The sequence below is a fragment of the Pseudomonas sp. S3(2024) genome (assembly GCF_036861315.1).
Lineage (GTDB): Bacteria > Pseudomonadota > Gammaproteobacteria > Pseudomonadales > Pseudomonadaceae > Aquipseudomonas > Aquipseudomonas putida_A.
Genome location: NZ_JAZAQQ010000003.1, coordinates 22234 through 79522, shown reverse-complemented (window position 1 = coordinate 79522; position 57289 = coordinate 22234). Strand labels below are relative to the sequence as shown.

At 59.3% G+C, this 57289-nt stretch carries 54 protein-coding genes (2 of these 54 running past the window's edge); 19 read left to right on the top strand and 35 right to left on the bottom strand.

All coding sequences use genetic code 11. The features are described from left to right. On the top strand, nt 1 holds a 1-nt sliver of the coding sequence (locus tag VLA07_RS09580) for a hypothetical protein (RefSeq protein ID WP_442969539.1). It extends 263 nt beyond the left edge of the window; just 1 of its 264 coding nucleotides falls inside the window; the start codon falls outside the window, past its left edge; only part of the stop codon is in view: it crosses the left edge, with 1 base visible at nt 1. Further along, a protein-coding gene (locus VLA07_RS09575; protein WP_333989118.1) for a glycosyltransferase family 4 protein crosses the window boundary here: on the top strand, nt 1-1446 show its 3' portion. Its footprint begins 3 nt before the window's first position; only the last 1446 of its 1449 coding nucleotides appear in the window; its start codon lies off the left edge, out of view; its stop codon occupies nt 1444-1446. Before VLA07_RS09580 ends, VLA07_RS09575 begins: the two co-directional genes overlap by 4 nt. A 19-nt stretch (nt 1447-1465) precedes the next feature. On the opposite strand, the gene VLA07_RS09570 is transcribed toward VLA07_RS09575, so the two are convergent. The 19 genes from VLA07_RS09570 to mnmG all read right to left on the bottom strand — a co-directional run bounded on the left by VLA07_RS09570 (nt 1466) and on the right by mnmG (nt 21116). Continuing rightward, a complete protein-coding gene (locus VLA07_RS09570) occupies nt 1466-3496 on the bottom strand; it encodes a pyridoxamine 5'-phosphate oxidase family protein (RefSeq protein WP_333989117.1) in 2031 nt (676 codons plus the stop codon). Nucleotides 3497-3555: 59 nt separating this feature from the next. After that, nucleotides 3556-4182, bottom strand: a complete 627-nt coding sequence (locus VLA07_RS09565; RefSeq protein ID WP_333989116.1) for a glutathione S-transferase family protein — start codon at nt 4180-4182, stop codon at nt 3556-3558. A gap of 102 nt (nt 4183-4284) precedes the next feature. After that, nucleotides 4285-5211, bottom strand: a complete 927-nt coding sequence (locus VLA07_RS09560; RefSeq protein ID WP_333989114.1) for a LysR family transcriptional regulator — start codon at nt 5209-5211, stop codon at nt 4285-4287. A 75-nt stretch (nt 5212-5286) separates the two neighbouring features. Continuing rightward, the gene (glmS, locus tag VLA07_RS09555; protein ID WP_333989113.1) at nt 5287-7119 is read right to left on the bottom strand and encodes a glutamine--fructose-6-phosphate transaminase (isomerizing); all 1833 of its coding nucleotides are present in this window, start codon (nt 7117-7119) and stop codon (nt 5287-5289) included. A 2-nt stretch (nt 7120-7121) separates the two neighbouring features. Further along, nucleotides 7122-7901 (bottom strand): DeoR/GlpR family DNA-binding transcription regulator, encoded by a 780-nt coding sequence (locus tag VLA07_RS09550; RefSeq protein WP_177325597.1) that lies wholly within the window; start codon nt 7899-7901, stop codon nt 7122-7124. 225 nt (nt 7902-8126) lie between these two features. Beyond that, on the bottom strand, nt 8127-9494 hold the full coding sequence (gene glmU / locus VLA07_RS09545; RefSeq protein ID WP_333989112.1) for a bifunctional UDP-N-acetylglucosamine diphosphorylase/glucosamine-1-phosphate N-acetyltransferase GlmU: 1368 nt from the start codon (nt 9492-9494) through the stop codon (nt 8127-8129). A 117-nt stretch (nt 9495-9611) separates the two neighbouring features. Next, nucleotides 9612-10037: a F0F1 ATP synthase subunit epsilon gene (locus VLA07_RS09540; RefSeq protein WP_007954164.1), complete on the bottom strand. Its 426-nt coding sequence runs from the start codon at nt 10035-10037 to the stop codon at nt 9612-9614. Between the two features lie 45 nt (nt 10038-10082). After that, a complete protein-coding gene (gene atpD, locus VLA07_RS09535; protein WP_027610292.1) occupies nt 10083-11462 on the bottom strand; it encodes a F0F1 ATP synthase subunit beta in 1380 nt (459 codons plus the stop codon). Nucleotides 11463-11489: 27 nt separating this feature from the next. Next, a complete protein-coding gene (atpG, locus tag VLA07_RS09530; RefSeq protein ID WP_010565870.1) occupies nt 11490-12350 on the bottom strand; it encodes a F0F1 ATP synthase subunit gamma in 861 nt (286 codons plus the stop codon). Between the two features lie 50 nt (nt 12351-12400). Then, nucleotides 12401-13945 (bottom strand): F0F1 ATP synthase subunit alpha, encoded by a 1545-nt coding sequence (atpA, locus tag VLA07_RS09525; RefSeq protein ID WP_047596971.1) that lies wholly within the window; start codon nt 13943-13945, stop codon nt 12401-12403. 21 nt (nt 13946-13966) lie between these two features. Continuing rightward, on the bottom strand, nt 13967-14503 hold the full coding sequence (locus tag VLA07_RS09520) for a F0F1 ATP synthase subunit delta (protein ID WP_007911956.1): 537 nt from the start codon (nt 14501-14503) through the stop codon (nt 13967-13969). 12 nt (nt 14504-14515) lie between these two features. Further along, a complete protein-coding gene (locus VLA07_RS09515) occupies nt 14516-14986 on the bottom strand; it encodes a F0F1 ATP synthase subunit B (RefSeq protein WP_011336718.1) in 471 nt (156 codons plus the stop codon). Between the two features lie 59 nt (nt 14987-15045). Further along, nucleotides 15046-15303, bottom strand: coding sequence for a F0F1 ATP synthase subunit C (atpE, locus tag VLA07_RS09510; RefSeq protein WP_003097235.1), 258 nt, complete (start codon nt 15301-15303; stop codon nt 15046-15048). A gap of 133 nt (nt 15304-15436) precedes the next feature. Then, on the bottom strand, nt 15437-16306 hold the full coding sequence (gene atpB, locus VLA07_RS09505) for a F0F1 ATP synthase subunit A (protein WP_007960779.1): 870 nt from the start codon (nt 16304-16306) through the stop codon (nt 15437-15439). A 16-nt stretch (nt 16307-16322) separates the two neighbouring features. After that, nucleotides 16323-16730 (bottom strand): F0F1 ATP synthase subunit I, encoded by a 408-nt coding sequence (locus VLA07_RS09500; protein WP_003229783.1) that lies wholly within the window; start codon nt 16728-16730, stop codon nt 16323-16325. Nucleotides 16731-16878: 148 nt separating this feature from the next. Beyond that, a complete protein-coding gene (locus VLA07_RS09495) occupies nt 16879-17751 on the bottom strand; it encodes a ParB/RepB/Spo0J family partition protein (protein WP_007960777.1) in 873 nt (290 codons plus the stop codon). 9 nt (nt 17752-17760) lie between these two features. Beyond that, nucleotides 17761-18558: a ParA family protein gene (locus VLA07_RS09490; RefSeq protein WP_003229787.1), complete on the bottom strand. Its 798-nt coding sequence runs from the start codon at nt 18556-18558 to the stop codon at nt 17761-17763. A gap of 18 nt (nt 18559-18576) precedes the next feature. Then, the gene (rsmG, locus tag VLA07_RS09485) at nt 18577-19221 is read right to left on the bottom strand and encodes a 16S rRNA (guanine(527)-N(7))-methyltransferase RsmG (protein WP_003229789.1); all 645 of its coding nucleotides are present in this window, start codon (nt 19219-19221) and stop codon (nt 18577-18579) included. Further along, nucleotides 19218-21116 carry a tRNA uridine-5-carboxymethylaminomethyl(34) synthesis enzyme MnmG gene (gene mnmG / locus VLA07_RS09480; protein ID WP_247267119.1) on the bottom strand — a complete coding sequence of 633 codons (1899 nt, stop codon included), beginning with the start codon at nt 21114-21116 and terminating at the stop codon, nt 19218-19220. The genes rsmG and mnmG overlap by 4 nt, the downstream gene beginning before the upstream one ends. Before the next feature lie 568 nt (nt 21117-21684). Between mnmG and VLA07_RS09475 the strand changes: the two genes are divergently transcribed. From VLA07_RS09475 to VLA07_RS09465, 3 genes are all read left to right on the top strand, one after another. Continuing rightward, nucleotides 21685-22191 (top strand): sigma-70 family RNA polymerase sigma factor, encoded by a 507-nt coding sequence (locus VLA07_RS09475; RefSeq protein ID WP_097090232.1) that lies wholly within the window; start codon nt 21685-21687, stop codon nt 22189-22191. Beyond that, entirely contained in the window at nt 22191-23138 is a 948-nt protein-coding gene (locus VLA07_RS09470; RefSeq protein ID WP_333989107.1) for a FecR domain-containing protein, read from the top strand. The genes VLA07_RS09475 and VLA07_RS09470 overlap by 1 nt, the downstream gene beginning before the upstream one ends. 117 nt (nt 23139-23255) lie before the next feature. Beyond that, nucleotides 23256-25691 carry a TonB-dependent siderophore receptor gene (locus VLA07_RS09465; protein ID WP_333989105.1) on the top strand — a complete coding sequence of 812 codons (2436 nt, stop codon included), beginning with the start codon at nt 23256-23258 and terminating at the stop codon, nt 25689-25691. 40 nt (nt 25692-25731) lie between these two features. Here VLA07_RS09465 and mnmE read toward each other — a convergent pair whose 3' ends face one another. The 5 genes from mnmE to rpmH all read right to left on the bottom strand — a co-directional run bounded on the left by mnmE (nt 25732) and on the right by rpmH (nt 29659). Continuing rightward, entirely contained in the window at nt 25732-27102 is a 1371-nt protein-coding gene (mnmE, locus tag VLA07_RS09460) for a tRNA uridine-5-carboxymethylaminomethyl(34) synthesis GTPase MnmE (protein ID WP_247267115.1), read from the bottom strand. Nucleotides 27103-27183: 81 nt separating this feature from the next. Beyond that, the gene (gene yidC, locus VLA07_RS09455) at nt 27184-28866 is read right to left on the bottom strand and encodes a membrane protein insertase YidC (RefSeq protein ID WP_027610285.1); all 1683 of its coding nucleotides are present in this window, start codon (nt 28864-28866) and stop codon (nt 27184-27186) included. 2 nt (nt 28867-28868) lie between these two features. Continuing rightward, entirely contained in the window at nt 28869-29114 is a 246-nt protein-coding gene (gene yidD / locus VLA07_RS09450; protein WP_080761984.1) for a membrane protein insertion efficiency factor YidD, read from the bottom strand. After that, entirely contained in the window at nt 29107-29508 is a 402-nt protein-coding gene (gene rnpA, locus VLA07_RS09445; protein ID WP_011336726.1) for a ribonuclease P protein component, read from the bottom strand. Before rnpA ends, yidD begins: the two co-directional genes overlap by 8 nt. A gap of 16 nt (nt 29509-29524) precedes the next feature. Continuing rightward, a complete protein-coding gene (gene rpmH, locus VLA07_RS09440; RefSeq protein WP_003213577.1) occupies nt 29525-29659 on the bottom strand; it encodes a 50S ribosomal protein L34 in 135 nt (44 codons plus the stop codon). A 566-nt stretch (nt 29660-30225) separates the two neighbouring features. On the opposite strand from rpmH, the gene dnaA reads away from it, so the two are divergent. Genes dnaA through gyrB form a run of 4 tightly spaced genes read left to right on the top strand, consistent with a single transcriptional unit; the run spans nt 30226 to nt 36433 of the window. Further along, nucleotides 30226-31749, top strand: a complete 1524-nt coding sequence (dnaA, locus tag VLA07_RS09435) for a chromosomal replication initiator protein DnaA (protein ID WP_095139791.1) — start codon at nt 30226-30228, stop codon at nt 31747-31749. Nucleotides 31750-31788: 39 nt separating this feature from the next. Beyond that, nucleotides 31789-32892 (top strand): DNA polymerase III subunit beta, encoded by a 1104-nt coding sequence (gene dnaN, locus VLA07_RS09430; protein WP_003220202.1) that lies wholly within the window; start codon nt 31789-31791, stop codon nt 32890-32892. Nucleotides 32893-32906: 14 nt separating this feature from the next. Beyond that, nucleotides 32907-34010: a DNA replication/repair protein RecF gene (recF, locus tag VLA07_RS09425; protein WP_003220208.1), complete on the top strand. Its 1104-nt coding sequence runs from the start codon at nt 32907-32909 to the stop codon at nt 34008-34010. Nucleotides 34011-34015: 5 nt separating this feature from the next. After that, a complete protein-coding gene (gene gyrB / locus VLA07_RS09420) occupies nt 34016-36433 on the top strand; it encodes a DNA topoisomerase (ATP-hydrolyzing) subunit B (protein WP_007960764.1) in 2418 nt (805 codons plus the stop codon). A gap of 133 nt (nt 36434-36566) precedes the next feature. Here the strand turns inward: gyrB and VLA07_RS09415 are convergent, their stop codons facing one another. Then, complete coding sequence (locus VLA07_RS09415; RefSeq protein WP_134785067.1) at nt 36567-37286, bottom strand: response regulator transcription factor; 720 nt, start codon at nt 37284-37286, stop codon at nt 36567-36569. 168 nt (nt 37287-37454) lie between these two features. Between VLA07_RS09415 and VLA07_RS09410 the strand changes: the two genes are divergently transcribed. Next, entirely contained in the window at nt 37455-38987 is a 1533-nt protein-coding gene (locus tag VLA07_RS09410) for a sensor histidine kinase (protein ID WP_333989102.1), read from the top strand. 168 nt (nt 38988-39155) lie between these two features. Here VLA07_RS09410 and VLA07_RS09405 read toward each other — a convergent pair whose 3' ends face one another. The 4 genes from VLA07_RS09405 to glyQ form a co-directional block, all read right to left on the bottom strand. Beyond that, a complete protein-coding gene (locus tag VLA07_RS09405) occupies nt 39156-39935 on the bottom strand; it encodes a lysophospholipid acyltransferase family protein (RefSeq protein WP_027610279.1) in 780 nt (259 codons plus the stop codon). An 82-nt stretch (nt 39936-40017) separates the two neighbouring features. Next, on the bottom strand, nt 40018-40557 hold the full coding sequence (gene gmhB / locus VLA07_RS09400; protein ID WP_177325594.1) for a D-glycero-beta-D-manno-heptose 1,7-bisphosphate 7-phosphatase: 540 nt from the start codon (nt 40555-40557) through the stop codon (nt 40018-40020). A 4-nt stretch (nt 40558-40561) separates the two neighbouring features. Then, nucleotides 40562-42616, bottom strand: coding sequence for a glycine--tRNA ligase subunit beta (gene glyS, locus VLA07_RS09395; RefSeq protein ID WP_103367979.1), 2055 nt, complete (start codon nt 42614-42616; stop codon nt 40562-40564). Next, complete coding sequence (gene glyQ, locus VLA07_RS09390; protein ID WP_003187265.1) at nt 42613-43566, bottom strand: glycine--tRNA ligase subunit alpha; 954 nt, start codon at nt 43564-43566, stop codon at nt 42613-42615. Before glyQ ends, glyS begins: the two co-directional genes overlap by 4 nt. 81 nt (nt 43567-43647) lie before the next feature. Here glyQ and VLA07_RS09385 point away from each other — a divergent pair, with 81 nt between their 5' ends. The 3 genes from VLA07_RS09385 to VLA07_RS09375 all read left to right on the top strand — a co-directional run bounded on the left by VLA07_RS09385 (nt 43648) and on the right by VLA07_RS09375 (nt 45478). Beyond that, nucleotides 43648-44205 (top strand): DNA-3-methyladenine glycosylase I, encoded by a 558-nt coding sequence (locus VLA07_RS09385; protein ID WP_027610277.1) that lies wholly within the window; start codon nt 43648-43650, stop codon nt 44203-44205. 40 nt (nt 44206-44245) lie between these two features. Beyond that, nucleotides 44246-45133 (top strand): lysophospholipid acyltransferase, encoded by an 888-nt coding sequence (locus VLA07_RS09380; RefSeq protein WP_333989100.1) that lies wholly within the window; start codon nt 44246-44248, stop codon nt 45131-45133. 105 nt (nt 45134-45238) lie between these two features. Beyond that, nucleotides 45239-45478 (top strand): PilZ domain-containing protein, encoded by a 240-nt coding sequence (locus tag VLA07_RS09375; RefSeq protein WP_007960749.1) that lies wholly within the window; start codon nt 45239-45241, stop codon nt 45476-45478. 1 nt (nt 45479) lies between these two features. On the opposite strand, the gene VLA07_RS09370 is transcribed toward VLA07_RS09375, so the two are convergent. The 5 genes from VLA07_RS09370 to def form a co-directional block, all read right to left on the bottom strand. Continuing rightward, nucleotides 45480-45794 (bottom strand): tetratricopeptide repeat protein, encoded by a 315-nt coding sequence (locus VLA07_RS09370; protein WP_027610275.1) that lies wholly within the window; start codon nt 45792-45794, stop codon nt 45480-45482. Nucleotides 45795-45946: 152 nt separating this feature from the next. Beyond that, nucleotides 45947-47323, bottom strand: a complete 1377-nt coding sequence (gene trkA / locus VLA07_RS09365; RefSeq protein WP_333989099.1) for a Trk system potassium transporter TrkA — start codon at nt 47321-47323, stop codon at nt 45947-45949. A 22-nt stretch (nt 47324-47345) separates the two neighbouring features. After that, nucleotides 47346-48656 (bottom strand): 16S rRNA (cytosine(967)-C(5))-methyltransferase RsmB, encoded by a 1311-nt coding sequence (rsmB, locus tag VLA07_RS09360; RefSeq protein ID WP_333989097.1) that lies wholly within the window; start codon nt 48654-48656, stop codon nt 47346-47348. Beyond that, the gene (gene fmt, locus VLA07_RS09355) at nt 48653-49612 is read right to left on the bottom strand and encodes a methionyl-tRNA formyltransferase (protein WP_333989096.1); all 960 of its coding nucleotides are present in this window, start codon (nt 49610-49612) and stop codon (nt 48653-48655) included. Before fmt ends, rsmB begins: the two co-directional genes overlap by 4 nt. A 57-nt stretch (nt 49613-49669) precedes the next feature. Beyond that, on the bottom strand, nt 49670-50176 hold the full coding sequence (gene def / locus VLA07_RS09350; protein ID WP_027610272.1) for a peptide deformylase: 507 nt from the start codon (nt 50174-50176) through the stop codon (nt 49670-49672). A 159-nt stretch (nt 50177-50335) separates the two neighbouring features. On the opposite strand from def, the gene VLA07_RS09345 reads away from it, so the two are divergent. The 4 genes from VLA07_RS09345 to VLA07_RS09330 all read left to right on the top strand — a co-directional run bounded on the left by VLA07_RS09345 (nt 50336) and on the right by VLA07_RS09330 (nt 54066). Beyond that, nucleotides 50336-51361 (top strand): LysM peptidoglycan-binding domain-containing protein, encoded by a 1026-nt coding sequence (locus VLA07_RS09345; RefSeq protein ID WP_139055031.1) that lies wholly within the window; start codon nt 50336-50338, stop codon nt 51359-51361. A gap of 82 nt (nt 51362-51443) precedes the next feature. After that, complete coding sequence (gene dprA, locus VLA07_RS09340; protein ID WP_247269467.1) at nt 51444-52541, top strand: DNA-processing protein DprA; 1098 nt, start codon at nt 51444-51446, stop codon at nt 52539-52541. 55 nt (nt 52542-52596) lie between these two features. Beyond that, nucleotides 52597-53154 (top strand): L-threonylcarbamoyladenylate synthase, encoded by a 558-nt coding sequence (locus VLA07_RS09335; protein WP_007962683.1) that lies wholly within the window; start codon nt 52597-52599, stop codon nt 53152-53154. 240 nt (nt 53155-53394) lie between these two features. Then, nucleotides 53395-54066 carry a hypothetical protein gene (locus tag VLA07_RS09330; protein WP_098966436.1) on the top strand — a complete coding sequence of 224 codons (672 nt, stop codon included), beginning with the start codon at nt 53395-53397 and terminating at the stop codon, nt 54064-54066. Between the two features lie 65 nt (nt 54067-54131). Here the strand turns inward: VLA07_RS09330 and VLA07_RS09325 are convergent, their stop codons facing one another. Beyond that, nucleotides 54132-55109 (bottom strand): NADPH:quinone reductase, encoded by a 978-nt coding sequence (locus VLA07_RS09325; RefSeq protein WP_095139775.1) that lies wholly within the window; start codon nt 55107-55109, stop codon nt 54132-54134. A 163-nt stretch (nt 55110-55272) separates the two neighbouring features. On the opposite strand from VLA07_RS09325, the gene hemF reads away from it, so the two are divergent. Further along, on the top strand, nt 55273-56187 hold the full coding sequence (gene hemF, locus VLA07_RS09320; RefSeq protein ID WP_333989095.1) for an oxygen-dependent coproporphyrinogen oxidase: 915 nt from the start codon (nt 55273-55275) through the stop codon (nt 56185-56187). Between the two features lie 9 nt (nt 56188-56196). Beyond that, entirely contained in the window at nt 56197-57018 is an 822-nt protein-coding gene (aroE, locus tag VLA07_RS09315; protein WP_333989094.1) for a shikimate dehydrogenase, read from the top strand. Nucleotides 57019-57289 lie beyond the last annotated feature (271 nt).

The following is a 57289-nucleotide window of genomic DNA, read 5'->3' as shown; positions in this document are numbered from 1 at the left end:
ACCCGATTAATGGTGGAATGTACCCATGTATTCAACCACCCGAAACTCAATTCGGGGATTCAGCGGGTGGTGCGAAACGTCATCAATCAGTTGCCTCCGAATGCCCAAGGCTTCGAGTGCATTCCGGTAGTGCTGCTCAACGGCAAACTTTACCAGGTTCTTCATCTTGCCCCCTTCACCACACCGGTGTTGAATACTCTCGCTGCATTCGGTGATCGGCTGGAGCGCCTGTCGCATCGTTTCTGGCAATGGCAGCAAAGACTCGGCGCCAAGTGCACCTCGCAATTGGCGAAAAAACTGGTTTATTTTTCTTATCGTTTGACCGCCTTCGGCACATTCGGCGTTTCCTTGCGGGTTTTCAGAAAAGTAAGCCGCTTCCAACTGCTGAAACGTTGTGCACCGCTGCACCATCAGCCAGGCGATCAGCTGGTGTTGCTCGACTCCTCTTGGCATTCAGATATTTTTCCTCACGTCGAACAACTCAAACATGAGGGTGTCGGTGTAATCGCGGTGATCTACGATCTGATCCCTGTGACTCATCCGCACTTCTACGAGGCGCGCCCAGCGCAGGTATTCAGTGAGTGGTTCGACTGGATCGTCCGCACCGCTGATGGCTATATCGCGATTTCTGCCACCGTGCGTGACGAAGTACGGTCAGAAGTGCAACGCCGGATCGGGAAAGTACAAACCGAAAAACGTTGGTTCGATTACTTTTACCTGGGGGCGGAGCTGGATCTGCACAGCGAGAACGTAATCGTTGACCCTTGCCTGCAACGAATTTTTAACTCCCCTGAGCCTGTGTTTCTGATGGTCAGTACCATCGAGCCGCGCAAGAATCATGCTTACTTGTTGGATGCTTTCGACCGCGCATGGGCAAGTGGCTCGAATGCAAAACTGTGCATCGCAGGACATGTAGGCTGGAAGTCTGACGAACTATCCAATCGAATACGCAATCATCCAGAGTTGAATCAGCGTCTGTTCATGTTCAACAACCTGAGTGACACCAGCCTTGAATATGCCTACGCGCATGCCAGCTCCCTGGTGTTTCCTTCTTTCGTGGAAGGTTTCGGTCTGCCACTTGTAGAGGCAATGAAACGCGGGCTGCCGGTCATGGGGAGTGATATTGCAGTGTTCCGTGAAATCGGGCGCGATTTCATGGCCTACTTTGATTTGAATAATCCTCAAAGCCTGGCTGACCTGATCGACAAATTCGAACGCAGCGGAAAATTCCCGGCAACTCGCAATGTCGGCGAATGGAGTTGGATCGGCTGGCGCGAGGCGAGTTTGCAATTGGTCGAACACAGCGCAAGAAATGTCAGGACAGCAATGGCGCGAGATGTCGAGAGTTTTGAGGACACGAGTGAACCCGTACGTACAACCACCTCAAAGCCCGAAACCACAAGGTTACGCACACCTACGTCAATCAGTTCATCGCCCCATTGGTGAACCCGTTACATCACGAAGCTTAAAGATCCAGCACCAGCAATTGCTCACTCTGCGCCGGCACCGCGCAGCAAATCAGCACCTGCCCCGCTTCCGGCAGGTCTGCCGGGGGCTGTGGATAATTCACCGCGCCACTGACCAGACGTGTCTTGCAGGTGCCGCACGAACCTCCCCGGCAACTGAACTCGGGGCGCAGGCCACGGCTTTCTGCGAGCTCCAGCAGACTGCCGCCGTCCGGCTGCCAGCGCGCCTCTTTGGCAGAACGCTCGAACATCACCGGCACTGACGTGATGGCGGCCGGTGGTTGCTCGATGACCGCCGCATCCGGGTCCGGCTGGCGCTTGAGCGTCGACGGGCCGAAGGTCTCGGCATGGATCCGCGCGTCGCGAATGTCCAGCTCGCGCAGACTGTCGTAGACACTTTGGGTAAAAGCGCCGGGCCCACAGACAGCAAAATCGATCTGGTCGTAATCCTCGACCTCCAGCAGATCACGCAGCAGTGCCCGATCAATGCGCCCATGGCGGTCGAAATCTTCGCCTTCATGCACGTCGGCCTCCGGCTGACTGAGCAGGCGAACCACCCGTACCGCATCGCCAGCACTTTCCAGCAAGCGATCGAGTTCCTGGCGAAATGGCTGATCGGCCAGGCTACGCGAACTCTGCAGCAACCACGTCGGCCGAATCCGCCGGGTGCGCAGACCTTGGTACACCACCTCACGCAGCATCGACAGCAACGGCGTGATACCAACCCCCGCCGCCAGCAGCACCAGCGGCCGGTGTTCCAGCGGTGCCACGGTAAAGTGCCCCTGTGGTGCCCGAGCCTCAAGGACATCGCCGACCCGGATCTGCTGGTGCAAATGGCCTGAGATCAAGCCCTCGCGTTTCACACTGATGCGCAGGAAATCATCCGATGGCGCACTCGACAGGCTGTAGGTGCGAATATGCGTTTCACCGCCCAGAGTGAAGCGCAGCGGCAGATGCTGGCCGGCCTGAAACACCGGCATCCCTGCGCCATCGTCCGGTTGCAGATAAATCGAGCGGATGTGCTGGCTCTCCCTTTCGATGCGGGTCACCCGCAGCGGCCGCCAGCGGTCACCCAGCGCTTTGGCCTGCAAGCGTGCATCGGCCTGGGCCCAGGTGCCGGTCAGCAGACTGGTGGGCGACATGCCGTCGAAGCGCCAGCGCAGGGCCAGTGCCGCCGGGCGCCGCACCAGTCTCTCTACCTCGAATGTCCAGAGGCGCTCGGCGCCCTGGAACGCTTCGATCTGCGGCCCGTCGAGGATGATTTCGGTCCGCCCGCTCAGTTGCAGCACATCGCCTGTGGAAAAGTCGATGAACAGCAGGCCAGCCTTGGGATTGAGCAGCAGATTGCCGAGCGTGTTGAAGTGCAGATTGCCGGCAAAATCCGGGATGGTCAGGCGATTACCTTCAACCCGGACAAACCCGGCCTGCCCGCCACGATGGGAAACATCCACCGCACGTTGTCCGTCCACATCGACGTAACTGGCGACAAAGAAGGTATCGGCGCCTTCGATCATGGCTCTGGCTGCGTCATCAAGACCGTCGTCGTGCTGCGCTGGCCGCGTCTGCGGATCGCTCAGCGGCACGCGCTGGAACTGGCGCAGTTGAATGTATTGCGGACAGTTGCCGAAAGCCTGATCCACGCTCACCTCAAAACCCTGCACGGTCAGATTGTCGACATGACCGTTGAGGCGATTGCGGCGGCGGGTATGCAACTCAATGCCGAGCAACCCGATCGGCTCGCCATTGCGCAATTGCGCCGGATCATCAGCAGCGGGTTGGCTGGCGAAATGCAGATGCTCGGGATCAGGCGAATGAGCAAACCCCGGCGCGCCTTCGAGCACGCTGGCCCATGGACGCCCGTCGGTATCGACCGCGCCGTACAGCATGAACGGTAACTGCTCATAAAAGGCGCGGTGCTGATCCGGCATCCAGTCACGAATCACTTTTCGGCCGAAGGCCTCCATGCGCTCGGCAACGCCGACATGGGCCTGCAGTTGTTGCTCGCCAGCGTGCCACGGTGAACGTTCCATCACGCATCTCCCCGCGCCGCCGGCGCATTGTGGATAACTCGATCAGATCAGGCTGAACCTCAGGCAGTCTTTTGCAGACCGGCGACCGTGCGCGGCATGCCGACAAAACCGGGCAAGGCTTCGACACGCGCCAGCCAGGCACGCACGTTGGCGTAGTCGTCCAGCGACACGTTGCCTTCCGGCGCATGGGCGATATAACTGTAGGCGGACACGTCAGCGATGGTCGGCTCGCTGCCGGCCAGGTAAGTGGTCTTGCCCAGTTCCACCTCCATTACTTTGAGCAGGTTGTGCGCACGGGTAATCGCTTCTTCAGCATTCAACTGTGCGCCAAACACCGTCACCAATCGTGCAGCAGCAGGTCCGAAAGCAATCGGCCCTGCAGCGGCCGACAACCAGCGCTGCACCTGCGCCGCGCCGACCGGATCGGTCGGCAGCCAGCGGCCATTGCCGTACTTGAGCGCCAGATACACCAGAATCGCGTTGGAGTCGGCCAGCACCACACCGCTGTCGTCAATCGCCGGCACCTGGCCAAAACTGTTGATTGCCAGATACGGCGCCTGCTTGTGCTCGCCCTTGGCCAGATCGACCAGGATCAATTCGGTCGGCAACTGCAGCAGGGACAGCATCAGCTCTACCCGATGGGCGTGGCCGGAACGTGGAAAGTTGTAGAGTTTGATCGCTTGCATGGTCGACTCCGCTGGAGAGGGCGCCGTTCGGGATGGCAGCGCCGATGGAGGCCATCTTCCACCCTTCTTCAAATCAACAGAATCACCAGCAATCGCAATCAATTATTTCACTGCATGAAATAACGCCGCGTTCTGCAGCGCCGGATGTTCTCGCAGCACCTTCACCGCGTGGTCGACAAAACTGCGCACCCGCGCTGGCGCTTTGCGCCCGCCCTGATACACCACATGGATCGGCAGTGGCGGCAGTTCAAATTCGGCGAGGACGATTTCCAGCTCACCGGTCGCGATTTTGCTGGCGACCTGATAAGACAGCACCCGGGTCAGCCCCAACCCCAGGCAGGCCGCAGTAATCGCCGCCTGGTTGGCGGTGACCACCAGCCTTGGTTCAGGCCGCACGCTGATCGCTTCGCCCTGATCCACAAACGGCCAGTTGCGCAACTGGCCGATGGCTGAGGTTGCCACCACTGGCGCGCCGGCCAGCGCCTGCGGATGCGCGGGACGGCCGTGTCGAGCCAGATAGGCCGGCGAACCACAGATCACCCGCCGCACTTCGCCGACCCGGATTGCATGCTGATTGCTGTCCGGCAACTCACCAATGCGCACCGCGACATCGATGCCCTCCTCGACCATGCTCACCACCCGATCGACCAACAGCGCATTAATCGAAACATCTGGATACTGCGTCAGATAACTGGTCATCAGGGGCGTGACAAACAACTCACCGAACAACACCGGCGCGGTCACCGTCAATTGCCCACGCGGCTGGGCATGACTGCCCGCCGCCGAATCCTCGGCTTCCTGCACCTCGGCGAGAATTCTCCGACAGTCTTCCAGATAACGCTGACCCGCTTCGCTCAGATGCACACTGCGTGTGGTACGGATCAGCAACTGCGTGCCGATACGCTGCTCCAGCGCTGCAACCGCGCGAGTGACACTGGCGGCGGACAAGCCAAGACGCCGCGCCGCTGCCGAGAAGCCCTGCTCCTGGGCCACGGTGGCGAAGATCTGCATTTCCTGGAAACGGTCCATGGATGTCCTCGATTCAGATACAAAAATCGCAGCCAAGGCTGCGATTTTTGCGGGTCAATGTCAGCTGTGGATAACTTATTCCACCGTCACCGACTTCGCCAGATTGCGCGGCTGGTCGACGTCGGTGCCCTTGAGCACGGCGACGTAGTACGACAGCAACTGCAGAGGGATGGTGTAGAGGATCGGCGAAAGAATGTCGTGGATGTGCGGCATCTGCACCACATGGGTGCCTTCGCCGTTGGTCATCCCGGCTTTCTCGTCAGCGAATACGATCAGTTCACCACCACGGGCGCGGACTTCCTGCAGGTTGGACTTGAGCTTCTCCAGCAGTTCGTTGTTTGGCGCCACGGTAACCACCGGCATGTCGTTATCCACAAGCGCCAGAGGGCCGTGCTTCAGTTCCCCAGCCGGATAGGCTTCGGCGTGGATGTAGGAGATTTCCTTGAGTTTCAAGGCGCCCTCCATTGCGACCGGGAACTGCGCGCCACGGCCGAGGAACAGGGTGTGGTTCTTCTCGGCGAACAGCTCGGCGATTTTTTCCACGGTGCTGTCCATCGCCAGCGCTTCGCCGAGACGGGTCGGCAGGCGACGCAACTCTTCCACCAGCGTGGCTTCAACGCCTTTGCCGAGGGTGCCGCGTACCTGACCCAGCGACAGGGTCAGCAGCAACAGGCCGACCAGTTGCGTGGTGAACGCCTTGGTCGAGGCTACGCCGATTTCGCGACCGGCCTGGGTCAGCAGCGTCAGGTCGGATTCACGCACCAGCGAGCTGATGCCGACGTTGCAGATCGCCAGGCTGGCGAGGAAGCCCAGCTCTTTGGCGTTGCGCAGCGCGGCCAGGGTGTCGGCGGTTTCGCCGGACTGCGAGATGGTGACGAACAGGGTGTCCGGCTGCACCACCACCTTGCGGTAGCGGAACTCACTGGCGACTTCGACCTGGCACGGAATACCGGCCAGTTCTTCGAGCCAGTAACGCGCGACCATACCGGCGTGGTAGCTGGTACCGCAGGCGACAATCTGCACATTGCGCACTTTGGCGAACAGTTCGGCAGCCTGTGGACCGAAGGCCTGCGCCAGCACTTGATTGTTGCTCAGACGACCTTCGAGGGTACGCTGCACCACGACCGGCTGTTCGTGGATTTCCTTGAGCATGTAATGACGGAACTCGCCCTTGTCGGCGGCTTCGGCACCATCGCTGTACTGCACGGTCTGGCGCTCGACGGCGTTGCCGTTGACGTCCCAGATCTGCACGTTATCGCGGCGAATTTCGGCGATATCGCCCTCTTCCAGGTACATGAAGCGGTCAGTGACCTGACGCAGGGCCAATTGGTCGGACGCGAGGAAGTTCTCACCCAGGCCCAGACCGATCACCAACGGGCTGCCACTGCGTGCGGCAACCAGACGATCCGGCTGTTGTGCGTTGATCACCGCCAGACCGTAGGCGCCGTGCAGTTCCTTGACGGTGGCTTTGAGCGCGACGGTCAGGTCAGGCTGATCCTTGAGTTTGTGGCTCAGCAGGTGCGCGATGACTTCGGTGTCGGTGTCCGAAGTGAACACGTAACCCAGCGCTTTCAGTTGCTCACGCAGGGCTTCGTGGTTCTCGATGATGCCGTTGTGCACCACAGCGATATCACCGGAGAAATGCGGGTGCGCGTTACGCTCGCACGGTGCACCGTGGGTCGCCCAACGGGTGTGGGCGATACCGAGACGACCGACCAGCGGCCGCGCGGCCAGCGCCGCTTCCAGTTCGCTGACCTTGCCCGGACGGCGCATGCGCTCGAGCTTTTCGTCGTTGGTGAAAACTGCCACACCGGCGCTGTCATAGCCGCGGTATTCAAGGCGCTTGAGGCCTTCAAGCAGGATGGCGGTGATATTACGTTCAGCTACTGCGCCGACAATTCCACACATGCTTATTTCTCCTGACTGACAGCCGCGCAAATCACGCTGATACCGCGGGCCTGAATCTGATCGCGCGCATCTTCAGGCAGGCGATCATCGGTAATGAGGGTATGGACGCTGCTCCACGGCAGCTCCAGGTTGGGAATCTTGCGGCCGATCTTGTCGGCCTCGACCATCACGATCACTTCCCGCGCCACGTCAGCCATCACCCGGCTCAAGCCGAGCAACTCGTTGAATGTGGTGGTGCCACGCACCAGATCGATACCATCGGCGCCGATAAACAACTGGTCGAAGTCGTAAGAGCGTAGTACCTGCTCGGCCACCTGGCCCTGGAAGGACTCCGAATGCGGATCCCAGGTGCCGCCGGTCATCAGCAGCACCGGTTCGTGTTCGAGTTCGCTCAAGGCGTTGGCCACGTGCAGGGAGTTGGTCATCACCACCAGACCCGGCTGCTGGCCAAGCTCGGGAATCATCGCCGCAGTGGTGCTGCCACTGTCGATGATGATGCGGGCGTGCTCGCGGATACGTTTGACGGCGGCGCGGGCAATCGCCTGTTTGTACTTTGAAACGCTTTGGCCCGGTTCAGCGACCAATTCCTGCGGCATGGTGATCGCCCCGCCGTAACGGCGCAGCAACAGACCATGGCTTTCCAGCGCAGCCAGATCCTTGCGGATCGTAACTTCCGAAGTTTCGAAGCGCTTGGCCAGTTCATCCACACTGACTTCGCCCTGCTCATTGAGCAAGGCGAGGATGTTGTGCCGGCGCTGGGGTGTATTGCGTTTCGACATGATGGTCTAAGTTTCGATTCGAAAGATAACGGAAGCAATCAAAACCTATCAGCCATAAATCGTCAAGCGACAGATCGAAAATTTTAGAAACGACACAGACGAATATGGGAGCGGGCTTGCTCGCGAATGCGAAGGGTCAGTCACTGAAATGTGAAACTTAAACACCGCATTCGCGAGCAAGCCCGCTCCCACATTTAGATTCAAGCATTAAGTGCAGCTGTGGATAACTCAACTCTTCTTGATCTTCTCCGGCCGCTTCCAGCCGTCGATATTTTTCTGCCGCGCCCGACCAACGGCCAACTGGGCGTTATCCACATTCTGGGTGATGGTCGAACCAGCCGCGGTGGTTGCCCCGGACGAGATATCCACAGGTGCGACCAACGAGTTGTTGGAGCCGATGAACACGTCCTCGCCCAACACGGTTTTCCACTTGTTGGCGCCATCGTAGTTGCAGGTAATGGTGCCCGCGCCAATGTTGGTGCGGGCGCCGATTTCCGCGTCGCCCAGATAGGTCAGATGCCCGGCCTTGGCGCCCTCACCCATGCGCGCGTTTTTCAGTTCGACAAAGTTACCCACATGCGCGCGTGCTTCGAGCACCGTGCCCGGACGCAGACGGGCGAACGGACCGGCATCGCTGCCTTCACCCAGCACCGCACCTTCGATGTGGCTGTTGGCTTTGATCACCACGCCTTTGCGCAGGGTGCTGTCCTTGATCACGCAGTTCGGGCCGATCACCACGTCGTCCTCGATGACAACATTACCTTCGAGAATCACGTTGATGTCGATCAGCACATCGCGACCGACGGTGACTTCGCCACGCACATCGAAACGCGCCGGGTCACGCAGGGTCACGCCTTGCGCCATCAGCCGGCGGCCGGCGCGCAATTGGTAATGACGCTCGAGCTCGGAGAGTTGCTTACGATCATTGGCGCCCTGCACTTCCATCGGGTCGTGCGGTTGCTCGGTAGCCACCACCAAGCCGTCATTAACCGCCATTTCGATTACGTCGGTCAGGTAGTACTCGCCTTGCGCGTTGTTGTTCGACAGGCGGCTCATCCAGTCGGCCAGACGATTGGCCGGGACGGCGAGGATGCCGGTGTTGCCTTCGGTGATTGCGCGCTGGGCTTCGCTGGCATCTTTATGCTCAACGATGGCAGCGACCTTGCCGTCAGCGTTGCGCACGATGCGACCGTAACCGGTCGGGTCTTCCAGCTCGACGGTCAGCAGGCCCATCTGGCCCGGTACGACATGTTTAAGCAGGCGCTGCAGGGTTTCAACTTCGATCAACGGCACGTCACCGTAGAGGATCAACACCGTGTCGGCGCTGATGAACGGCACAGCCTGAGCCGTTGCATGACCAGTGCCCAATTGCTGGTCCTGCAGCACGAAATTCAGGTCGTCAGCCGCCAGACGCTCACGCACCACATCGGCACCATGGCCAATGACCACATGGATGCGCTGCGGATCAAGTTGCCGCGCGCTGTGGATAACATGGCCAAGCATGGAATTGCCGGCAACCGGGTGCAGCACTTTCGGCAACGCCGAACGCATACGGGTGCCTTGACCGGCCGCGAGGATAACGATTTCGAGAGACATGACTGGCTACCAATCCTGGGTGGTCAGCAACTGCGACCGGGTTGTAAAAATCGGAAAAGAAAAAAGGGTAGCCGAGGCTACCCTTTTTTATCAATCGCACAACAAGCGGCTGACGGATTAACCGCCAAACTTCTTGCGGATCTGCTGGACGGTGCGCAGCTGAGCTGCAGCCTCGGCCAGACGTGCGGACGCAGCTCCGTAGTCGAAATCTGCGCTCTTCTCGTGCAGAGCAGCTTCGGCAGCCTTGAGAGCTGCCTGGGCTTGAGCTTCATCCAGGTCGGCGGCACGTTGCACGGTATCGGCAAGCACCTTGACCATGTTCGGCTGAACCTCGAGGAAACCACCGGAGATGTAGAACACCTCGGCTTCCCCGCCTTGCTTGATCAGGCGGATCGGACCTGGCTTCAGATTAGTGATCAGCGGCGCGTGACCCAGAGCGATACCAAGATCACCCAGTGCACCGTGCGCAATCACCATCTCGACCAGGCCGGAAAAGATTTCCCCTTCCGCGCTGACGATATCGCAATGGACTGTCATAGCCATCTGATTGCCTCAACCTAAATTAGCGCCCGTTGCCGGGCGCCGGGATTACAGTTTCTTGGCTTTCTCGATCGCTTCTTCGATGCCGCCAACCATGTAGAACGCTTGTTCTGGCAGGTGGTCGTAGTCACCGTTGAGGATGCCTTTGAAGCCAGCAATGGTGTCTTTCAGGGAAACGTATTTACCCGAAGCACCGGTGAAGACTTCAGCCACGAAGAACGGCTGCGACAAGAAGCGCTGGATCTTACGAGCACGGTTAACCAACTGTTTGTCGGCTTCCGACAGCTCGTCCATACCCAGGATCGCGATGATGTCTTTCAGCTCTTTGTAACGTTGCAGAACGTACTGAACGCCGCGAGCGGTGTCGTAGTGGTCCTGACCGATTACGTTCGGATCCAGCTGGCGCGAAGTCGAATCCAGTGGATCTACCGCTGGGTAGATACCCAGGGAAGCGATGTCACGGGACAGAACGACGGTGGCGTCCAAGTGGGCGAAGGTGGTCGCTGGCGACGGGTCGGTCAAGTCATCCGCAGGTACGTATACCGCCTGGATCGAGGTGATCGAACCTTCTTTGGTCGAAGTGATACGTTCTTGCAGAACGCCCATCTCTTCAGCCAGGGTCGGCTGGTAACCTACTGCCGAAGGCATACGGCCCAGCAGTGCGGATACTTCAGTACCGGCCAGGGTGTAACGGTAGATGTTGTCGACGAACAGCAGAACGTCGTTACCTTCGTCACGGAACTTCTCGGCCATGGTCAGGCCGGTCAATGCTACGCGCAGACGGTTTCCCGGCGGCTCGTTCATCTGACCGTAAACCAGTGCCACTTTGTCCAGAACGTTGGAGTCCTTCATCTCGTGGTAGAAGTCGTTACCCTCACGAGTACGCTCACCCACACCGGCGAACACGGAATAACCGCTGTGCTCGATGGCGATGTTACGGATCAGTTCCATCATGTTTACGGTTTTGCCTACACCGGCACCACCGAACAGACCGACTTTACCGCCTTTGGCGAACGGGCAAACCAGGTCGATAACCTTGATGCCGGTTTCCAGCAGGTCGTTGCCGCCTGCTTGCTCAGCGAACGAAGGTGCTGCGCGGTGAATGCCCCAGCGCTCTTCGGTGTCAATTGGACCGGCTTCGTCGATCGGGTTACCCAGAACGTCCATGATCCGGCCCAGAGTCGCTTTACCGACCGGTACGGAGATGGCTGCGCCGGAATCGGTAACTTCCAGACCGCGCTTCAAGCCCTCGGTGGAACCCATCGCAATGGTGCGAACCACGCCGTCGCCCAGCTGCTGCTGAACTTCCAGAGTGGTTTCGGCCGCGCTGACTACTTTCAGCGCGTTGTAGATGCTCGGTACGCTGTCGCGTGGAAATTCCACGTCGATAACGGCGCCGATGATTTGAACGATACGTCCGCTACTCATAGCTGGATCCTCTGAATATTTGAACCGTTAAACCGCGGCAGCGCCGCCGACGATTTCCGAGATCTCTTGGGTGATCGCAGCCTGACGCGCCTTGTTGTAGATCAGCTGCAAATCGCTGATCAAATCACCGGCGTTGTCGGTAGCGTTCTTCATCGCGATCATCCGCGCAGCTTGTTCAGCCGCGTTGTTCTCGACCACCGCCTGGTACACCTGCGACTCCACGTAGCGCACCATCAAGCCGTCAAGCAGCTCTTTGGCGTCTGGTTCGTAGAGGTAGTCCCAGTGGTGCTTGAGTTCTTGATCCGGGGTTGCCACCAGTGGAATCAACTGCTCCACGGTAGGCTGTTGTGTCATGGTGTTGATGAACTTGTTGGATACCACGGACAGGCGATCGATACGGCCCTCCAGGTAGGCATCCAGCATCACCTTGACGCTGCCGATCAAATCATTGATCGACGGCTCTTCACCCAGGTGGCTGATAGCTGCAACGACGTTACCGCCGAAGTTGCGGAAAAAGGCCGCACCCTTGCTACCGACTACACACAGATCAATCTCGACGCCGTTTTCGCGGTTTACCGCCATGTCCTTGACCAGGGCCTTGAACAGGTTGGTGTTCAAGCCGCCGCACAAACCACGGTCACTGCTCACGACGACATAACCAACACGCTTTACTTCACGGTCGATCATGAACGGGTGGCGGTATTCCGGGTTGGCGTTGGCCAGATGCCCAATTACCTGGCGGATACGCTCCGCATAAGGACGGCTGGCTGCCATGCGCATTTGTGCCTTGCGCATTTTGCTCACCGCCACTTTTTCCATGGCGCTGGTAATTTTTTGCGTGCTTTTGATGCTCGCAATCTTACTGCGAATCTCTTTTGCGCCTGCCATGTAACACCTATCAGGTTAGCAAGCGGGAGCCTTGCGGCTCCCGCTGCGGCTTACCAGGTTTGGGTGGCCTTGAACTTCTCGATACCGGCTTTCATGCCAGCGTCGATTTCGTCATTGAAGTCACCTTTAACGTTGATCTTGGCCATCAAATCGGCGTGATCGCGGTTGAAGAAAGCAATCAGCGCTTGTTCGAAGCTGCCGATCTTGGCGATTTCAATGTCAGTCAGGAACCCACGCTCAGCGGCATACAGCGACAGCGCCATGTCAGCGATCGACATTGGTGCGTATTGCTTCTGCTTCATCAGCTCGGTAACGCGCTGACCATGCTCAAGTTGCTTACGGGTCGCTTCGTCCAGGTCAGAAGCGAACTGGGCGAATGCCGCCAGTTCACGGTACTGAGCCAGAGCGGTACGGATACCACCGGACAGCTTCTTGATGATCTTGGTCTGAGCGGCACCACCCACACGGGATACCGAAACACCGGCGTTCACTGCAGGGCGGATGCCCGAGTTGAACATGGCCGATTCCAGGAAGATCTGACCGTCGGTGATGGAAATCACGTTGGTCGGAACGAACGCGGAAACGTCGCCAGCCTGGGTTTCGATGATCGGCAGTGCGGTCAGGGAACCGGTTTTGCCGGTCACTGCGCCGTTGGTGAACTTCTCTACGTATTCTTCCGAAACGCGGGATGCGCGCTCCAGCAGACGGGAGTGGAGATAGAACACGTCGCCTGGGTAAGCTTCACGGCCTGGTGGACGGCGCAGCAGCAGGGAAATCTGGCGGTAAGCCACTGCTTGCTTGGACAGATCGTCATAAACGATCAGCGCGTCTTCACCGCGGTCGCGGAAGAATTCACCCATGGTGCAACCGGAGTACGGTGCCAGGAATTGCAGCGCAGGAGATTCCGAAGCACTGGCAGCCACGATGATCGTGTTGGCCAGGGCGCCGTTTTCTTCCAGCTTGCGAACCACGTTGGCGATGGTCGATTGCTTCTGACCGATCGCTACATAGACGCAGAAAATGCCGCTGTCTTTCTGGTTGATGATCGCGTCGATCGCCAGAGCGGTTTTACCGATCTGACGGTCACCGATGATCAGCTCACGCTGGCCACGGCCGACAGGGATCATGGCATCGACAGCCTTGTAGCCAGTCTGTACAGGCTGGTCTACCGACTTACGCCAGATTACGCCCGGTGCAACTTTCTCGACCGCGTCGGTCAAGGTGTTGCCCAGTGGACCTTTGCCGTCAACAGGGTTACCCAGTGCATCGACTACGCGACCCAGCAGTTCCTTACCCACCGGAACTTCGAGGATGCGGCCGGTGCACTTGGCGCTCATGCCTTCAGCCAGACTGGTGTATGCGCCCAGTACAACGGCACCTACGGAGTCTTGCTCCAGGTTGAGGGCCATACCGTAGACGCCGCCCGGAAACTCGATCATCTCGCCGTACATGACGTCGGCCAGACCGTGAATCCGCACGATGCCGTCAGATACGCTGACGACAGTGCCTTCGTTACGGGCTTGGGAGGTCACATCGAGCTTGTCGATGCGGCCCTTGATAATTTCACTTATTTCGGAAGGATTGAGTTGCTGCATTGCTCTGCTGCCCCTTCAAACTCAAGATTTCAATGCTTCGGCAAGTTTCGCGATTTTGCCGCGAATCGAGCCATCGATAACCAGGTCGCCGGCGCGGATAACGACACCCCCTATAAGGGCAGCATCCTCCGCAACTTGCAGGCGCACTTCCCGGTTGAGTCGTGCACTGAGAACCTTGGCGAGTTTGTCTTGCTGTTCTTGGTTCAATGCGAAAGCACTGGTCACTTCAACGTCTACCGACTTCTCTTGTTCGGCCTTGTACAGGTCGAACAGAGCGGCGATCTCCGGCAGAAGCGGGAGACGGTCGTTTTCGGCAACGACATTGATGAAGTTCTGTGCCTTGGCATCAAACTTGTCGCCGCACACGTCAATGAACGTGGCGGCCTTTTCTGCGCTCGTCAGTCGCGGGGCCTTGAGCACGCGCTGCATGGTGTCGTCTTGCGACACCGCTGCAGCCAGGCCGAGCATGGCTGACCAATTGGCCAGTTGCTGGTGGGCCTGAGCGTGCTCGAAGGCCGCCTTAGCGTAAGGTCGGGCCAACGTGGTCAGTTCTGCCATGATCGCCCTCGCTTAGATTTCAGCAGCCAGTTGGTTAACCAGCTCTGCGTGCGCGTTTTGATCGATTGTGGCACCCAGGATCTTCTCGGCGCCGCCGACAGCCAGCAAGCCCACTTGGGCGCGCAGCTTGTCTTTGACACTGTTCAGTTCCTGTTCGATCTCGGCTTGAGCCTGAACCTTCACACGGTCAGCGTCGATACGGGCTTTTTCAACAGCCTCTTCAACGATCTGGTTACCGCGTTTCTTGGCTTGCTCGATGATTTCAGCTGCCTGAGCTTTCGCTTCGCGCAGTTGCTGACCCGCTTTCTCTTGGGCCAACTCCAGGTCGCGAGCTGCACGGCTGGCAGCGTCCAGACCATCAGCGATCTTCTTTTGACGTTCGTGCAGAGCAGCGATGACCGGAGGCCATACGAACTTCATGCAGAACAGTACAAAAATCAGGAACGCAACGGACTGGCCAATCAGGGTCGCATTAATGTTCACGCCAACACCTCGCAGTTACGTTGTCCATCACACCAAATTACTCGGAAGAATCCGGGTAATTAGCCAGCGATCTGACCAACGAACGGGTTCGCAAAGGTGAAGAACAGAGCGATACCAACACCGATCATGGTTACGGCGTCGAGCAGACCGGCAACGATGAACATTTTAACTTGCAGCATTGGAACCATTTCTGGCTGACGCGCTGCGCCTTCCAGGAACTTGCCGCCCAGCAGGCCGAAACCAATTGCGGTACCCAGTGCGCCCAGGCCGATCAACAGTGCAACAGCGATAGCGGTTAGACCAACTACAGTTTCCATCTTTCCTCCCGACTTTTACGTCGTATGGTTTAGGTTTTTTAGATTAAAGCGGTAAAACAAATCGTTTCAGAGGCCCGGTTAAGAGCCCCCTCCCGTTTGACCGGGAGGGACATCAGATCAGCCAAGGCTGCTCTTAATGGTTTTCTTCGTGCGCCATCGACAGGTAGACGATGGTCAGCATCATGAAGATGAACGCCTGCAGAGTGATGATCAGGATGTGGAACACAGCCCACGCCCACTGCAGAACAACGCCCAGGCCACTCAGCCAGAGCAGGCCGCTGCCGAACATCACAGCGATCAGAATGAACACCAGCTCGCCGGCATACATGTTGCCGAACAGACGCAGGGCCAGAGAGATCGGCTTGGCGATCAGGGTCACGAATTCCAGCAGGAAGTTCACCGGGATCAGCAGGGCCTGAACGAAGATGTTCTTGCTGCCGAACGGGTGCAGGGTCAGTTCGCCGATGAAGCCGCCGATGCCCTTGACCTTGATGCTATAGAAAATGATCAGTGCGAAAACCGAGAACGCCATGCCCAGGGTCGCGTTCGGGTCGGTAGTCGACACGGCACGGAACGGGATGTGGTGGTCGCCGGTGATCAGGATGGCCAGCTGAGGAATCCAGTCGACCGGTACCAGGTCGACGGCGTTCATCAGGAACACCCAGACGAAGATGGTCAGTGCCAGCGGTGCAATCACCGGGCTACGGCCATGGAAGCTGTCTTTCACGCTGCCATCGACGAATTCGACCAATACTTCAACGAAGTTCTGCAAAGCACCTGGCTGACCCGAAGTCGCTTTCTTTGCCGCCATGCGGAAAAGGAAAACGAAGATCAGACCCAGCGCGACCGACCAGCCGAGGGTATCGACGTGGAAAGCCCAGAAGCCCATTTCCTTGGCTTCTGCTGCGGTATGGGCAAAGCCCCAGCCGCCGTTAGGTAGCTGACCGAAGGTCAGGTTCTGCAAGTGGTGCTGGATATAGCCCGAAGCGGTTGTTTCTGCCATGGTTGCCTCAAACGCCCTAAGGTCTCGAAAGTCTTGTTCTCATCAGCAGGGGAGCGAACCAGCTGACCGACTGAGTCAGCACGAAAGCGCCGAATACTGCGATCGGCGCCAATGGCTTCACACCTGCAAACACCAGTGCAAACAGCACTGCCGTCAAAATCAGTTTGCCTGCCTCGCCGGCATAAAATGACCGGACGATGGACTGGGCTGCTCGGGCGCCGGAAAACCGAAATGCCTTGTGAGCGAAATAAACATTGGGCAGCAAGGCTATCAGGCCTCCGCAAAGTCCCGAGTATCCGGCAACGACTCCGTGCCATTGCCAGAGCGCCAAAGCGGCAATGAGCAAAATGACAAATTGAGCCATCAACACCGGAAAAACCGCCAGGCGATGGAACGGCAGGCGGTTTGGCTTGCGGGTTTCCATCACGTTTGCTCTCCAATGGTCGGCTGCCAGAATTCAATAACTTGGCATAATTTGTGCCGACAAAATGCGCGCAGAGTATAGGGGCGGTTCTGCCCCTATTCAACTGTCAGGTAGTGATTTCCGACTGCGCGCTACATGAGGAAATGTTTCAGCGGATGTGTGCGAGCACACCTTGAAGCTCATCGAGGGAGTTGTAACCGATGACCAACTGACCTTTTCCCTTCTTGCCGTGGCGAATCTGCACCGCAGAGCCTAGGCGCTCGGCCAGACGCTGTTCGAGCCGGGCGATATCCGGGTCGGGTTTGGCCGCTTCCACAGGCTCCGGTTTGCCACTCAACCACTGACGAACCAGTGCCTCGGTTTGGCGCACAGTCAGGCCGCGTGCGACAACATGTCGCGCCCCTTCCACCTGCTGGTTGTCCGGCAGACCGAGCAAAGCACGGGCATGACCCATTTCCAGGTCACCGTGGGACAGCATGGTCTTGATGACTTCCGGCAGTGCAATAAGTCGCAACAGGTTAGCCACAGTCACGCGGGACTTACCCACAGCCTCGGCAACCTGTTGTTGAGTGAGCTGGAATTCCTGCTGCAGTCGCTGCAAGGCGACGGCTTCCTCAATCGGGTTCAGGTCTTCACGCTGGATGTTCTCGATCAGCGCAATGGCGATCGCGGTCTCATCCGGCACATCACGGACCATCGCCGGGATGGTTTCCTGGCCGGCCTGCTGGCTGGCGCGCCAGCGGCGTTCACCGGCGATGATTTCGAAGCGGCCACCGCCAATCGGGCGCACCACGATCGGCTGCATCACGCCTTGTGCCTTGATCGACTGCGCCAGCTCTTCCAGCGCTTGCGGATCCATGTCGCGGCGTGGCTGGTATTTGCCACGCTGCAGCAGATCCAGCGGCAGGTGCTGCAGTTCACGGGTATCGGCCTGCGCCGCCTGTTCTTCCAGCGCGCTGACGGTCGGACCACTCAGCAGTGCATCCAGTCCACGTCCGAGACCTCGTTTCTTGACGGCCATGGGGATTCCTTAAGTTGGCTGGGCAGCGGCGATGCGTGAATTTTTGCGCTGACGGCGAACCATCTCGCCCGCCAGGGCCAAATAAGCCAGCGCGCCGCGCGATTGCTTGTCGTAGGCCAGTGCCGGCATACCGTAGCTCGGTGCTTCGGCCAGGCGGATGTTGCGCGGGATCACCGTGTCGTACAGCTGCTCGCCAAAGTGTTCCTTGAGCTGCGCCGAAACATCGTTCATCAGGCTCAGCCGCGGGTCGTACATGGTGCGCAGCAGACCTTCGACCTTGAGGTTGGGGTTCAGCAGTTCGGCGATGCGCTTGATGTTATCCACAAGGTCGCTCAAGCCTTCGAGCGCAAAGTATTCGCACTGCATGGGGATAATCACCCCGTCAGCAGCGACCAGTGCGTTCAATGTGAGCATTGACAGCGACGGCGGGCAGTCGATCAAAATGTAATCGTAGTTTTCACGGATCGGCGCCAGCGCGCTGCGCAGACGGCTTTCCTTCATCTGCATTTCCAGCAGCACCACTTCTGCCGCGGTCAGGTCGCGGTTGGCCGGCAGCAATTGATAACCGCCGTGCTCGGAGTAGTGCATGGCCTGGGCCAGATCGCATTCGCCGATCAGCAGGTCGTAGACCGAGTTCTCCAGGCCATGTTTATCCACACCGCTACCCATGGTGGCGTTGCCCTGTGGATCGAGATCGATCAACAGCACCCGGCGCTTGGTCGCGACCAGGGATGCTGCGAGGTTGATGCAGGTGGTGGTCTTGCCCACACCACCCTTCTGGTTCGCTATCGCGAATACCTTAGCCATTCTTGCTTGTGTTCCCAATCATGCCGTGCGGCGCAGTATCAGCAGATGGCGTTGGCCTTGGCAACCGGGTACGGCCAGGGCGTGTTCGCTATCGAGTTTGAAGTCTGCCGGCAATGCTACCAGCTCATCGGCCGGATGAACGCCCTTCATTGCCAGCCAGCGCGTGTCGGCATCGCCGAGGTGGCGAGTCCAGTTGGTGAAGTTCTCCATACTGCTGAAAGCCCGGGAAATGATCCCGTTGAATGGCTGGGCAGGCTGGAAGGCTTCGACGCGACTGTGGATAACTTGCAGGTTATCCAGTTTGAGTTCGAGTTTGACCTGAGTCAGGAAGCGGGTTTTCTTGCCGTTGCTGTCCAGACAGGTCACTTGCGAGTCCGGATACAGGATCGCCAGCGGAATGCCGGGCATGCCGCCGCCACTGCCAACATCGAGCCAACGGCCGTTTTCGATGAACGACATCACGCTCAAGCTATCGAGCAGATGCCGCGAAACCATTTCATCAGGATCGCGCACTGCAGTCAGGTTGTAGGCCTGGTTCCATTTGATCAACAGGGCCAGGTAACCCAGCAGCAATTCGTGCTGGGCTGCGCTGAGATTGACACCGAGCTCGCGGGCTCCTGTGGATAACTCTTCGGCGTGTTGCGAAGTGACCTTAGAACTCAAGCGCTTTGCTCCAACTGACGGCCCGCGCCGCGTTTTTTCAAATGAATCATCAACAGCGAAATCGCTGCCGGGGTCACGCCCGGGATCCGCGAAGCCTGGCCGAGCGTCTCCGGACGCGTGGCACCGAGCTTGCTCTGAATCTCCTTGGAGAGACCGGAAATGTTGGTGTAATCGATATCCACAGGCAATTTCGTGTCTTCACTGGCGCGCAGACGGGCGATTTCGTCCTGTTGACGGTCGATGTAACCGGCGTATTTGGTCTTGATTTCAACCTGTTCGGCGACCTGTGGATCTTCAGCGCCCTGCCCGGTCACTTCGACCAGACCAGCGTAGTCGATTTCCGGACGGCTCAAGAGGTTGAGCAAGTTGTATTCGTGAGTCAGCGGCGTGCCGAATTTTTCCGCAATCGCATCGCCCTGCTGGGTGCCCGGGCGAACCCAGGTGCTCTTCAGGCGCTGCTCTTCGAGTTCGATGCTTTCGCGTTTCTTGCAGAAGGCCTCCCAACGCGCGTCATCGACCAGACCCAGTTCACGACCTTTTTCGGTCAAACGCAGGTCGGCGTTGTCCTCGCGCAGAATCAGGCGGTACTCGGCACGGGAAGTGAACATGCGGTACGGCTCTTGGGTACCGAGGGTGATCAGGTCGTCGACCAGCACGCCGATGTACGCCTCATCGCGACGCGGGCACCAGGCTTCTTTGCCCTTGGCACGCAGCGCGGCGTTGGCCCCGGCGAGCAAACCTTGCGCACCGGCTTCTTCGTAACCGGTGGTGCCGTTGATCTGACCAGCGAAGAACAGACCTCCGATGACTTTGGTTTCCAGGCTGTATTTCAGGTCACGCGGGTCGAAGTAGTCGTACTCGATCGCATAACCCGGACGCACGATGTGCGCGTTTTCCATGCCGCGGATCGATTGCACGATCTGCAATTGCACGTCGAACGGCAAGCTTGTGGATATCCCGTTCGGGTACAGCTCATGGGTGGTCAGGCCTTCCGGCTCGATGAACACCTGATGGCTTTCCTTGTCGGCAAAACGATGGATCTTGTCTTCGATCGACGGGCAGTAGCGCGGGCCGATGCCCTCGATTTCGCCGGCGGCGGAATACATCGGCGAACGGTCGAGGTTCGCCGCGATGATTTCGTGGGTGCGGGCGTTGGTGTGGGTAATCCAGCAACTGACCTGGCGCGGATGCTGTTCCTTGTTGCCCATGAACGACATGACCGGGATCGGCGTGTCGCCCGGTTGCTCGGTCATCACCGAGAAATCCACAGACTTGCCGTCAATGCGCGGTGGCGTACCAGTTTTCAGGCGACCAACACGCAGCGGCAGTTCACGCAGACGATGTGCCAGGGCAATCGACGGCGGGTCACCGGCACGACCGCCGGAGAAATTCTGCAAACCGATGTGGATAAGTCCACCGAGGAAGGTACCAGTGGTCAATACCACGGAATCGGCGAAAAACCGCAGACCCATTTGCGTGACAACACCACGTACCTGCTCTTGCTCGACGATCAGGTCGTCAGCGGCCTGTTGAAATATCCACAGGTTCGGTTGGTTTTCCAGAATTTCGCGGACAGCGGCCTTGTACAGAATGCGGTCGGCTTGCGCACGGGTCGCCCGTACGGCCGGACCTTTGCGGCTGTTCAATACGCGAAACTGGATGCCGCCCAGATCGGTAGCCATGGCCATCGCGCCGCCGAGGGCGTCGATTTCCTTGACCAGATGGCTTTTGCCAATGCCACCGATGGCCGGGTTGCAGCTCATGGCACCGAGGGTTTCCACGTTATGCGTCAGCAACAGGGTTTTTGCCCCCATACGTGCTGAGGCCAGTGCTGCCTCGGTACCGGCATGACCGCCGCCGATGACGATCACTTCAAAACGGGAAGGGAAATCCACCACGCACCTCGTGCCTGCTTAAGTAGGTATTCAGGAATAGTTTGAGATCAGGTTTCTGGACCTGGTCGACAAGTATAGGGACTTCGCCCTTCCTAAAGAACCCTTTGCACAAAATTTAACCAGCTGTGGAGAACTCGAGGTTAAAAGAATAAAAAAGAGAGAAATTTATAAAACCTTTGTTTTAATGCTTATTCTTACTGACCGACCTTTTTGTGGATAGATTGCTACAGGCCTTATTATTCAATGTGTACAGGGTTTCAAAACCCTGTTATCAGGTCCGCAGGAGGCCCTTGGATAACCGGTTTAAGCCTGTGGATGAATGGGGTGGTTATCCACAGAGGTAGTTATATCCAGTTTTTACGCCCTGTTATCAACTGACCTCCGTGGCAGTTATTCACAGGGCTTAATCCACAGAAATTCAACCAGACGGTTTTTTCAGGACGCAGTAAAACGCCACCGAGAGATCGGAGACGAGCATGAAGTCGATGGTGGGATGTGACGGGGCTATTGTGAGAGAACGTAACAGAGGCTAATAATAGCCATTATCATTAACTCGTCAGTTTCTCCCATGTCCCTACCCGCCCATCATGCTGCGATCGAGCAAATCTACGAGCAACACCATTCGTGGCTGTATGGATGGCTCAAGGGCAAACTGCACGACGCCTGCGATGCTGCCGATGTCGCGCATGACACTTTCGTGCGGATCCTCGCGGCACGTAATGCGTCGCAGATTCGCGAACCGCGGGATTATCTGGCGACCATTGCACGCGGCCTCGTCATTGATCGCTATCGAAGACAGGCCATCGAAGTTGCCTACTTGCAGACCTTGGCTGCTCGACCAGAAGCCACCGCCATCAGCGAAGAAGACAAGGCGCTGATCATCGAAACCCTGATCGCTGTGGATAAAGCCTTGGCCGGTCTGGGCGCGCGAACCCAGAAGATCTTCATGCTTTCGCAGATCGACGGTTTGACTTATCAACAGATCGCTGCTCAGTTGCAGGTTTCCCTGACCACAGTAAAGAAGCACATGATCCGCGCCCTGACGGAATGTGCCCTGATCATGGCGCAGCGTTGATGCCCACTGCACCGAACCGCAAGGTTTTCGAAGCGGCTGCCAGTTGGTACGTGCAGTTTCAGGCCGATCCGCCGACTCTCGCCGATCAAAAAGCCTGGCAGCTGTGGATAGATAGTGATCCAGCGCATCTGGCGGCCTGGAACCAGATGGAACAACTGCAGCGTCAGCTCGGCACTTTGCCGCTGGATTTGAAACGTCGCGCACTGAATACCGGCCAACAAAGGCGCCAGATCCTGAAATTATTACTGCTCGCGACAGGGACGGGGATCCTTGGCTGGAACGCCCAACAACATACCTCCCTTGGAAATGCCTGGGCTGATTACAAAACCGGCGTTGGCCAGCGTCGCAACATCTCATTGGCGGATGGCAGCCAGATCCAGCTCAATACCGATACGGCCATCGATGTGTCTTTCGACGCAACGCAACGGCTGATTCGTTTGCGCTCGGGTGAAGTCCTCATTCAGACCGGCAAGCTCGGCGATCAGCGGCCGTTTTTGGTCGAAACCGGGGATGGCCGAATTCAAGCGTTGGGTACCCGTTTTTCTGTGCATAAGTTGTCGGGCTCAACGCGGGTTGGCGTGCTGGAAGATCGGGTCAGCGTGCAACCCGCTGATCAATCAACGCGCGCGATGATTTTGAAAGCAGGCGAAGGTGCGGATTTCGATAGTCGGCATATCGGGCTCATTCAACCCTTCGAATCCTCGGCAGTGGCCTGGACCAACGGCCAGCTGATTGTGCTGGATGCGCGGCTGGGCGAGGTGATCGAAGAGCTGGGGCGTTATCGCAGCGGTGTTCTGCACTGCGATAGTCGTGCCCGGGATCTACGGGTATCCGGCACCTTTCGGCTCGATTCCACTGATGCCGTGCTGGCCAATCTTCAGGCCTCGTTACCGATCAACGTCCGCTACTTCACCCGTTACTGGGTCTCGATCAGCCATAGCGTCTGATTGAAAATCTCCTGGGGAAAAAAATCGAAAGCAGGGTTATCTTTTTTTGTCCTGACCCGGCCCTTCAGGTAATCGCGATAAACGCGGCTCTTCGCCACCTTCAGGGCTTATCCACACATGCGTCTTCCCACGTTCCGTCAGCGTTTTTCCCACCACTGCATTGCCTACAGCCTACTGATGACCAGTGCCGCGTCCTGCCTGGCAGTGACCAATAACGCCTTCGCGGCAACGGTCGCGCAGCGCTACACCATTGCTGCCGGCCCGCTGGACAATGCTTTGAGCCAATTCGCCTCCACTGCAAACGTGATTCTGTCGTTCTCGCCGCAGCAGACCAACCGTTTACGCAGTACCGGACTGAACGGCAACTTCACCGTCGAACAGGGATTCGCCCAACTGCTGCAAGGCTCAGGTTTGCAAGCCGTACCCCAAGCGCCGGGTAGCTACATTCTGCAGGCGCTGCCAAATGGTGATTTGCTGGAGCTGGCCCCGACCAACATCAACGGGCAATTGGCCAATCCGATGGATCTGGATTACGCCGCCGACGTCGGCTATAGGGCGCAGAACAGCCGGATCGGTACGAAAACCAGCACGCCGTTGTCGGAAACGCCGCGTTCGGTATCGGTGGTGACCGCCCAGCGCATGAAAGATCAGAAATCTCAGACGCTCACCGAGGTACTCGGCTACGTTCCCGGCATCTTCGCCCCACCGTTTGCAGCGGGCGACAGCCTGGCCGGCGATCTGTTTTTCATTCGTGGTTTCAACGCCACCGATTACGGCTACGGCCTGTTGCGCGATGGACTTCGCGTGCAAGGCAACCGTTATGACACCAGCACCGAACCTTACGGTTTGGAGCGCGTGGAAATTTTCCGTGGACCATCGTCCTTGCTCTATGGGGAAAACGCCCCGGGCGGCCTGGTGAATCTGGTGAGCAAGCGGCCGACCGCAGCTCCACGAGGCGAAGTGCAACTGGGTTATGGCTCGAATAATCGCCGGCAGATTGGCATCGATGTGTCCGGGCCACTCAACGACAGCGGCAATGTGTTGGGACGAGTGGTGATGCTCGGACGCAAGTCCGACACCCAGACCGATCACGTACCGGATGACCGCATTTACATCGCCCCGTCGCTGACGCTGAATTTCGACGACTTCAACACCCTGACCCTGCTGGCCAACTACCAGAAAGATCACACCAATATGGAACTGGGTCTGCCGGCGGCCGGCACATTGCTGAGCAATCCCAACGGCAAGCTATCCAAAGGCACCATGCTTGGCGATCCGGACTGGAACACCTTCGAACGGGAAACCTGGAGCACCGGTTATGAGTTCAGCCATTCCTTCAACGATGACTGGCAGTTCCGCCAGAACTCGCGCTACATGCAGTCGCGGATCACCCGCCATGAAACGTGGCCGGGCAACCTCAATAACGCAGGCTTCGGCACGCGCCTGAACATGACCGCGTACGATCGCTTCAACAAATCCATGGTGTATTCGCTGGATAACCAACTGGAAGGCAAATTCCAGGTCGGCGAGCTGGAAAACACCGTGCTGTTCGGCGCCAGCTACGACCGCACTTCGTTCAATCAGGACTGGAATGCTGGCATCGTCGGGCCAATCGATATCTACGACCCGGTTTACTTGCGCGATCCGACTACACCGATTGCGGTGCAGAACACCCTGCTCGAACAACAGATGAAAGGTGTTTATGCCCAGATCCAGAGCAAATATGACCACTGGTTGTTCTTGCTCGGCGGGCGCCAGGACTGGGTCGACAGTGATTTCCGCGACAAAGTGGCCAAGGGCAGTAACATCAGTTCCGAGGACAAGAAGTTCACCTACCAGGGCGGCGTGATGTACCAGTTCGATAACGGCATGACGCCGTATGTCAGCTATTCCACCTCGTTCGTACCGGTACAGCAGATTTCCAATGCCGGCACACCGCTCGATCCGATCACCAGCAGCCAATACGAAGTGGGCCTCAAGTACGAACCGATCGGCTGGGATACCGCGTTCACCGCGTCGGTATATGACTTGCGCAAAAAGGACGACACCTACTTCGACTCGACCACATCGACCTACCGCCAGGTAGGCGAAAGCCGTTCCAAAGGCGTGGAGCTGGAACTCAACAGCAATCTGACCCAGAACCTCAATGTGACAGCGGCATACACCTACACCGACGCGCGGATTACCAAGGACGCGGCGACCTCGTTGGTCAAAGGCCACCAGATGACCGGCGTGCCACGAAATCAGGCGTCGGTCTGGACCAAGTACCGTTTCCTCGATGGCGATTTGAAAGGTTTGTACGTGGGTGGTGGCGTGCGTTACTTCGACAGTGCCTTCGCCTACACCTCGCCTTCGCTGTACGGCAAGCTGGACGCCGGCGACGTCACGTTGGTGGATGCGGCAATCGGCTATCAGATTGACACGCACTGGAGCGTCGACCTGAACGCCAAGAACCTGTTCGACAAGGAATATGTGTCGGGATGCAACGATGCTGGGCGTTGCTACTGGGGCGAAGATCGCACCTTACTCGGTACGGTGTCTTACAACTGGTGAAACCAAAGGGCTGTGGATAAATTGTCCACAGCCCATTTGGTCATTTACCGATGCAGAAGCTGGAGAAGATCCGGCCAAGCAGGTCATCGGAGCTGAATGCCCCGGTGATTTCTCCCAGAGAGTGCTGGGCCTGACGTAAATCCTCGGCCAGCAGCTCACCGGCACCGGCCAACGTCAGCTGTGCGCGACCATGTTCCAGCGCTGCACTGGCATGGCGCAGAGCCTCCAGATGACGGCGACGGGCACTGAAGCTGCTTTCCGAGGTTTGCTCATAGCCCATGCAGGCCTTGAGGTGTTCGCGCAGCAATTCCAGCCCTTCGCCAGCGGATTTGGCGCTGAGGCTGATGGTCACGTGGCCATCGTCGCTGACTTCCAGAGCGATCGCTTCACCCGTCAGGTCAGCCTTGTTGCGAATCAAGGTGACTTTCGCCGGATCCGGACGGGTTTCGAGAAATTCCGGCCACAGAGCAAACGGATCTGCAGCTTCCGGTGCGGTGGCATCGACTACCAGCAGCACCCGATCCGCTTCAGTGATCGCTTTCAACGCACGCTCGACGCCTATTTTTTCCACCTGATCGTCGGTATCGCGCAGCCCTGCGGTGTCAACCACGTGCAACGGCATGCCGTCGATGTGGATATGTTCGCGCAGGATATCCCGGGTGGTGCCCGCAATTTCGGTCACGATCGCGGCTTCGCGTCCAGCCAGGGCATTCAACAGGCTGGACTTGCCGGCATTTGGACGACCGGCGATCACCACCGTCATGCCATCTCGCAACAACGCGCCCTGCCCGGCTTCACGCAGCACGGTGGATAACTCTTCACGTACCTTGTCGAGCATGCTCAGTACGTGACCGTCGGCCAGGAAATCGATTTCCTCTTCCGGGAAGTCGATGGCGGCTTCGACGTAGATGCGCAGGCCGATCAATTGTTCGGTGAGGTTATGCACACGCTGGGAAAACGCCCCCTGCAGGGAGCGCAAGGCATTGCGAGCAGCCTGTGCAGAACTGGCTTCGATCAGGTCGGCGATCGCCTCGGCCTGAGCCAGGTCGAGTTTGTCATTGAGGAACGCGCGCTCGCTGAATTCACCCGGGCGAGCCAGACGGCAACCCAGTTCCAGGCAACGCTTGAGCAGCATATCGAGGACGATCGGGCCACCGTGCCCCTGCAACTCCAGCACATCTTCGCCAGTGAACGAGTTTGGTCCCGGGAAATACAGGGCCAGTCCTTCGTCCAACACCTGCTGATCAGCACTGAAAAACGGACCGTAATGCGCGTAACGCGGGTTTAGTTCACGGCCGCTGATGGCTTTGGCTGCAACGCTGGCCAACGGTCCGGAAATACGGACGATGCCGACACCGCCGCGACCTTGAGCGGTGGCGACAGCAGCGATGGTTTCACGAGGTATGCTCATAAACCGGAATCCAGACAAAAGTGGCAGATAGCAAAACGCCCCACTAGGGGGCGTTTTGAGTGGTGTTATCCACAGAGTAAGTTACGCCTCGGCTTTTTTCGTCGCCGCTTCGATCTTACGCGTGATGTACCACTGTTGGGCAATCGACAGGCAGTTGTTCACAACCCAGTACAGCACCAGACCAGCCGGGAACCACAGGAAGAAGAAGGTGAAGATGATTGGCATCATTTTCATGACCTTCGCCTGCATCGGATCCGGTGGAGTCGGGTTCAGACGCTGCTGAATGAACATGGTCGCGCCCATGATGATCGGCAGGATGAAGAACGGATCCTTGATCGACAGGTCGGTGATCCACAGCATGAACGGCGCCTGGCGCATTTCCACGCTTTCCAGCAGAACCCAGTACAGCGAAAGGAAAACCGGCATCTGCACGAGGATCGGCAAGCAGCCGCCCAGCGGATTGATCTTCTCTTTCTTGTACAGCTCCATCATGGCTTGCGACATTTTCTGCCGGTCATCGCCATGTTGCTCTTTCAGTGCAGCCAGTTTCGGTGCTACGGCACGCATGCGCGCCATGGATTTGTAGCTGGCAGCCGACAGCGGGAAGAAGATCCCTTTGATCAACATGGTCAGGAAGATGATCGACCAGCCCCAGTTACCCACGATCGCGTGGATGTGTTGCAGCAACCAGAAGATCGGCTGAGCGATGAACCACAGAATGCCGTAGTCGACTGTCAGTTCCAGACCTGGGGATAACTGTTTCAGTACGGCCTGGCTTTTCGGCCCGGCGTACAGAATGGCGCTGGTTTCAACTTTGGCACCCGGTGCAGCGGTCAGCGAAGGACCGGTGTAACCGATGATGTAGTTGCCTTTGCTGTCCTTACGCGTCTGAACAATGTTGTTTTCGCCCTTCGGCGCAACCCATGCAGTCACGAAGTAGTGTTGCAGCCAGGCTACCCAGCCACCGGTGACGGTTTCCTTGAGCTGACCTTTGTCCATGTCTTTCATGGACACTTTCTTGTACGGCTCGGAACTTGTCCACAGGGCAGCGCCCAGGTAAGTCGCGGTGCCGGTGGCAGTGGTCGACGAAGGGTCGGCACTGGCGTCGCGCTTCAGTTGGGCGAACATCGAACCCGACCAAGGCTGAGCGCTCTGGTTATCCACAAGGTAGGTCACGGTCACGTCATACAGGCCGCGTTTCAGGGTGAAACGCTTGATGTAGTTGACGCCGTCCTTGCTGAACTTCAGGTCGACGACCAGTTGGTCCTGACCGTCAGCCAGTTGATAACTTTTCTTCTCCGAGGCGTAAACCGGACGACCGGCCGGGCTTGCGTCCGGACCGTTGGTGCCGATCAGGCCGCTTTGTGCCAGATAAGTACGTTCGCCGCCGTTGTCGAACAGCTGGAACGGTACATCAGGACGATCCTGACGACGTGGATACAGTGGCAAAGTCAGTTGAGCAACGTCACCGCCCTGGGGATCGATCGCCAGATCGAGCACGTCGGTTTTGACCTGGATCAGATCCTTGCTGGCAGCGACCGGGGTTTCCACAGGTGCGCTGGTGTCGCTTGCGGCACGCGGAATATCGTCACTGGCGGAAGCGTTATTGCCAGGAACGGTGTCCGGCAAACCGGATGCAGTCGTACTGGAAGCAACATTCTGAGTCGGCAGGGCAGCCTGGCCATAGTCCTGGTTCCATTTAAGAACCATAACGTAGGACACGATTGCCAGGGCGACGATCAGGATCGTGCGTTTGATATCCATGATTACTCGGCCATCGAAGAAGAACGGGAGGTAGGGATAGGTGGAACCGGGTCATAACCACCGGGATTCCACGGATGACAGCGACCTAAACGACGAAAGGCCAGCCAGCCACCGCGCAGAAGGCCATGATTTTCGATGGCTTCATACGCGTAGCAAGAACAACTGGGGTAGAAACGACAGTGACTGGCCATCAAAGGACTAATGGCGTAGCGATAAAACTGGATCGGAACGAGTGCCAGTTTACGCATCTGGACTGTCTACCCCTACAGTTTCGGTTTTGACTGCTGGAACTGGCTTGTTACGGGCCAGACGCTTCCAGAGTTTGCCGAAATGCTGAATCAATTCGGGGTTTTCTACGTCGCCCAAACCTTTGCGCGCGACGATAACGATATCCCAGCCGACCAGAGAATCCTGGTGCAGACGGAACGATTCGCGCATCAGACGTTTGAGGCGATTGCGCTCAACGGAGAGCTTTACGCTCTTTTTCCCGATAACCAGCCCGAGACGGGGGTGATCAAGATCGTTGTTGCGCGCAAGGAGCAGGAGATTTTTCCCCGGAACCTTGCCGGTAGGGGAGTCAAAGACTGCCTTGAAATGCCGGGGGGTAAGCAGACGCTTTTCCCGACTGAAGTCCTGACTCACCTCCAGTACCGGATTATCAAACTGCCAGACGCGCACGACCTTTGGCGCGACGACGCGACAGGACAGCGCGACCGTTCTTGGTAGCCATGCGAGCACGGAAACCGTGGGTACGAGCGCGTTTGATAGTGCTTGGTTGGAAAGTACGTTTCATGTCGTGTTACCTGGTTCGTCCACAACGGGCCGGAATGGCCCCCGTTTTAAGAGACCGGGGATTCTAGAGAAAGCAAGCCCTCAGGTCAATTTCCAACCAACGTTTCCTTATAAATAGATCTCTGGAGCTTCCGGAAGCGAAATCCTGTTTGCCAGACATAAAAATAAAGAAGGGAATTATTTAAAGCTTTTCTGTAAAGCTTGTAAAAGCTAGGGCAGCCGTCTTCTGTGGATAACCACCTTCAGCCCTTGTAGAGCGGGATGTACAGAGAATGACAACTACAGTGGAAAACCGTGTTCAGCCTGTGCTGCGCTGTCGGATAACCTGTGTGTGGAATGGCCTGTTATCCACAGGCTGGTTATCCACCGAGTTCCACCCCCAGTTGTCCAGTGCCCTCAGAGGCGGTTATCCACAGAGCTTATGCACACACCGTTGGTCGCCTTTTTACCGGTTAACGCATTGATTAATCATGGTCACCACACAACCTGCATGTGGATAAGTGGACGGCTCGCCGCTACAATGGCCGCTTGTTTTTGCCTCACCGGCTTTCAACTTAGGGGATATCCGTGTCAGTGGAACTTTGGCAGCAGTGCGTGGAGCTTTTGCGCGAGGAGCTGCCTGCCCAACAATTCAACACCTGGATCCGTCCACTACAGGTCGAAGCCGAAGGCGACGAGTTGCGCGTCTACGCACCGAACCGTTTTGTGCTGGACTGGGTCAACGAAAAGTACCTCGGTCGCGTCCTTGAACTGCTGGATGAGCACGGCAACGGCATGGCGCCAGCGCTTTCCTTATTAATAGGCAGCAAACGCAGCTCGGCACCGCGTGCCGCGCCGAACGCGCCGTTGGCCGCTGCGCAGGTGTCCCAGGCTCAGGCCAATACCGTGCCGGCCAGTGCGCCAGCACCCGCTCCAAGTGCAGCTCCGGCCAAGCGCTCGACGCAGAAAACCGAGGAAGTCAGTGAAGAGCCGTCCCGCGACAGCTTTGACCCGATGGCCGGTGCGGCCTCGCAACAGGCCCCGGTTCGCGCCGAACAGCGCACCGTTCAGGTCGAAGGCGCGCTCAAGCACACCAGTTACCTGAACCGCACCTTCACCTTCGAGAACTTCGTCGAAGGCAAGTCCAACCAGCTCGCCCGCGCGGCAGCCTGGCAGGTGGCGGACAATCCCAAGCACGGTTACAACCCGCTGTTCCTTTATGGCGGCGTCGGCCTGGGTAAAACTCACTTGATGCACGCAGTGGGTAACCATTTATTAAAGAAGAACCCGAATGCCAAGGTTGTGTACCTGCATTCCGAGCGCTTCGTGGCCGACATGGTCAAGGCGCTGCAACTGAACGCGATCAACGAGTTCAAGCGTTTCTATCGTTCGGTGGACGCTCTGCTGATCGACGATATTCAGTTCTTCGCCCGTAAAGAGCGTTCCCAGGAAGAGTTTTTCCACACCTTCAACGCCCTGCTTGAAGGTGGCCAGCAGGTCATTCTTACCAGTGACCGCTACCCGAAAGAAATTGAAGGCCTTGAAGAGCGCCTCAAATCCCGCTTCGGTTGGGGCCTGACGGTTGCCGTCGAGCCGCCGGAGCTGGAAACCCGTGTGGCGATCTTGATGAAGAAGGCCGACCAGGCCAAAGTCGAGTTGCCTCACGATGCGGCGTTCTTCATCGCCCAACGAATTCGTTCCAACGTCCGTGAGCTGGAAGGCGCGCTGAAACGCGTGATCGCCCACTCGCACTTCATGGGCCGCGACATCACCATCGAGTTGATCCGCGAATCCCTGAAAGACTTGTTGGCACTGCAGGACAAACTGGTCTCTGTGGATAACATTCAGCGCACTGTCGCCGAGTACTACAAGATCAAGATTTCCGACCTGCTGTCCAAGCGCCGTTCGCGCTCGGTGGCACGCCCGCGTCAGGTGGCCATGGCATTGTCCAAGGAACTGACCAACCACAGCCTGCCGGAAATCGGCGATGTGTTTGGTGGTCGCGACCACACGACGGTGTTGCACGCCTGCCGCAAGATCAACGAACTTAAGGAATCCGACGCGGACATCCGCGAGGACTACAAGAACCTGCTGCGTACACTGACCACTTGATGAACTCCAGCGCAGCTTATTAAGGCAAGGGACTAGACCATGCATTTCACCATTCAACGCGAAGCCCTGTTGAAACCCCTGCAACTGGTCGCAGGCGTCGTCGAGCGCCGACAGACCTTGCCGGTACTGTCCAACGTGCTGTTGGTCGTCGATGGCCAGCAACTGTCGCTGACCGGTACCGATCTGGAAGTCGAGCTGGTCGGTCGCGTGCAACTCGAAGAGCCGGCTGAAACCGGCTCCATCACCGTGCCTGCGCGCAAGCTGATGGACATCTGCAAGAGCCTGCCCAACGACGCGCTGATCGACATCAAGGTCGACGAGCAGAAGCTGGTCGTGAAGGCCGGCCGTAGCCGTTTCACCCTGTCGACCCTGCCCGCCAATGATTTCCCGACGGTTGAAGAAGGCCCGGGTTCGCTGACCTGCAGCCTGGAGCAGAGCAAACTGCGTCGCCTGATCGAACGCACCAGCTTCGCCATGGCCCAGCAGGACGTGCGCTACTACCTCAACGGCATGCTGCTGGAAGTCTCGGCCGGTGTGATCCGCGCCGTGGCAACCGACGGTCACCGTCTGGCCATGTGCTCGATGCAGGCCGATATCGGTCAGCCGGATCGTCACCAGGTGATCGTGCCACGCAAAGGCATTCTGGAACTGGCGCGTCTGCTCACCGAACCGGATGGCAACGTCAGCATCGTTCTGGGTCAACACCACATCCGCGCCACCACCGGCGAATTCACCTTCACCTCGAAGCTGGTCGACGGCAAGTTCCCGGACTATGAGCGCGTTCTGCCGAAGGGTGGTGACAAGCTGGTACTGGGCGATCGTCAGGCCCTGCGTGAAGCGTTCAGCCGTACTGCGATTCTGTCTAACGAGAAATACCGCGGCATCCGTCTGCAACTGGCCAACGGTCAGTTGAAGATCCAGGCCAACAACCCGGAGCAGGAAGAAGCGGAAGAAGAAGTGGGCGTTGAATACAACGGCGGTTCGCTGGAAATCGGCTTCAACGTGAGCTACCTGCTCGACGTGCTGGGCGTGATGACCACCGAACAGGTTCGCCTGATCCTGTCCGACTCCAACAGCAGTGCGCTGGTGCAAGAGTCCGACAATGACGACTCGGCTTATGTTGTCATGCCGATGCGTCTGTAATCAGCTGATCCTGGATGTCCTTAAGTCGTGTTTCGGTCACCGCGGTGCGCAATCTGCACCCGGTGACCTTCTCCCCCTCCCCCCGCATCAACATTCTTTACGGCGCCAACGGCAGCGGCAAAACCAGTGTTCTGGAAGCCATTCATCTGCTGGGGCTTGCCCGTTCGTTTCGTAGCACGCGGCTGTTGCCGGTCATCCAGTACGAGCAACTCGCCTGCACGGTGTTCGGTCAGGTCGAACTGGCCGAGGGTGGCCACAGTGCGTTGGGGATATCTCGCGACCGTCAGGGCGAGTTCCAGATCCGCATCGACGGGCAGAACGCTCGCAGTGCCGCGCAACTGGCCGAGATCCTGCCATTGCAACTGATCAACCCCGACAGCTTCCGCCTGCTCGAAGGTGCGCCGAAGATTCGCCGGCAGTTTCTCGATTGGGGCGTGTTCCACGTCGAACCGCGTTTCATGGCGACCTGGCAGCGTTTGCAGAAGGCCTTGCGCCAGAGAAACTCCTGGCTGCGGCATGGTACACTTGACGCCGTTTCGCAAGCGGTTTGGGACAGGGAGCTGTGCCAGGCCAGCGCTGAAATCGATGAATACCGCCGCGCTTACATCAAAGCCTTGAAACCAGTCTTTGAACAAACCTTGAGCGAACTGGTTGAGCTTGAAGGTTTGACGCTCAGCTATTACCGAGGCTGGGACAAGGACCGGGAATTGAGTGCCGTACTGGCTGGCTCCGTGCAACGGGACCAGCAAATGGGTCATACCCAGGCCGGACCGCAACGCGCTGACTTGCGCCTTAGATTGGGCGCACACAATGCCGCGGACATCTTGTCCCGGGGTCAGCAGAAGCTGGTGGTCTGCGCCCTGCGAATTGCCCAGGGGCATCTGGTGAGCCAGGCCCGACGCGGCCAGTGTATTTATCTGGTGGATGACTTGCCGTCCGAGCTGGACGAAAGCCACCGTCGCGCGCTGTGCCGCTTGCTGGAAGACTTACGCTGCCAGGTTTTCATCACCTGTGTAGATCACGAATTATTGAGGGAAGGCTGGCAGACGGAAACGCCAGTCGCTCTGTTCCACGTGGAACAGGGCCGTATCACCCAGACCCACGACCATCGGGAGTGAAGGCATTGAGCGAAGAAAATACGTACGACTCAACGAGCATTAAAGTGCTGAAAGGCCTGGATGCCGTACGCAAACGTCCCGGTATGTACATTGGTGACACCGACGATGGCAGCGGTCTGCACCACATGGTGTTCGAGGTGGTCGACAACTCGATCGACGAAGCCCTCGCCGGCCACTGCGACGACATCAGCATCATCATCCACCCGGATGAGTCCATCACCGTCAAAGACAACGGCCGTGGCATCCCGGTAGACGTGCACAAAGAGGAAGGCGTTTCCGCCGCCGAGGTCATCATGACCGTCCTCCACGCTGGCGGTAAGTTCGACGACAACTCCTACAAGGTATCCGGCGGTCTGCACGGTGTAGGTGTGTCGGTCGTAAACGCCCTGTCCGAAGAGCTGGTATTGACCGTACGCCGCAGCGGCAAGATCTGGGAACAGACCTACGTCCACGGTGTACCTCAGGCGCCGATGGCGATCGTTGGCGACAGCGAAACCACCGGTACCCAGATCCACTTCAAGGCTTCCAGCGAAACCTTCAAGAACATTCACTTCAGCTGGGACATTCTGGCCAAGCGCATTCGTGAACTATCGTTCCTCAACTCCGGTGTCGGCATCGTCCTCAAGGACGAGCGCAGCGGCAAGGAAGAGCTGTTCAAGTACGAAGGCGGCCTGCGTGCGTTCGTTGAATACCTGAACACCAACAAGACTGCGGTCAACCAGGTGTTCCACTTCAACATCCAGCGTGAAGACGGCATCGGCGTAGAAATCGCCCTGCAATGGAACGACAGCTTCAACGAGAACCTGTTGTGCTTCACCAACAACATTCCGCAGCGCGACGGCGGTACTCACCTGGTGGGTTTCCGTTCCGCACTGACGCGTAACCTGAACAACTATATCGAGCAGGAAGGTCTGGCGAAGAAGCACAAAGTCGCGACCACCGGTGACGATGCCCGTGAAGGCCTGACCGCGATCATCTCGGTAAAAGTGCCGGATCCGAAGTTCAGCTCGCAGACCAAAGACAAGCTGGTGTCTTCCGAAGTGAAGACCGCGGTCGAGCAGGAGATGGGCAAGTACTTCTCCGACTTCCTGCTGGAAAACCCGAACGAAGCCAAGCTGGTCGTCGGCAAGATGATCGACGCGGCCCGTGCCCGTGAAGCGGCGCGCAAGGCCCGTGAGATGACCCGCCGCAAAGGCGCGCTGGACATCGCCGGTCTGCCGGGCAAGCTCGCTGACTGCCAGGAAAAAGATCCTGCGCTGTCCGAACTGTACCTCGTGGAAGGTGACTCCGCGGGCGGCTCTGCCAAGCAGGGACGTAACCGCAAGACCCAGGCGATCCTGCCGCTGAAGGGCAAGATCCTCAACGTCGAGAAAGCACGCTTCGACAAGATGATCTCGTCCCAGGAAGTGGGCACGCTGATCACTGCACTCGGCTGCGGTATCGGTCGCGAAGAGTACAACATCGACAAGCTGCGCTATCACAACATCATCATCATGACCGATGCTGACGTCGACGGTTCGCACATCCGTACCCTGCTGCTGACCTTCTTCTTCCGTCAGTTGCCGGAGCTGATCGAGCGCGGCTACATCTACATCGCCCAGCCGCCGCTGTACAAGGTCAAGAAAGGCAAGCAAGAGCAATACATCAAAGACGACGACGCCATGGAAGAGTACATGACGCAGTCGGCTCTGGAAGATGCGAGCCTGCACCTGAACGAAGAGGCTCCGGGCATTTCCGGTGAAGCGCTCGAGCGTCTGGTGAACGACTTCCGCATGGTGATGAAGACCCTCAAGCGTCTGTCGCGCCTGTACCCGCAGGAACTGACCGAACACTTCATCTACCTGCCGGCCGTGAGCCTGGAAATGCTCGGCGACCACGCCAAGATGCAGGACTGGCTGGCTCAGTACGAAGTGCGTCTGCGCACCGTCGAGAAGTCGGGCCTGGTCTACAAGGCCAGCCTGCGTGAAGATCGTGAACGTGGCGTTTGGCTGCCAGAGGTCGAGCTGATCTCCCACGGCCTGTCGAACTACGTCACCTTCAACCGCGACTTCTTCGGCAGCAACGACTACAAGACCGTCGTCACCCTCGGCGCTCAACTGAGCACCCTGCTTGACGAAGGCGCGTACATCCAGCGTGGCGAGCGCAAGAAAGCGGTCACCGAGTTCAAGGAAGCCCTCGACTGGCTGATGGCCGAAAGCACCAAGCGCCACACCATCCAGCGCTACAAAGGTCTGGGTGAAATGAACCCGGATCAGCTGTGGGAAACCACCATGGACCCAAGCGTGCGCCGCATGCTGAAAGTCACCATCGAAGACGCCATTGGCGCAGACCAGATCTTCAACACCCTGATGGGTGATGCGGTCGAACCTCGCCGTGACTTCATCGAGAGCAATGCGCTGGCGGTTTCGAACCTGGATTTCTGATCCCGGCCGGCGGCAAACAAAAAGGCCAACGCTCATGCGTTGGCCTTTTTATTGACAGATCAAAAGATCGCAGCCTACGGCAGCTCCACATGGATTACCGGTAGGAGCTGCCGCAGGCTGCGATCTTTTGTTTTTACTCGGATGCAACCGTCACACTCTCCAACCGATACCCATACCCATAAATCGTCAGCAACTGCCAACCGCGATCCGCCGTCAGTCCCAGCTTGTTGCGCAGGCGATAAATGTGCGTATCCAGCGGCCGTGACGAAGCGACTTCTTCGTGGGGCCAGAAGCGTTCGTACAGGTACTCCCGCGACAATGGCCGACCCAGGTTACTGAACAGGCAGCGCGCCAGGCGGTATTCACGCTCCGTCATGACCACTGCCTTGCCCTCGCGGGTGACGCTCAGTTCGGCATCGTCGAAGGTCAGGTCATTGAAACTCAGGACTTCGGCAGCGCTACTGCGTTGCTGGCTGTGCCGGCGCAGTACAGCGGCGACTCGGGCTTTCAGCTCGTTGGGGCGGAACGGTTTGCTGACGTAATCGTCGGCACCGGCGTTCAGCGCCTGGACGATATCGCTTTCGCCGTCGCGGCTGGTCAGCATGATCGCGGCGGGCGGCGCCTCCATGTGTTCGCGGGTCCAGCGCAGCAGCGCCAGGCCGGACAGGTCGGGCAGTTGCCAGTCGAGGATCAGCAGGTCGAAGGTGTCCCGCCGCAATTGGCGCAACAGGTCCTCGCCCCGTTCAAAGCTGTGCAACGACCAAGGCTGGTCTCCCTCCGCAGCCATCTGCTGCAGGGTTTGCTCGACCCGACGCAGTTCGGCGGGTTCATCGTCCAGTATCGCAACGCGCATACGCGTGGGTTCCTTGTTGCTTGAGCAGTGGCCGGCAACCCTGAAGGCTCGGCCTGTGCAGTAAAAGTAAGCAGTCCACCATCGGTCGACGTCCGCTATGATTCTTCGGATCTACATCCTCAGACCTGTGGCCCATGAAACCATTCACTGTCCCCTGCCCTGTTTGTCATGAATAGCCCGCGTCGGCGTGAAAGCCGCGAGCCAAGTCAGGTCCAGCGTCTGTTTCGACGGCTGGTGCGTGATTGGTTGTGGATAAGTCTAGTGCTGTTGCCGCTGACTGCCTTGTTGTCGTATCGCGCGCAGATCAATCTGCACGACGTGGTACCGATGTGGAGCGCGTTGCTTTCGGTAGGGCTGGTAGCCTGCGTACTCGGATTGTTGCTGTGGCGCCCGCGCTGGGCGATCTGGGTGACATCGTGCGGTGTGACTTGTGTGCTGCTGGCTAGCGCCGGGCTGGCGGAAGTTCGACACTGGTGGTCCCCGACTCCAGCGGCGCTGGGCATGTTGTTCGGCTACCTGATCTGGAACTGGCGGCGCCTGAGTGTGGTGCTGACGTATTTTGGCTGGGAGCTGGCCCGACTGGACCGCGAGCCGAAAGTATTTCCCGAGCGGCGCCGTGCGCAATTCACCAGCGCTGATCAGCTGCAGGGCCAGATCATGGCACTGGAGCAAGCCATGAGCCGCACCCGCGATACCCGGCGTTTCATTGCCGACGGTCTGGAATACCTGCCGGTGGCGACGCTGATCAGCGATCCCAAGGGGCAGATTCTGCTGGGAAACCGCAAGGCCCGGGTATTGTTCGATGACCCGCTGGTCGGTGACTATGTTCTCGAGCAACTGGCCCGCCTCGGTTATCCGGAATTGTCCACAGAACCACGCCCGGCGCTGTCGGACCTGACGCTGCTGGAGTTTCGCGATCACAAGGAACGCAGTTTGCGTCTGGAACGGGCGGCTTTGCTGCCGGTGGATGGCGATACTCCCATCGGCTGGCTGCTGAGCCTCACCGATCTGAGCGCCGAACGCGCCGCAGAAGAACAGCGTGGGGTCTTGCTGCGGTTCCTTTCCCACGATCTGCGCGCCCCGCATTCGGCGATTTTGGCCCTGCTCGATGTACATCGCCATCAAGCCGGCGCGGATTCACCGCTGTTCGAGCAGATCGAGCGCCAGGTACGCCGGGCGCTCGATCTGACTGACGGTTTCGTTCTGCTGGCGCGGGCCGAATCCGAGGCTTATCAGTTCCAGCCCAGTCTGTTCGCGATGCTGGTGCTGGACGTGCTGGATCAGGCGCTGCCCATTGCTCAGCAGAAAAGCATCAAACTGCTGCACACGATGGACGAACAATCCCAAGAGCGTCTGATCAACGCTGACCAGGGCCTGCTGACCCGCGCCTTGTTCAACCTGCTGGAGAACGCCATCAAGTACAGCCCGGTCGGTACCACGATCAAGTTGAACGTCAGTTGCCAGGGTGAGTGGCTATGCTGTGAATTGACCGATCAGGGCAAAGGCATTGCCGCCGAGGAGCTGCCGGATCTGTTCACCCAGTACCGGCGCTTTTCGTCGGCGCAGGGGATTGATGGCGTTGGGTTGGGGCTGTCGATGGTCAAGGCAGTAGTCGACCATCATGGCGGTAACATCGAGTGCCACAGTATCGTCGATCAAGGCACCACGTTCCGGCTGCAGTTACCGCTGATCTGCGAGTGAACAGGCTCAAAAAAACCGGCTATATCAGCCGGTTTTTTTACTTCCGAAAAAAACTTATGCACCTTTTACGGTGTTTTATGAGCTTGAGAAATATATAAGTAAATCAATCGGTTACTTTCAATATTCAGGCTTTTTCAACAAAACCGTACACAGGTTATCCACAAAATCTCAGACAGCCACCTGATCATTCGCGGCAGGCGCCTGCGGTGCTGGTGGCAGCGAACCCATTTCGCGCTGGGTCTGTTCGTTCCAGGCCTGTACCCGGTCGTTCAGCTCGGCGATGGCGCGCGGACCAGTGCCTTCGGCATACATCGGCTCACCGATAACCACGGTGATCACGCCCGGCGTCTTGCCCCAGCCGATTTTCGGCCAGAATTTGCCGGCATTGTGTGCAATCGGCAGCACCGGAAGCGCCGCATTTACCGCTAACGCGCTGCCACTGCGCGAGAACTTGCCGACGGTGCCGTAAGGAACGCGGGTGCCCTCAGGGAAGATCAATACCCAGACGTTGTCCTTGAGCAGTTCATCGCCCTTGGCCGCGACTTGTTTGAGCGCCGCTTTCGGGTTGTCGCGGTCAATCGCGATCGGCCGCAGCATGGCCATGGCCCAGCCGAAGAACGGCACGTAGAGCAATTCGCGCTTGAGCACCTGGCTCAAGGGCGAGAAATAAGCAGAGAGAAAGAACGTCTCCCAGGTGCTCTGGTGGTTCGACTGAATCACGCAGGGCCGATCCGGCACGTTTTCCGCACCTTTGATCTCGTAACGAATGCCGAGAAACACCTTGGTCAACCACAAGGCGCAACGGCACCAGTACACGTTGATGAAACGATAACGCGCCTTGAACGGCAGAAAGGGCGCGATAAAAAAGCTCAGGCTGCACCACAGCAAGGCAGTAGTGCCCAGCAGCAGGTAAAAGAGAAAAATTCTGATGGCCTGCAGTATCGACATGGCGACGTTTACCGTTACGGGCGATGCCCGACTGTTCAAGCGCACTCCCGATCAATCCCTGGTCAGGAACTTCAGAAGCACTCTAGTTGTGGATAAGTTCTGCGGCAATCGCCGCCAGATCGTCAAAAATCAGGGTGCCGACCGGAAGGGTCTTGCCCAGAGTTTTTTCGCCTTTCCCGGTCTTTACCAAAACGGGCTGTGAATCGACGGCTTTGGCGGCCTCCAGGTCACCAAGGCTGTCGCCGACGAACCAGACATTCGTCAGCGCCACGTTGTAATGCGCCGCGATGGTTTGCAACATCCCCGGCTTCGGCTTGCGGCAATCGCAACCCTCGTCCGGACCATGCGGGCAGTACACGATCAGCCCGACTTCACCGCCCTGCTCTGCCACGAGCGTGCGCAGGCGCGCGTGCATGGCGTCGAGGGTGGCAAGGTCGTAATAGCCGCGAGCAATGCCCGACTGGTTGGTAGCGACCGCCACCGTCCAGCCGGCCTTGCTCAACTGCGCAATCGCCTCGATCGAGCCGGGCAGTGGAATCCACTCCTCCACCGACTTGATGTAAGCGTCGGAGTCGTAATTGATCACTCCATCCCGATCGAGAATCAGCAGTTTCAACAGCAATCCCTCAACCCAGCAGCGAAATGTCGGCAACCCCGAGGAACAGACCACGCAGACGCGCGAGCAGCGCGTAGCGGTTGGCCCGGACCTTGGCGTCTTCGGCATTGACCATCACCGCGTCGAAGAACGCATCCACCGGCTCGCGCAATGCCGCCAGACGCGCCAGCGATTCGTTGTACTGACGCGCTGCGGCCATTGGCTGCACCGCCTGATCCGCTTGCTGAATCGCCGAGTACAGCGAGAACTCGTTGGCGTTGTCGAAGTACTTGGCCTCGACCACGGTCGGCACCGAGCCTTCAACCTTGCTCAACAGGTTCGATACACGCTTGTTGACCGCCGCCAGCGCTGCCGCTTCCGGCAGTTTGCGGAAGGCCTGAACCGCTTGCACACGCTGGTCGAAGTCCAGCGCCGAACCCGGCTTCAGGGCACGTACCGACAGGTAAGTGGCGACATCGACGCCTTCGTCTTCGTAACGCGCACGCAGACGGTCGAAGATGAATTCCAGCACCGCGTCGTTCAGACCGGCAGCCTTGACCTTGGTACCGAACGCAGCCACGGCGAAAGCCACGGCGTCGTTCAGGTCCAGATCCAGTTGTTTCTCGATCAGGATGCGCAGCACGCCGAGGGCCGCACGGCGCAGGGCATACGGGTCTTTGCTGCCGGTCGGCAGCATGCCGATACCGAAGATGCCGACCAGGGTGTCGAGCTTGTCGGCGATCGCTACAGCGGCACCGGTCAAGGTCGCCGGCAGTTCAGCACCGGCACCGCGTGGCATGTACTGCTCGTTCAGCGCCAGCGCGACATCTTCCGGCTCGCCGTCATTGAGCGCGTAGTAGTAACCGGCGACACCTTGCATCTCCGGGAACTCGCCGACCATTTCGGTGGCCAGGTCGCACTTCGACAGCAGGCCGGCACGGGCCGCCCAGGAAGCGTTGCCGCCGATTCGCGCGGCAATGTAGGCCGCCAGTTTCGAAACGCGCTCGGCCTTGTCGTAGACGCTGCCGAGTTTTTCCTGGAACACCACGTTCTTCAGGCGATCATTGAAGGCTTCGAGTTTCTGCTTCTTGTCTTGCTTGAAGAAGAACTCGGCGTCGGTCAGGCGTGGGCGAACCACTTTCTCGTTACCGGCGATGATCTGCTGTGGATCTTTGCTTTCGATGTTGGCGACGGTGATGAACCGTGGCAGCAACTTGCCGTCGGCATCCAGCAGGCAGAAGTACTTCTGGTTGTCCTGCATGGTGGTGATCAGTGCTTCCTGCGGCACGTCGAGGAAGCGCTCCTCGAACGAGCACACCAGCGGCACCGGCCATTCGACCAGCGCGGTCACTTCATCGAGCAGCGCCGGCGGCACGATCGCGGTGCCTTCCTGACGGGTCGCCAGTTCTTCGGTGCGCTTGCTGATGATCTCGCGACGCTCGTTGGCATCGGCCAGCACGTAGGCGGCACGCAGGTCGGCCAAGTAGCTCGACGGCGAACCGATGCGCACGCTTTCCGGGTGATGGAAACGGTGACCACGGGAGTCGCGGCCAGCCTTCTGCGCGAGGATGGTGCAGTCGATGACCTGGTCACCGAGCAGCATCACCAGCCACTGGGTCGGACGCACGAACTCTTCCTTGCGCGCACCCCAACGCATGCGTTTCGGGATCGGCAGGTCGTTCAGCGAATCTTCGACGATGGTCGGCAGCAGGCTTGCGGTTGGCTTGCCGGCGATGTTCTGGCTGTAACGCAGTTTCGGGCCGCTCTGGTCGATTTCGCTCAGCTCGACGCCGCACTTCTTGGCGAAGCCCAGGGCTGCCTGAGTCGGGTTGCCTTCAGCGTCGAAGGCGGCCTGACGTGGCGGGCCATCCAGGTTGATGCTGCGATCCGGTTGCTGGGTCGCCAGCGCCGTGATCAGCACCGCCAGACGACGCGGTGCGGCGTAGACGGTTTTGCTTTCGTAGCTCAGGCCGGCAGCTTGCAGGCCCTTGTCGATACCGGCGAGGAACGCTTCAGCCAGGGTGTTCAGGGCTTTTGGCGGCAGTTCTTCGGTGCCCAGTTCAACCAGAAAATCTTGAGCACTCATTGTGCAGCCTCCAGCTTGGCCAGTACTTCGTCACGCAGGTCCGGGGTCGCCATCGGGAAGCCCAGCTTGGCGCGGGCCAGCAGGTAGGCTTGCGCAACGGAACGCGCCAGGGTGCGTACGCGCAGGATGTATTGCTGACGCGCGGTCACCGAGATCGCCCGGCGCGCGTCCAGCAGGTTGAAGGTGTGCGAGGCCTTCAGGACCATTTCGTAGCTTGGCAACGGCAGCGGCTGGTCGAGTTCGATCAGGCGCTTGGCTTCGCTTTCATAGAAATCGAACAGTTCGAACAGTTTGTCGACGTTGGCGTGTTCGAAGTTGTAGGTGGACTGCTCCACTTCGTTCTGGTGGAACACGTCGCCGTAGGTCACCTTGCCGAACGGGCCGTCAGCCCAGACCAGGTCGTAGACCGAATCCACGCCCTGCAGGTACATGGCCAGACGCTCCAGACCGTAGGTGATTTCACCGGTGACCGGGTAGCACTCGATGCCGCCGGCCTGCTGGAAATAAGTGAACTGGGTCACTTCCATGCCGTTGAGCCAGACTTCCCAGCCCAGACCCCAGGCGCCCAGCGTTGGCGATTCCCAGTTGTCTTCGACGAAGCGGATGTCGTGGACCAGCGGGTCCAGGCCGACATGCTTGAGCGAGCCCAGGTACAGTTCCTGGAAGTTGTCCGGGTTCGGTTTCAGCACGACCTGGAACTGATAGTAGTGCTGCAGACGGTTCGGGTTTTCCCCGTAGCGGCCGTCAGTCGGACGACGGCTTGGCTGCACATACGCGGCGTTCCAGGTTTCCGGGCCGATGGCGCGCAGGAAGGTCGCGGTGTGGAAAGTGCCGGCGCCTACTTCCATATCGTAGGGCTGAAGTACCACACAACCTTGCTCGGCCCAGTATTGCTGGAGCGCGAGGATCAAGTCTTGGAAGGTACGCACGGCTGGCGTAGGCTGGCTCACGAAATTCACCTGTTTCTTGGGCTGCGATTTAAAGAGCGGGAGTATACCCGATTCGTTGCTGCGCACGCCCCCTGGAGCCTTATGCCACGCTGCTTTTGGTGTACCGAAGATCCGCTGTACATGGCTTATCACGATCAGGAGTGGGGCACGCCGCTACGCGATGCGCAGGGTTTGTTCGAGTTGCTTTTGCTCGAAGGGTTCCAGGCCGGGCTGTCGTGGATCACCGTGCTGCGTAAACGCGAGCGCTACCGCGAGGTGTTGTACGGCTTCGACGTGCAGCGCGTGGCGCAGATGAGCGACGCCGAGATCGATGAACTGATGCTCGATCCGGGGATCATCCGCAACCGCCTCAAACTCAATGCCGCCCGACGCAATGCCCAGGCCTGGCTGGCGCTGGAGGATCCGGTGGCCTTCCTCTGGTCGTTCGTCGGCGATCGACCGATCATCAATCATTTCAAGGATCGCAGCGAAGTCCCGGCGATCACCCCCGAAGCGCTGGCGATGAGCAAAGCCCTGAAAAAGGCCGGCTTCACCTTCGTTGGCCCAACCATTTGCTACGCACTGATGCAGGCTTCGGGCATGGTCATGGATCACACTCAGGACTGCGACCGCTACGCGCAGCTGGTCAACGGCGGTTAGAATGGCCGCCTCGCGCACAGCAGAAAATCAGGAGTGACCTGTGGAAAAGTTTAAAGGCGCCTTGCTGGTAGGCGCTCTGCGGCTGTTTGCCCTGCTGCCATGGCGGGCCGTGCAGGCCGTGGGTTCGGCGATCGGCTGGATCATGTGGAAAACCCCCAACCGTTCCCGCGACGTGGTGCGGATCAACCTCGCCAAATGTTTTCCACAAATGGACTCGGCCGAGCGCGAGCGCCTGGTCGGCCAGAGCCTCAAAGACATCGGCAAGTCCCTGACCGAAAGTGCCTGCGCCTGGATCTGGCCGGCCCAGCGTTCCATCGATCTGGTGCGCGAAGTCGAAGGCCTCGACATCCTCAAGGATGCGCTGGCCTCGGGCAAAGGCGTGGTCGGCATCACCAGCCACCTGGGCAACTGGGAAGTGCTCAACCACTTCTATTGCAGCCAGTGCAAACCGATCATTTTCTACCGCCCGCCAAAGCTCAAGGCTGTGGATGAATTACTGCGCAAGCAACGCGTGCAGCTGGGCAACAAGGTCGCTGCCTCCACCAAGGAAGGCATCCTCAGCGTTATCAAGGAAGTGCGCAAAGGTGGTGCAGTGGGCATTCCGGCTGACCCGGAACCGGCCGAATCCGCGGGGATCTTCGTACCGTTCTTCGCCACCCAGGCGCTGACCAGTAAATTCGTGCCGAACATGCTCGCCGGCGGCAAAGCGGTCGGCGTGTTCCTGCACGCCCTGCGCCTGCCGGACGGCTCCGGCTACAAAGTGATCCTCGAAGCGGCGCCCGAGGCCATGTACAGCACCGATACCGAGGAATCCTGCGCAGCGATGAGCAAAGTCGTTGAACGCTACGTTGCCGCGTATCCAAGCCAATACATGTGGAGCATGAAGCGCTTCAAGAAACGTCCGCCGGGCGAAGCGCGCTGGTACTGAACAAGTTGGCACACTCTGTGGATAACCTGTAGGAACGCCGAAGGCTGTGATCTTTTGATCTTGCTTGAGGTTATCCACAACCCGTTCATTCAAGGGCGCATAAAGATGTCCGAACAACGCAAATCCTTCCGCATCAAGATCACCCACGACAGCTTCGGCGAATGCCTCGGGCAGACGCGCAATCTGTCGGCCACCGGCGTGTATGTGCAGCATCCGCGCCTGGCGTCATTGCCCAAGGGTGCGGTGGTTTATGGCCAGGTGCAGGATTTACCCACAGGCGCGCCGCGGGTGCGAATGGAAGTGGTGACGGTGGATGCCGAGGGCATCGGCCTGCGTTATCTCTAAATTATTGCGCCTGGCGGTCGAGCTTCTTCAGAAACACCGTCATTTCCTTCTCGGCCTGCTTGTCGCCATGGGCGCGGGCGGCTTCCAGACCTTGTTCCCACGCCTGCCGTGCGGCCGCGTGATCGCCGAGTGCGAGTTGCGCTTTGCCCAATAGCTTCCACGCCGCCGAGTACTTCGGGTCGAAACCGACACAGCGCTGGAAATGCTCGGCTGCCTTGGCGTTCTCTCCCAAATCCAGATAACCCTTGCCCAGGCCAAAGCGCAGCAATGAGTTATCCACACCCTTGGCGAGCATTTTTTCCAGGGATTCGAGCATTGATGCAGTCCTTTTCTGTGGAGTGTCAGGCGTAGATCGGTGTCAGTTACACCGCTTTCGCGAGCAAGCCCGCTCCCACATTTGGAATGCATTCCCCCTGTGGGAGCGGGCTTGCTCGCGAAGAGGCCATTACAACCGTCGATATTTCTGGATCAGAAGAAGCTCAAACCCACATGAAACAGCTTCTCCACATCGCGAATATGCTTTTTATCCACAAGGAACAGAATCACATGGTCGCCGGTTTCGATCACCGTATCGTCGTGGGCGATGATCACTTCTTCGTTGCGGATGATCGCGCCAATCGTGCTGCCCGGTGGCAAGCCGATTTTGTCGATCGGCCGGCCGATGACCTTGCTCGACTTCGCATCCCCGTGGGCAATCGCCTCGATGGCTTCCGCCGCGCCCCGGCGCAATGAGTGCACGCTGACGATATCGCCCCGCCGTACGTGAGCCAGCAAGGTGCCGATGGTCGCCAGTTGCGGGCTGATAGCGATGTCGATGTCGCCGCCTTGGATCAGGTCGACGTAAGCCGGGTTGTTGATGATCGTCATCACCTTCTTCGCCCCCAGCCGTTTGGCCAGCAGCGACGACATGATGTTGGCTTCGTCATCGTTGGTCAGGGCGAGGAAGATGTCGGCGTCGGCAATGTTCTCTTCCAGCAGCAGATCACGGTCCGACGCGCTGCCCTGCAGCACCACGGTGCTGTCGAGGGTGTCGGAGAGATAGCGGCAGCGCGCCGGGCTCATCTCGATGATTTTCACCTGGTAGCGGCTCTCGATGGCCTCGGCCAGGCGCTCGCCGATCTGCCCGCCACCGGCAATCACGATGCGCTTGTAGGTTTCGTCGAGACGGCGCATTTCGCTCATCACCGCGCGAATATTCTCACGGGCGGCGATGAAGAAGACTTCGTCATCGGCCTCGATCACCGTATCGCCCTGCGGCAGGATCGGCCGGTCGCGGCGGAAAATCGCCGCGACACGCGTCTCGACATTCGGCATGTGCTCGCGCAACTGGCGCAATTGCTGACCCACCAGCGGCCCGCCGTAATAGGCGCGCACTGCGACAAGCTGCGCCTGGCCTTCGGCGAAGTCGATCACTTGCAGCGCGCCCGGATGCTGGATCAGGCGCTTGATGTAGTTGGTCACCACCTGCTCGGGGCTGATCAGCACGTCGACCGGAATCGCTTCGTTCTGGAACAGCTGTTCTTCGCGGTTCAGATAAGACGCTTCGCGCACCCGGGCGATTTTGGTCGGGGTGTGGAACAGGGTGTGCGCGACCTGGCAGGCGACCATGTTGGTCTCGTCGCTGTTGGTCACCGCCACCAGCATATCGGCATCGTCGGCGCCGGCCTGACGCAGCACCGACGGCAGCGAGCCGCGGCCCTGAATGGTGCGGATGTCGAGACGGTCGCCGAGGTCGCGCAGGCGTTCGCCATCGGTGTCGACCACGGTGATGTCGTTGGCTTCGCTCGCCAGGTGTTCAGCCAGCGAACCGCCGACCTGTCCCGCACCGAGGATGATGATTTTCATCCAGTCACTCCGTTGAATCCGTTTAGCCGCGCGCGGCAGCGATCTTGATCAGCTTGGCGTAGTAGAACCCGTCATGCCCGCCCTGCTGGGCCAGCAATTGGCGACCATGGGGCTGTTTGATCCCGGCCGTGGTGGCCAGGTCGAGTTCGCGGGCACCGGGCGTACGCTCAAGGAACGCGGCAATGACTTCGGTGTTCTCGGTCGGCAAGGTCGAGCAAGTGGCGTAGAGCAGGATGCCGCCGACTTCGAGGGTTTTCCACAGGGCGTCGAGCAGCTCGCCTTGCAGTTGCGCGAGGGCAGCGATGTCGTCCGGCTGACGGGTCAGCTTGATGTCCGGATGGCGGCGGATCACGCCGGTGGCCGAGCACGGCGCGTCGAGCAGGATGCGCTGGAACGGCTTGCCGTCCCACCATGCTGCGGTGTCGCGGCCGTCGGCAGCGATCAGGTCGGCGCTCAGGCCCAGCCGCTCAAGGTTTTCCTTCACCCGCACCAGCCGCTTGGCTTCCAGGTCCACTGCCACCACGCCGGCCAGCGCCGGTTCGGCTTCGAGGATGTGGCAGGTCTTGCCGCCCGGCGCGCAACACGCATCGAGCACGCGCTGACCCGGCGCCAGATCGAGCAGATCGGCGGCCAGTTGCGCGGCTTCGTCCTGCACACTGATCCAGCCTTCGGCAAAACCCGGCAGGCTGCGCACGTCGGTGGCGGCGTCGAGGACGATGCCGTCGCGGCTGTAAACGCACGGCGTGGCGGCGATGCCGGCCTCGCTGAGCAAGCCGAGGTAGGCGTCGCGGCTGTGATAGCGGCGGTTGACCCGCAGGATCATCGGCGGGTGCGCGTTATTCGCCGCGCAGATCGCTTCCCATTGTTCCGGCCAGAAGGCTTTCAGGGATTTCTGCAGCCAGCGCGGGTGGGCGGTGCGCACCACCGGATCGCGCTCCAGCTCGGCAAAAATCGTCTCGCTTTCGCGCTGGGCATTGCGCAGCACGGCGTTGAGCAGACCCTTGGCCCACGGCTTTTTCAGCTTGTCGGCGCAACCGACGGTTTCGCCGATGGCCGCGTGCGGCGGCACGCGGGTGTAGAGCAGTTGATAGAGACCGACCAGCAGCAATGCCTCGACATCGGCATCGGCAGCCTTGAACGGTTTCTGCAAAAGTTTTTCCGCCAGCGCCGACAGCCGTGGCTGCCAGCGCGCGGTGCCGAACGCCAGATCCTGGGTGAAGCCGCGATCACGGTCCTCGACCTTGTCCAGTTGCGTCGGCAGGGAGCTGTTGAGCGAAGCCTTGCCGCTGAGCACGGCGGCGAGTGCCTTGGCGGCGGCCAGACGCGGGTTCATTGCGCGGCCACCATGGCGCCGAGCACGGTGCCGACAGCGAATTTCTCGCGACGGCTGTTGAACAGGTCGCTGAAGTTCAGCGCCTTGCCGCCGGGCAGTTGCAGGCGGGTCAGGCACAGCGCCTGTTCACCGCAGGCGACGATCAGGCCGTCCTTGCTGGCGCTGAGGATTTCACCCGGAGCGCCTTTGCCGTCAGCCAGCGTCGCGGCCAATACCTTCAGCGCTTCGCCTTTGAGGGTGCTGTGGGTAATCGGCCATGGATTGAAGGCGCGTACCAGACGCTCCAGCTCGACCGCCGGACGGCTCCATTCGAGGCGCGCTTCGTCCTTGTTCAGTTTGTGGGCGTAGGTGGCGAGCTCGTCGTTCTGCACTTCGCCTTCGAGGGTTCCAGCGGCCAGGCCGGCAATTGCCTGAACCACGGCGGGCGGACCCATTTCGGCGAGGCGGTCGTGCAGCGTGCCGCCCGTGTCGTCGGCGCAGATCGGGGTCACGACCTTGAGCAGCATCGGCCCGGTGTCGAGGCCGGCTTCCATGCGCATCACGGTCACGCCGCTTTCGGCATCACCGTGTTCCACGGCGCGCTGGATCGGCGCCGCACCGCGCCAGCGCGGCAACAGCGAGGCGTGGCTGTTGATGCAGCCCAGACGCGGAATATCCAGCACCGCTTGCGGCAGGATCAGGCCGTAGGCGACCACCACCAGCAAGTCCGGTTTCAGCGCGGCGAGCTCGGCTTGAGCATCGGCGTTGCGCAGGGTCGGCGGCTGCAACACCTGGATATTATTTTCCAGGGCCAACTGTTTGACCGGGCTCGGCATCAGTTTTTGCCCGCGACCGGCCGGACGATCCGGTTGGGTGTAGACCGCAACGATCTCGTAAGGGCTGTTCAGCAGAGCCTTGAGGTGCTCGGCGGCGAATTCCGGGGTGCCGGCAAAAACGATGCGCAATGGCTCAGTCATGAAGGGAATCTCATAAAAAGAAAAAGGCTTGCCGCAGCAAGCCTTTGAAGGAGGGCATCAAGCGTTCTGGCGATGCAGCTTTTCCAGTTTCTTCTTGATCCGGTCGCGTTTGAGCGTGGACAGGTAATCGACGAACAACTTGCCGTTGAGGTGGTCGCATTCGTGCTGGATGCACACCGCGAGCAGGCCTTCGGCGATCAGTTCGTAAGGCTGGCCGTCGCGGTCCAGTGCCTTGATTTTGACCTTCTGCGGGCGGTCGACGTTTTCGTAGAAACCCGGCACCGACAGGCAGCCTTCCTGGTACTGATCCATCTCGTCAGTCAGCGATTCGAACTCGGGGTTGATGAACACCCGGGGTTCGGTGCGGTCTTCGGAAAGGTCCATCACGACGATACGTTTGTGCACGTTGACCTGGGTCGCGGCGAGGCCGATGCCCGGCGCTTCATACATTGTTTCAAACATGTCATCGACCAACTGACGCACTTCGTCGTCCACTACTGCCACAGGCTTGGCGATAGTACGCAGACGCGGGTCCGGAAATTCGAGGATGTTTAAAATGGCCATAGGCTGATTGCTGCACGTATTGAGTAAAGTCGGGTCGATGGCCTGGCAGGTCCGAAGATGCAGGCTACCGTTGTGAAGCGTAGCTAATGCAATTTGCAGTAGCGAGCCACGGGGGCTCTGACGGTTCACGCGAACGCACATGATAAAGGGATTCGCTGCATGAGGAAAACACTACTCGCCCTGCTGCTTCTGGCTTCGGCCGCGGCTGCGCAAGGGCAAGTGCAACTCAGGGATGGTTTTCCACAGCAATACACGGTGGTTTCGGGAGACACCCTCTGGGACATTTCCGGCAAATACCTGCGCGAGCCCTGGCAATGGCCACAGCTGTGGCGGGCCAATCCGCAAATTGAAAACCCCAACCTGATCTACCCCGGCGACACGCTGACGCTCCGTTACGTCAACGGCCAGCCGCAACTGACCCTCAATCGCGGCGAGTCACGGGGCACCATCAAGCTGTCGCCACGCATCCGCACCAGCCCGGTGGCCGAGGCGATTCCGAGCATTCCGCTGAAATCGATCAACAGTTTCCTGCTGAGCAACCGCATCGTCGACAAGGTCGAGGACTTCGACAAGGCGCCGTACATCGTCGCCGGCGATGCCGAACGCGTGCTCAGCGGCACCGGCGACCGGATCTTTGCTCGCGGCCACTTCGACCCGAATCAGCCGGTGTACGGCATCTTCCGCCAGGGCAAGGTCTACACCGACCCGCAGACCAAGGAATTCCTCGGGATCAACGCCGACGACATCGGCGGCGGTGAAATCGTCGCCACCGAGGGCGACGTCGCCACCCTCGCCCTGCAACGCACCACCCAGGAAGTACGTCTGGGCGATCGTCTGTTCAGCGGCGAAGAGCGCTCGATCAATTCGACTTTCATGCCCAGCGCCCCGAGCACCAACATCAACGGCCTGATCATCGACGTGCCGCGCGGCGTCACGCAGATCGGCGTGATGGACGTGGTCACCCTGAACAAAGGCAAGCGCGACGGTCTGGCCGAAGGCAATGTGCTGGTGGTGATGAAAACCGGGGAAACCGTGCGCGACCGGGTCACCGGCCAGCCGCTGAAAATTCCCGATGAACGGGCCGGTCTGCTGATGGTGTTCCGCACCTACGACAAGCTCAGTTACGGCCTCGTACTCAACGCATCGCGCTCGCTGGCGGTGCTCGACAAGGTGCGAAATCCTTAGCAGGCTTAACAAGTTACCAACAGAGTTATCCACAGCTTGTTCCGAATGGTTCGGGACTTATAACGATCAAGGATGATCCACGATGCTGTCTGCCTGTACGCCGGTTTCCCCTGCGGAACTGGAAGCGCGTTTGCGCCTGCACCGCTTGCCGGAAATCGGTCCGAAACGTTTTGCCAAACTGCTTGAAGCCTTCGGCTCGGCGTCAAAAGCCCTGAGCGCGCCGGCCAGTGCCTGGCGAGCGCTGGGTCTGCCAGCGGCGTCGGCCGAGGCCCGGCGCAACCCTGAAGTGCGCGACGGCGCCAGCCATGCATTGCGCTGGCTAGAGCGGCCCGGCCAGCATCTATTGATGTTGGACCAGGCGGATTATCCGGCGCTGCTGGCGCAGATCCCTGACCCGCCACCGCTGTTGTTCGTCGCCGGTGATCCGCTGATTCTGGAAAAACCGCAACTGGCGATGGTCGGCAGTCGCAGTGCTTCACGTCCGGGAATGGACACCGCCGCCGCGTTTTCCCGCAGCCTCGCCGGGGCCGGTTTCGTCATCACCAGTGGCTTGGCGCTGGGTATCGATGCGGCTGCGCATCAAGCGGCTCTGGATGTCGGCGGGCAAACCGTCGGCGTACTCGGCACCGGCCTGGAAAAGTTTTATCCACAGCGCAATCGTCGACTGGCCGACGCGATGATTGCCTCGGGCAGCGCAGTGGTTTCTGAGTTTCCACTGGACGCCGGGCCGACGGCGAGCAACTTCCCCAGACGCAACCGGATCATCAGCGGTTTGTCCCTCGGTGTGCTGGTGGTCGAGGCGAGTGTCGCCAGCGGTTCACTGATCACCGCTCGGCTGGCGGCGGAACAGGGCCGCGAGGTGTATGCGATTCCCGGCTCGATCCATCACCCCGGCGCACGCGGTTGCCATCAGTTGATCCGCGACGGCGCGGTGCTGGTGGAAACCATCGAACACATTCTCGAAGCCCTGCGCGGCTGGCAGCATTTGCCGTTATCCACAGACCCGCCGGATTCCGCGCATCCCTTGCTTGATCTGCTGCACGCCGCGCCGCACACCAGCGAAGCCTTGGTCGAAAGCAGCGGCTGGGCGTTGCCCAAAGTCCTCGCGGCGCTCACCGAGCTGGAAATGGACGGCCGCGCAGTGTGTGAAAACGGTCGCTGGCTGGCGAGGACACGCTAGGTTTTACAGGGAAGATCGGTAAACTGCGCAAAACCTGTTTTCGGAGAGTTTTTTCATGGTCAACAGTTGGCGTGTGCAACAAGCCGCACGAGAGATTCGCGCCGGGGCGGTGATTGCCTATCCAACCGAAGCCGTCTGGGGGCTGGGTTGCGACCCGTGGAACGAAGAGGCAGTGGATCGTCTGTTGGCGATCAAGAACCGTTCGGTGGACAAGGGCCTGATCCTGGTCGCCGACAACATCCGCCAGTTCGACTTCCTGTTCGAAGACTTCCCGCAAGAGTGGATTGACCGCATGGCCAGCACCTGGCCGGGGCCGAACACTTGGCTGGTGCCGCATCAGAACCTGTTGCCGGAATGGGTGACGGGCGTGCATGACACGGTGGCGCTGCGTGTCAGCGATCACCCGCAGGTGCGGGATCTGTGCTCGATGGTCGGGCCGCTGATTTCCACCTCGGCCAACCCGCAGGGGCGGCCGGCGGCGCGCACGCGGTTGCGCGTCGAGCAGTATTTCCGTGGGCAGATCGACCTGATCCTTGGCGGGCAGCTGGGTGGGCGCAAGAACCCCAGCGTGATCCGCGATCTGGCAACCGGCAAGGTCATTCGTCCCGACTGATCCTGCGTCGAAAACCTTTACCGTGAGTCTTCCTCGCCTTGATGGCGAGGAAGACTACGCGTGCCTGCGAATTATCCTGCAATGACGCCGGTTTCCCTGTCGGAAAATTCGCCAAGTCCCCGGATTCATTGGCTTTTCCCACTTGATTATCAGACTTTCTGGCGTGGCGGAATCGGCAAAAGCAACCATCCTTTCCCTGCACTCGAAACACTTCGATAAGTTAAGGTCTGCGGAGAAAGAATGGACACTACCAATTTGCAACTCACGGATTACCTGCAGGCGCTTCAGGTGACGTTGAAGAGTCACCATGAGGGTTGTCGCATCGTGATGCTTGAGGCAGGGGCGGATACTCAGGAGTTCGACCGGTTTATCGATCGGCAATTTCGGCTTCGGTTGCAGCATTACATGCTGACTTCACGGGCGCGGATGCTCGAAACCAGGCTGGCGATAAAGTCGCGCAGTACCCATTTCCTGCTGTATCGGCACGATCAACTGTTGGCGGTATTGAGAGCGACTCCGGCACCGTTCGAGTGGGTATCGCTGGCGCAGCAACACGTTTCACCCACGGTGGCGCTGTCGCGCCATGTCGAATTCAGCCGATTGATGTCGTACACGCCCAATCAGTTGCCCATCGCGGTCAACGGTCTGCTGGCGGCCGCTACCGAGTGGGCCATTAAATGCGGTTATAACGGGGTAACCGCGTTGTGCAGATCGCAACAGCTGCGCTTCTACCAGCGTTTCGGCCTGATGCCGATCGCCTCCAATGCCCTGCATATCGACCAGCGCGCACGCGGCGATTACTGGGTGTTGTCAGCCGAGTGGCGGCAAATTCTCGCGGCGGTCCAACCGCCTGATCCGGCGGTTGGCCACGTGGTGCAGAAACCGTTGGAGTGTCATCTGCCGAGGTGTTGAACGCGTTCGAACTGACTTGCCAGCCGTGGGTTTGCAACCCTGACTGGCAAGACGCCGAAGGTTTGTCAGGGCAGCAGGATGGTGGAGCCGGTGGTGCGCCGTGCCGACAATTCGGTCTGCGCCTTCGCCGCATCAGCCAGTGGATAGCGCTGGCTGATGTCGACCTTGAGCTTGCCGCTGATGATCATCTCGAACAGCTCGTCGGCCATGCGCTGCAGGTTCTCGGCGTTATTGGCGTAGGTCGCCAGGGTCGGGCGGGTCACGTACAGCGAGCCCTTGGCCGAAAGAATCCCCAGATTTACCCCGTCCACCGCACCGGAGGCGTTGCCGAAACTCACCACCAGCCCACGCGGCGAAACGCTGTCGAGCGAGGTCAGCCAGGTGTCTTTGCCGACGCCGTCGTACACCACCGGGACTTTCTTGCCATCGGTCAGCTCCAGCACCCGCTGTGCCACGTTTTCGTGGCTGTAATCGATGGTTGCCCAGGCACCGTTGGCCTTTGCCAGTTCGGCTTTTTCCTTGGAGCTGACCGTACCGATCAGCTTCACGCCCAGTGCCTTGGCCCATTGGCAGGCCAATGAACCGACACCCCCGGCAGCGGCGTGGAACAGAATGGTTTCGCCACCCTTGAGTTCATAGGTCTGGCGCAGCAGGTACTGCACGGTGAGGCCCTTGAGCATGACCCCGGCTGCGGTTTCGAAGCTGATCTCGTCCGGCAGTTTCACCAGATTGGCTTCGGGCAGGGTGTGCAACTGGCTGTAGGCGCCCAACGGGCCGCTGCCATATGCCACGCGATCACCGACCTTGAACCGGGTGACGTCGCTGCCCACCGCATCGACGATGCCGGCGCCTTCAGCGCCGAGGCCGGACGGCAAGGCTGGCGGGGCATACAGACCGCTGCGGTAATAGGTATCGATGAAGTTCAGGCCGATCGCCTTGTTCGCCACCCGCACCTGATTCGGGCCGGGCGCGGCGGGTTCGTAGTCAACAAACTCGAGCACTTCGGGACCGCCGTGGGCGCGGAACTGGATACGCTTTGCCATCTGCCTGCTCTCCTTGGGTCGTTTGTAAGCCCCCTATCCAACTCCCCTGCTTGATCTTCGTCAACTGCGGCGCGCAGGTTTGCGGTGTTATGCTACGCGCCCATTTGCGCCGCCCCCTGCCTGCGGGGCGCCCGCGTAGTTATGCCCGATTCAAGGTGAAGCCATGACGACCCGCACCGACGCCGTAAAGGCCTATCTGCTCGACCTGCAAGACCGCATCTGCGCCGCGCTGGAAACCGAGGACGGCGGCACGCGCTTCGTCGAAGACGCCTGGACCCGGCCTGCCGGTGGTGGCGGTCGTACCCGTGTGATCGAGAACGGTGCGGTGATCGAAAAGGGCGGCGTCAACTTTTCCCACGTGTTCGGCAGCGGGCTGCCGCCGTCGGCCAGCGCCCATCGCCCGGAACTGGCCGGTCGCGGTTTCGAAGCCCTCGGCGTGTCGCTGGTGATCCATCCGCACAACCCGCATGTGCCGACGTCCCACGCAAACGTGCGCTTTTTCATCGCCGAGAAGGAAGGTGAAGAGCCGGTCTGGTGGTTCGGCGGCGGCTTCGACCTGACCCCCTATTACGGCAACGAGGAAGACTGCATCCACTGGCACCGCGTCGCCGAACAGGCCTGCGCGCCTTTCGGGCCGGACGTCTATCCGCGTTACAAGGCCTGGTGCGACACCTATTTCCACATCAAGCATCGGCATGAACCGCGTGGCATCGGCGGCCTGTTTTTCGATGACCTGAACGAGTGGGACTTCGACACCAGTTTCGCCTTCATGCGCGCCATCGGTGATGCCTACATCGACGCTTACCTGCCCATCGTGCAGCGCCGCAAGAATGATGTGTTCACTGCGAAACAGCGTGAATTCCAGGAATTCCGCCGTGGCCGCTACGTCGAGTTCAACCTGGTCTACGACCGAGGCACCCTGTTCGGCCTGCAATCGGGCGGGCGTACCGAGTCGATCCTCATGTCGTTGCCGCCGCAAGTGCGCTGGGCCTATGACTTCAAGGCCGAGCCCGGCAGCGAAGAAGCGCGCCTGACCGACTACTTCCTGCAAGACCGCGACTGGCTGGCCCAGGCCTGAGGACTGCTGATGGATCGTTACGTCGTTTTCGGTAACCCGATCGGTCACAGCAAGTCGCCGATGATTCACAAACTGTTCGCCGAGCAGACCGGTCAGCGCCTCGACTACAGCACCCTGCTGGCGCCGCTCGACGACTTCAGCGCCTGCGCCATGGCGTTCTTCCAGGACGGTCGTGGCGCCAACGTTACTGTGCCGTTCAAGGAAGAAGCCTTTCGCCTGGCCAACAGCCTGACCGCTCGCGCGCAGCGCGCTGGTGCGGTGAACACCTTGAGCAAACTGGTCGACGGTTCGCTGCTCGGCGACAACACCGACGGCGCCGGTCTGGTACGCGACCTGACGGTGAATGCCGGGTTCAGCCTGATCGGCAAACGCATCCTGCTGCTCGGCGCTGGTGGCGCGGTGCGTGGTGCGCTGGAGCCGTTGCTGGCGGAGAAGCCGGCGTCGGTGATTATCGCCAACCGCACGGTGGACAAGGCCGAGCTGCTGGCCGAGCTGTTCTGTGATCTGGGGCCGGTGTCGGCCAGTGGTTTCGACTGGTTGCAGGAGCCGGTGGACGTGATCATCAACGCCACCTCCGCCAGCCTCACCGGTGACGTGCCGCCGATTGCCGCGAGCCTGATCGAGCCGGGCCAGACCCTGTGCTACGACATGATGTACGGCAAGGAGCCGACTGCGTTCTGCCGCTGGGCCAGCGAGCATGGCGCGGCAGTGTCGATGGATGGTCTGGGGATGCTGGCTGAACAGGCGGCCGAGGCGTTTTTCCTGTGGCGTGGGGTGCGTCCGGATACGGCGCCGGTACTGGCCGAACTACGCCGCCAGTTGGCCCTTTAAAAGCTTCGCGAGCAAGCCCGCTTGTGTCTGAGTAAGGGAATAAACTCTGGGGTGAGAGGGGTGGATGGCAAGCTGTGAGTCCGCGGTGCTTGAAGCACGAGTGGGAGCAAAGCTGCCATCCACCTTTCTACTCTGGCCCATAAGCCCGAACAGTTGGACGAGCGCCACTCGAATCACAAGCGTGGGCAAAGCCAGAGCACTCTCACTTCTGAGTGTAAGAGGGTTTTGCCATGATTTCCTGGGTCGGCATCGATATCTCCAAATCCAATCT

Excerpts from the sequence above, each read along its gene's own strand:
- atpD (WP_027610292.1), bottom strand. The coding sequence starts at position 11,462 with ATGAGTAGCGGACGTATCGTTCAAATCATCGGCGCCGTTATCGACGTG.
- VLA07_RS09490 (WP_003229787.1), bottom strand. The coding sequence starts at position 18,558 with ATGGCTAAGGTATTCGCGATAGCGAACCAGAAGGGTGGTGTGGGCAAG.
- VLA07_RS09465 (WP_333989105.1), top strand. The coding sequence starts at position 23,256 with ATGCGTCTTCCCACGTTCCGTCAGCGTTTTTCCCACCACTGCATTGCC.
- dnaN (WP_003220202.1), top strand. The coding sequence starts at position 31,789 with ATGCATTTCACCATTCAACGCGAAGCCCTGTTGAAACCCCTGCAACTG.
- atpA (WP_047596971.1), bottom strand. The coding sequence starts at position 13,945 with ATGCAGCAACTCAATCCTTCCGAAATAAGTGAAATTATCAAGGGCCGC.
- trkA (WP_333989099.1), bottom strand. The coding sequence starts at position 47,323 with ATGAAAATCATCATCCTCGGTGCGGGACAGGTCGGCGGTTCGCTGGCT.
- VLA07_RS09540 (WP_007954164.1), bottom strand. The coding sequence starts at position 10,037 with ATGGCTATGACAGTCCATTGCGATATCGTCAGCGCGGAAGGGGAAATC.
- yidD (WP_080761984.1), bottom strand. The coding sequence starts at position 29,114 with ATGCGTAAACTGGCACTCGTTCCGATCCAGTTTTATCGCTACGCCATT.
- glyS (WP_103367979.1), bottom strand. The coding sequence starts at position 42,616 with ATGAGTGCTCAAGATTTTCTGGTTGAACTGGGCACCGAAGAACTGCCG.
- hemF (WP_333989095.1), top strand. The coding sequence starts at position 55,273 with ATGACGACCCGCACCGACGCCGTAAAGGCCTATCTGCTCGACCTGCAA.
- yidC (WP_027610285.1), bottom strand. The coding sequence starts at position 28,866 with ATGGATATCAAACGCACGATCCTGATCGTCGCCCTGGCAATCGTGTCC.
- VLA07_RS09375 (WP_007960749.1), top strand. The coding sequence starts at position 45,239 with ATGTCCGAACAACGCAAATCCTTCCGCATCAAGATCACCCACGACAGC.
- glmU (WP_333989112.1), bottom strand. The coding sequence starts at position 9,494 with ATGTCTCTCGAAATCGTTATCCTCGCGGCCGGTCAAGGCACCCGTATG.
- VLA07_RS09495 (WP_007960777.1), bottom strand. The coding sequence starts at position 17,751 with ATGGCCGTCAAGAAACGAGGTCTCGGACGTGGACTGGATGCACTGCTG.
- atpG (WP_010565870.1), bottom strand. The coding sequence starts at position 12,350 with ATGGCAGGCGCAAAAGAGATTCGCAGTAAGATTGCGAGCATCAAAAGC.
- VLA07_RS09560 (WP_333989114.1), bottom strand. The coding sequence starts at position 5,211 with ATGGACCGTTTCCAGGAAATGCAGATCTTCGCCACCGTGGCCCAGGAG.
- VLA07_RS09520 (WP_007911956.1), bottom strand. The coding sequence starts at position 14,503 with ATGGCAGAACTGACCACGTTGGCCCGACCTTACGCTAAGGCGGCCTTC.
- mnmE (WP_247267115.1), bottom strand. The coding sequence starts at position 27,102 with ATGAGCATACCTCGTGAAACCATCGCTGCTGTCGCCACCGCTCAAGGT.
- VLA07_RS09570 (WP_333989117.1), bottom strand. The coding sequence starts at position 3,496 with ATGGAACGTTCACCGTGGCACGCTGGCGAGCAACAACTGCAGGCCCAT.
- VLA07_RS09410 (WP_333989102.1), top strand. The coding sequence starts at position 37,455 with ATGAATAGCCCGCGTCGGCGTGAAAGCCGCGAGCCAAGTCAGGTCCAG.
- rpmH (WP_003213577.1), bottom strand. The coding sequence starts at position 29,659 with ATGAAACGTACTTTCCAACCAAGCACTATCAAACGCGCTCGTACCCAC.
- VLA07_RS09335 (WP_007962683.1), top strand. The coding sequence starts at position 52,597 with ATGGTCAACAGTTGGCGTGTGCAACAAGCCGCACGAGAGATTCGCGCC.
- fmt (WP_333989096.1), bottom strand. The coding sequence starts at position 49,612 with ATGACTGAGCCATTGCGCATCGTTTTTGCCGGCACCCCGGAATTCGCC.
- VLA07_RS09405 (WP_027610279.1), bottom strand. The coding sequence starts at position 39,935 with ATGTCGATACTGCAGGCCATCAGAATTTTTCTCTTTTACCTGCTGCTG.
- VLA07_RS09565 (WP_333989116.1), bottom strand. The coding sequence starts at position 4,182 with ATGCAAGCGATCAAACTCTACAACTTTCCACGTTCCGGCCACGCCCAT.
- VLA07_RS09500 (WP_003229783.1), bottom strand. The coding sequence starts at position 16,730 with ATGGAAACCCGCAAGCCAAACCGCCTGCCGTTCCATCGCCTGGCGGTT.
- VLA07_RS09385 (WP_027610277.1), top strand. The coding sequence starts at position 43,648 with ATGCCACGCTGCTTTTGGTGTACCGAAGATCCGCTGTACATGGCTTAT.
- recF (WP_003220208.1), top strand. The coding sequence starts at position 32,907 with ATGTCCTTAAGTCGTGTTTCGGTCACCGCGGTGCGCAATCTGCACCCG.
- atpB (WP_007960779.1), bottom strand. The coding sequence starts at position 16,306 with ATGGCAGAAACAACCGCTTCGGGCTATATCCAGCACCACTTGCAGAAC.
- atpE (WP_003097235.1), bottom strand. The coding sequence starts at position 15,303 with ATGGAAACTGTAGTTGGTCTAACCGCTATCGCTGTTGCACTGTTGATC.
- aroE (WP_333989094.1), top strand. The coding sequence starts at position 56,197 with ATGGATCGTTACGTCGTTTTCGGTAACCCGATCGGTCACAGCAAGTCG.
- VLA07_RS09470 (WP_333989107.1), top strand. The coding sequence starts at position 22,191 with ATGCCCACTGCACCGAACCGCAAGGTTTTCGAAGCGGCTGCCAGTTGG.
- VLA07_RS09370 (WP_027610275.1), bottom strand. The coding sequence starts at position 45,794 with ATGCTCGAATCCCTGGAAAAAATGCTCGCCAAGGGTGTGGATAACTCA.
- VLA07_RS09345 (WP_139055031.1), top strand. The coding sequence starts at position 50,336 with ATGAGGAAAACACTACTCGCCCTGCTGCTTCTGGCTTCGGCCGCGGCT.
- rsmB (WP_333989097.1), bottom strand. The coding sequence starts at position 48,656 with ATGAACCCGCGTCTGGCCGCCGCCAAGGCACTCGCCGCCGTGCTCAGC.
- VLA07_RS09415 (WP_134785067.1), bottom strand. The coding sequence starts at position 37,286 with ATGCGCGTTGCGATACTGGACGATGAACCCGCCGAACTGCGTCGGGTC.
- VLA07_RS09325 (WP_095139775.1), bottom strand. The coding sequence starts at position 55,109 with ATGGCAAAGCGTATCCAGTTCCGCGCCCACGGCGGTCCCGAAGTGCTC.
- VLA07_RS09330 (WP_098966436.1), top strand. The coding sequence starts at position 53,395 with ATGGACACTACCAATTTGCAACTCACGGATTACCTGCAGGCGCTTCAG.
- glmS (WP_333989113.1), bottom strand. The coding sequence starts at position 7,119 with ATGTGTGGAATTGTCGGCGCAGTAGCTGAACGTAATATCACCGCCATC.
- def (WP_027610272.1), bottom strand. The coding sequence starts at position 50,176 with ATGGCCATTTTAAACATCCTCGAATTTCCGGACCCGCGTCTGCGTACT.
- VLA07_RS09475 (WP_097090232.1), top strand. The coding sequence starts at position 21,685 with ATGTCCCTACCCGCCCATCATGCTGCGATCGAGCAAATCTACGAGCAA.
- dprA (WP_247269467.1), top strand. The coding sequence starts at position 51,444 with ATGCTGTCTGCCTGTACGCCGGTTTCCCCTGCGGAACTGGAAGCGCGT.